Source organism: Vibrio sp., assembly GCF_047973365.1.
Classification (GTDB): Bacteria; Pseudomonadota; Gammaproteobacteria; order Enterobacterales; family Vibrionaceae; genus Vibrio.
This window is the reverse complement of record NZ_JBKEBW010000013.1, coordinates 1-44,001: the sequence shown is the minus strand read 5'-3', so window position 1 is coordinate 44,001 and position 44,001 is coordinate 1. Positions and strand designations below refer to the sequence as shown.

Here is a 44,001-nt window from a genome sequence, read left to right as displayed (position 1 = left end):
GTCTGCAGGGCCTCATGCCGTTCCATCATTGGCAGAAAAACCAAGTCGATATCCACCGAAAGTCGAGGAAAGTCACGAACGAACAAATTGATAGCGGTTCCACCTTTGAGAGCGAAACAGTCGTGCTGGGCAACAAAAGGAATGATCCTAAGTAGTAACTGTACTTGCCGGTAGTAATGGCTTTGCCTGTTCATGTTTTTACATATCCTTAGGAACGGTTATTTGCCAGGTTGGTTCTAGTTTGCCGCCTTTAGCGATCAGTCGCTTGCCAGTGCCTAGTTCATACTGATCAGGTGTTAGGTGCTTGAGCCAAGCGTGTTGATGTCTTTCGGCTAACCAGAGAAATAGTCGCTTTGCTTTGATACTGCTACAGGCTTTCAACAAGACATTAAGCTTGCGAGGTGATAGGTTGTATAATCCTTGCATAAGCTGGTCGGCATGTTCAAAACTGATGGTATTAGGCACTGTCGCTAACAGTTCCAAAATGGCTTTCTCTGGGCAGGCATACTGCAGTGGAGGAAGTGATGCTTGCCAGCTATCTTGCTTCAGATATTGGTTGTCTTTCATTAGCGTCTCAGACCAAAGGCGACGAGTGCTATGCCACTCAAATTGTGCTTGAACATCGATTCTAAATAGCCATCGAGGGAGTTTGCCAGTTGAATAGAGGTGAACCCTTGGTGTACTTCCTTTGTAGAGATAATGACCAAGTCCTTCTAGCTCTAACGCTGTCAAACCGCCAACATGGACAGGGACATCGGTCATACGTTGCAATGAGGTAACGATGCCTTTCCAGGAAAGTCGCACTTCTTGTCTGGAATAAACACCCGCAACGATAGGGATCAGCGTTTGGCTGCGTACCGCATTGTCCAAAAAATGCAGGTTGAGTCCTTGCGTTTCCAACCATGATTTGGTGGCGATCATGTCCAACGGCAGTAGTTTCTGTAGCTGTTGTCTGGCTTCAGTATTCAGCATAACTAGCCCTATTTTGGTTTAGAAAAAATAAAATACACGTTAATTATTGCCGTGATTATTGTATTTTTCAAACTGATTCGCTTTTTTGGTTTGCCAGTTTTTAATACCACGGCAATGACTGCCGTGAAAGATGTGATTTAAAAGTGTAGGGGGCAGATCTTGTTTTTTGCTCGTTCCCTTAAGAATATCAAAAGGCAATAGCTAACCTCCAACGCTCTTGTTTTATTTTTCTATCAGGTCTACATTAAGTTACGTATTTGGTAACTTAATGTAGACCCATGACGAAATCGAATGAGCTATTAAGCGTATTAGCGAAAGCTGTGAAAGCCGGTGGTGGAATTCATAGCGCCGCAGAATTGGCTTTTATGCTTGATGTGCCTTGCGAGCCTGCTTTTCGAAAATTCCTCACCGACAGCGTTAAAAAAGGGCTAATTAGAAGAGTGGTTAAAGGCTTGTACGAAAGTGTCATCACGCCACCTGAACCTGAAACCGCCATTTATAAAATCATCAAAAAGCTGCGAAGCAGCGTTCTGAACTATATCAGCCTTGAAAGCCAACTCAGCCATACCGGCACTATTTCACAAGTCATTATGGGTAGAGTCACGGTAGTAACTAAAGGCCGAAGTGGGTGTTTTGATACACCTTACGGCGTGATCGAATTTACCCATACTAAAAAGCCAATCGAAAAAATTGCGCCCAATTTGTACTATGATCCCGAGATAAAAATGTATCGAGCCAACAAAGATCAAGCACTAGCCGATCTAAAGCACTGTCAACGCAACCTACATATGTTGGAGAGCTGATTTTGGGAGAGAAATGCAGGGGGCTGGGATTATAAATGACAATATCGTCGAAATATCATAAGGTTGTCTTACTTGCTTGCCTGAATTAGAGACGACTATGAATTTAAAAGAAAAAATAACGCAGTTTTTAAATGGATGGGTTCAGGCCACCAAAGAGCAGTTTACCGGCCACCCACTGGCAACTCTTTTTCGGCAAGAATTAAAAGATGAAATACAAGACATTGTTAAACAGCCTTATCCTTCATTTGAGGTTAAAGCGAGTGTTGGTGCCGGAAATTGGGCGAACGTTGCTTGGATTTCGATTCTAAATCCAAAGATCACTTCGACCACTCAAGATGGTCTTTACCCATGTTATCTGTTTAATGCTGATGGTTCAGGTTTCTATTTGGCATTAATCCAAGGTACGACTAATCCAGCTAAAGAATTAGGACGAAAGGCGGCAGAACAACGCGCCGAAAAAATCAAACAACTGTTAATTGATAAAATTGTTGGATTATCGGATTGGGGTGTTGGTGAGATTGATTTAAGAGCAGAGACAGCACTCGGACGCTCTTATGAAAAAGCCATTATTGTGGCAAAACACTATGAAGCTTCAGGTGTACCAGAAAGTGAAAAACTAGTTTTAGATCTTAACGAATTATTAGATTTGTATAAGCAAATAGCTGAGCTAGATATAGAGGTGTTGTTGAAGATGGAAGAGGCAAGTTCTCAAACTGTTACCAGTAAATCTCAGATTATCACCCTCCCCCTCTCCAAACCCTTCCTCCTCTTAGCCGGCATTTCAGGCACAGGTAAAACCCGCTTTGTGCGTGAACAGGCAAGGGATAGCCTTAATGAAACTTACTGCTTAATTTCCGTGCGCCCAGATTGGCATGAGCCGAGTGATTTGTTGGGCTATGTGTCTCGCTTGGGTAAACAGCCGCAGTATATTGCCACCGATGCGCTGCGTTTTATGGTGCGGGCTTGGAAAGCGATTATTCAATCGATTGATTTTGACTCCAATGGTCAACCTATTGATTGGACTGGTCGTAGCTTACAAGATATCCGACCTTATTGGCTCTGCTTAGATGAGATGAATTTAGCACCCGTGGAGCAGTATTTCGCCGACTACTTATCCATTTTAGAGACGCGCTGTTGGAATGATCCTGAAAAATTGGCTGAGTCAGGGCGTGATTATATCTATCAATGCGATCCACTAATTAAAGGTGAAGTCTTTAGCGAATTAAATTCTGGTATTGCGGACGGTCAAGTCAAACCGACCGACCTTCTGGCAGCGGAACTGGGTTTGGATTTGTCGCAACCGCTAGATAAAGATATTTGGGCCTATTTCTTAGTTCATGGTATCAGTATTCCATTTAACCTTATTGTCGCTGGCACCGTGAATATGGATGAAACCACCCACGGCTTTTCCCGCAAGGTGATTGATCGCGCATTGAGTTTTGATTTTGGTGAGTTTTTCCCTAATGACTATCAGGCCTTTTTCTCCCCAACCAGTTGTAATAAACGTTTAAGCTATCCCACTTGGTCACAAGTCAGTCAAGCCGACCTATCCAATAGCGTTGATAGCGATGGTTCACAAACCGTGGCATTTTTAACGGCGGTTAATGCCGTGTTGAAAAACACACCTTTTGAGCTCGCTTACCGTGCTCTAAATGAGCTGCTGTTTGCTGTGGTGAGTAGCCAACCGACAGATGCGCTCACTCTGCAAGCTGTGTGGGACGATTTTATGATGTGCAAAGTGCTACCGCGCATTGAAGGTGATGTGGATAAATTAACCACCACAAACCAAAAGCCGTTACTCGACGAGCTAGAAAGTGTATTAGCCGTGCAACTTGAGCTTATTTGGCAACAAGAGAGCCGCCCTGATCTGTACCGTGAACGCATCGTTGCCGATGGTGCGACAACTGATGAAAAAATTATCCGTATCGCTTGCCGCTCTAAAGCCAAGCTTGATTGGATGAAACAGCGCTTAGCGAGTGCAACGTTCACCAGTTTCTGGCCGTAAAGCGAATCGTTATGCCAGAGCTACTGCGATTAAAAACGGCGGATTTTGAGCTTTCGATATGGGCGAACAACATCAGCGCTCGGGCGAGTGTCTACCAACATACTCTTGCTCAACGATCAACAACGTCTATCTCTGAGGCGCAAATTCACTTCTCTCCACCGCTTGCTCTCGATAATGCGGAAGTGGTAGGAGAGGCTGTTGCGTGTTTGGATAGCTGCGCGGCTCTGCCTCTCAACTCGCCATTGTTTTTTGAAAATACCTTGTATCAATTCGAGTGGGTGTTTCTAAAGCCAGTATCCAGCGCGGCCATCACTCATCGTAGCCAAAGTGTGAATGACGCATTTCGTTTCGCTGAAGCTCGTGGCTCAATTCCGGCACGTTTAACCGGTTCAATTAATACTGGCAACGACGTTGGGTGGATACGTTTGCCAGTGACCTTTGTGATCGATGGTCAAACCGTCACGCAATCCCTTTCCTTTGAAGTTTTGCCGACCAAAATGGCGTTGCATCAAGAATTGCAACAGATGTACCGCGTGATTGATGCTGATTACCCGTTGTGGCGCTTTAGCTTAGTTGAAAAAACCGAGCAAGATATGGCGAAAAATAAGCAACGTGGTGATTTCCCGTTGATGTGGCTTGCCAACTTTACCGCATTAAGATCCCAGTTTGAGCAAGGGCTTAAAGTGATTTGTGCCTCGCCGCACAGTCGTTTGCAATCGACAACGACTGACAGCAAAGCAGCACGACTGAAAGGCCGCGTGTCGCATAAATTAGGCGAGCAGGTTAAGCAAGATTTCGCTAATGGCCAACACGATAAACGCTATCAGGTCGAAAAGAAGCAACTGAGCATTGATACGCCAGAAAACCGTTTTATTAAAATGGTGGTCAACAAAAGTAAAAGGCAACTGGCGGAATTTGAAACTCGGCTACGGGCTAATAATCAGGCGCCAGAGCGTCAGCGGATCTCTGACTCCTTTTTGAATGAATTACACTGTTGGCAACAGCCGTTGCAAAAGGTATTGCAACAAAGTTTTTTACGAGAAGTGGGCGATTATGCCGGGCTTAACCGAGAATCTTTGGTACTGCAACAAAAGACCGGTTATAGCACTGTGTATCGAATTTGGCAGGAGCTGAAATTCTATTTAGACGTATTTGGTAACCAGTCGAGTATCTCGGTAAAGTCGGTTGCTGAAATATATGAAATATGGTGTTTTCTCTGCATCAAACAGATCTTAGAGCAAGATTTGGGCTTTACGCTGCAAGATAACAGCAAAGCTGGCAACCTATTGATCAATGATGTGTTTGAATACCGCTTTAAAGATGGTTTTGCGGGGGCATTTAAGTTTGAGCGCTCAGATGGTGTTCTGGCGGAACTGGCTCATGAACCGGTTTTTTCTAAAAAAACAAAACAGATCAATACGTTCTCAGTTAGCCAAAAGCCCGATATTTTACTGCAAGTGACGGTGCCATCAAGACAAGAAGGGCAAGAGTCTCAGCAGTTCATTTGGCTATTTGATGCTAAATATCGGATTAAAACCGAAAAAAGCCGTTTTGATGATGATAACGATGGCGATATTAACGCAACGGACTATGTTCCTGAGGACGCAATTAACCAGATGCACCGTTATCGAGATGCGCTGATCCGCCTGTCGGCAAATACCGGTGAGAAAAGCCGCCCAGTTTTTGGTGCTTTTGCCCTTTATCCCGGATTTTTTGATCAAGAAAATCAAAGCAATCCTTATGCTACAGCAATTCAAGAGGTTGGCATTGGCGCATTTGCTCTTTTGCCGAGCGAAGCAAAAGCAACGACAGAAGAGGCCGCGGATGTTCAAGGCCCTGTCAATGAACCGTGTGGTCATCAATGGCTACTTGAATTTTTGTGCAAGCAAATCGGTGCAGCGCCACAGGCAACGGCGAGCGTCTCTGATAAACCTTATAGCATTGCTGATACTACGGAACCTCTTTTTATACAAGAAGCGGCGCGAATTCCTTACCACGGTATGCGCCAGATGTTGTACCCAGATTTAACACTAACTGCCGCGTTAGGCGGCAAAACCAAGCGCAATGAAAGTTATATGCTTGGTTTTGAGCAGGGCTCCGCGCAGTGGTATCACATCAAACAAAGTGCAATCGATGCGCTTAAGCAGCGTGCAGGACAACATATCGCACAAGAAATCCGCTATTTGGCGCTCGCTTGTACCTCAAAAAGCGATCACCACACCAAGCAGATCGACAGACTGTGGCCGGTAAGCCGAGTAGAACTTCTGCCGCGTAGTCAACTGAGCCAAGAGCAAACCGGTAAAAATCCACAGTCAGTGCCTAACCCAGATGAACGGTATTACCTATTTAAACTGGGTAAGCCGTTAACACTGCACGCCTCTATCACTAATGTGCCGCATCAGCCGATCATCAACTCAATGAGATTGACTACCTTAAGTGAGCTAGAAAAAGTTCAGAAGTTTTGTCAGCTTGTGGATGTGTATCACCAATAGCCTTTTAGTTTCAAAAACACATATGCTTGACATATGACTTGAGCGGCTTATGCTAATCATATGTTAAGCATATGCCTATTGCCGTTTTGGAAAAATTTCTGATCAGTGAATGGGTGTCGATAAGCAAACCCTCCGAGCCATGGATGGCTCGGCGGAGCCCCATGGAAGGGTTTATGCGTGTTTGCGTTCGACGCTCATTCGCGGTGCCACTGGTGCTCAATCTGATCATATTTTAGCTAGAATAATGGTATGAAGAGAGGGGGTTATGAGAACAGTATCTATTTTTAAAAATGGCAAAAATCAAGCGGTACGTTTGCCAAAAGACTTTGAGTTTGATGGAGTCAATGAACTCGAAATTCGCAAAGAAGGTGATGTGATCACGTTACGCCCTGCGCGTCCAGACTGGTTGTCATTTGGGAAGCTAGAAAAAGCTGATGCAGATTTTATGGTTGAGCGTCAAACGGTTGTATCAGATGAAGGGCGTTTCGATTTTGAGTAAGAAAATTAACTATATGCTCGATACCTGTATCTGTTCTTTCATAATGAGAGAGAACCCTGTTACGGTATTGGAAAAGCTGCAAGCTGTTGTTAGTAAACAGCATCGTATTGTTATTTCTGCGATCACGTATCAAGAAATGCAATATGGTTTACTTGGCAAGAAAGCATCCCTAAAACATGCGGTTTTAGTTGGTGAATTTCTTAAACGAATAGATGAAATTTTACCTTGGGATAAGTTAGCCGTTGACGCTACAACCAAGGTAAAGCGTGATTTGATGGCAAAAGGAACGGCTATTGGTGATAACGACACAGCAATTGCAGGTCACGCCATTGCAACAGGCTGCGTGCTTGTTACGAACAATACGAGAGAGTTTCAGCGCGTCGAAGGGCTAAAGCTCGAAGATTGGGTTCATTAGAGAGTAAATGGTGCTGATTAATCAACGTATTCTTAGCGCAACCCCAATCTCCCAATAACGATTAATCAATAAAACGGCTAACAAATAAAGGTCACCGTGAGCGAACATCAATACTATCGATTTGAGCGTCTGGATGGACATCTAGACAATAAAGCGCAGCAAGCGCTCAGAGCTATTTCAAGCCGGGCTGACATTACGGACAAATCCTTTCAGGTTTATTACAGCTACAGTGACTTAAAAGCTGACCCGAATAAGGTGATGCTAAATTACTTCGATATCGGTTTTTATTATGCTAATTGGGGATCAATTGATGCCTATATCAAATTGCCAATCGGCACCATTCCAGAGGCGATGCTTGGGATCTCAATCGACGAGGTTCATGTTCATCAAAGCGAGGAGTGGCAACTGCTGATCTTCTCTGTTGAAGAGTATGTCGATTACTTTGATGATGAAGATGCCGACGATTTTTTCCAACATCTGGCAGACTTACGCAGTGAATTAATGCAAGGTGATTGGCGTCTTTTCTACTTTATGTGGCTCAAAGCGTCTGAGTTTAATGACGAACTTGACGCAATACCGTTCATTCACTTCGATTTTGCGCATCTCAATCAGGGGCTGTTGGCTTTCGCCGCGCTTTACGACATTCCCTTAATATTGGTTAAAGCGCTTTCCATGGCGCTAGAGGATAAACCCAGCCATCAAGCCAAACATAGCGAGTTCCAGTTTGAGGCGTGGCTGAATAACCTGACCGAGGCAGATAAAAATGCGTTATTAAGTGCCATTTTTGCACAAGGTCAATTAACTGCTCACCAAGCGCTGGCGATGACGCGAAAGGAATCAGCAGCTTCAGATGAAGCCTACCAGTATTGGTTAACTACCGAAGTGATTGCCCCCTATGTAGAACAAGCGGGTATCCAATTCCAGCAACAACAAGCTGAAGCGTTAGCCAAGAAATTGGCAATCGAAAAAGCGCAAAAAGAAAAGGCGCTGACGGAGATATATGGCCAACGCGAGAAATGCTGGTCGCAAGCACAAGAGCAAGCGAATCGCACCTGTGCCCATGGTTATGATCAGGCTTCACGTTATCTGCACCAACTGAGTGAAGCCTACCAGTTTAAAGATGATATCGCAGTGTTTAACCAGCGTTTTAAACGATTTGTTGCTGCTAATCATAGTCGGAAAGCGCTGTTAAACCGATTGAGTGATTTGTTAAAAAGCTAGAAAATTAGCGGCTTGCCAATTGTAACACTCGTTGTGTGTGACATATTTTTACCATCTTTGTGACAAGTATTGTGTGAAATACAAAGGCATCACGATATTGGTTTGCTCTAACGCAGATGAACCTTGCGTGCCAGTTAACTTAAAGGTTTTACTTGGTGCGCATTTTTCAATGTAGGATGCCAGCGATTTGGCTCTGGTACGTTTGCCACTTTTGACTTCAACAGGGATGATCTCTCCTTCATCGGTTGGCAAAATAAATTCGATTTCGGCGCGGGCGTCATTCCATGAATAACTTGGGGCAATGCCGATGGCTGTGAGCTCCTGCTGCACAAAGTTTTCTGCCACATAACCCTTGTATTCATAGTTTTGTTGCTTAATTTCTTTATAACTACTGCCTAGCATATGATTGAGCAGACCCACATCAAACATAAATAGTTTAACCATATTTTCTTTTTTATAGGCCGCCAGAGGTGATTTAGGCAATCCTTCAATAGGGTAGTTTGGCAAGGCTAAGCAGCAACAGTTAAGCCAATGGATAGCGGTTTCAAAATCGCTATAGCGAGATTTACGCTCATGTACATGTCTAAATTTAAAGCGTTTGACAGACTCATCGCTCACAAGTGATAGCTGCGCTGGAATGCTATTAAACACAGATTCAATCAGTGTGGCATCGACCTTGCCCGCGTACTTACCAAAATCGCGGCGATAACCTTCAACTAAATCGGCATGAATTTTAGTGACTTTTTCAACCCGTTCTAAAATGCTTGAGTCTTTAAACCGATACCAAGTAGAAACGGCTTCTGGCATACCACCAGTAAAAAAGTAGTCTGTCAGTTTATCCATCAATTTAGTGTGCACTGCCGGTGTGCTTGCTTGATGGTCAAACGCTTTGATCAGTGTCTGCTCGTTTGATGCATAAATAAATTCTTGGAAGGTCAGTGGTCGTAAATTGTATTGTTCTACCTTGCCAACTGGGAAGGTATTGAGCAAACCAATGTTCGAACCGCTGGCCGCGACAAAATAAGACGGTGCTTTTTCAGCAAAATACTTAAGCGAAGTAACGGCACGTTCACATTCGCCAATCTCATCTAATATCAGCAGATCGGTTTCGGGGTTGAACGCTTGATTGGTCAATAGCTCAATGTTCATTAATAGTTCATCGGGTGACAATGAGCCATCGAAGGCTTCTTTATAAGCGGGATTTTCAAGAAAGTCGAGACGAAGGATGTTGGCAAAGGTGTGCCCAAACAACTCCTGCAGCAGATAGGTTTTACCCGTTTGCCTTGCACCATCAATCAATAATGGCTTGCGCACAGGTTGGTTTTTCCATGCCATTAGAGCATTGAGCAAGGTTCGTTGCATTGTCATTTCCCGCCAATGAAGATTATTCACTGTTTGTACTATAACCATTTTTACACTTTTACGCGCAGAAAAGTGTGATATTTTACATTTTTATGCGCATAAAAGTGTTGTGAAGTGCTCGTCGAGTATAAAACGCTCCATTCTGAAAGGTGTGCCACTGTCATTCTGAAAAATGCGCAGTATTTATTCAGGATCTCGCTTCTGTGCCGCAGTGGTTAGATTCCTGTTTTTACAGGAATAATTACTAGGTTGGACGACCATGGCGGCAGGAATAACGATGTAACGGTTTTACTACCCAATCTATACTCTTCCTACTTGAAGCTGCAGCGGTGTTGACTGCGCTTGCTCACCCCAATCACATAGTTTATCTATGCTCATGGGGATTCGCTCACTTGTCGCCTACCTGCAACTTCAAGTAGTTTGAGTATACTACCCGTTTGGTCTGGAGTAAGGGGGAAATGTCAGCAATTTACTTTTTTATGTTCCTTTCCATCACTACCAATTTTACTTTATAAAATACCAGAATGATTAAAGCGTTATAAAACAATCTTTCTAGATGATGGAAATAACAAAGCCCTTTTAAATAAGGGCTTTGTGGAAGGGTTTGGAATAGGGGTGAATCTATTCTATATTCTGAATCTGCTCTCTCATTTGCTCAATCAGTACTTTCAGTTCAACGCCCGATGCGGTGATATCGGTGCTGATCGATTTAGACGCCAACGTGTTGGACTCACGGTTGAACTCTTGCATCATAAAGTCCAGTTTACGACCACAAGCACCGCCTTTTTTCATCACATTGCGCGCTTCTTTGACGTGAGAATCTAAGCGATCCAGCTCTTCAGCAACATCGGATTTTTGCGCTAGCAGAATAAGCTCTTGCTCTACGCGCGTTGGGTCTAACTCAACTTTTGCCTCTTCAAACTTACTGAACAGACGTTCACGTTGCCATTGCAGAATTTCTGGCATTCGTGCGCGAACTTTGACCACTTCCTCACTGATCGCAACCAAACGCTGCTCAATCAGTTGTTTCATGTTTTCACCTTCACGAGCGCGAGCATCGATGAATTCTTTTACGGCTTCGTCGAACGCTTCAAGCAGAGTCTGGTTAATCACATCCATATCCTGCTCTGGTGTTTCCATCACACCCGGCCATTGCATCACCTGAAATGGGTTGATGCGTGTTAGCTCGCCGGTCATGTGCATCACTTGACCTGCTGCTTTAATCACTTGATGTGCCAATGCCTCGTTGATTCTTAGCTCACTTTGCGCTGCAGGGTTTGCTTCGAAGCGCAGGTTACATTCGACTTTACCGCGCGCTAAACTCTGACGAAAACGCTCACGCAATACAGGCTCCAGGCTACGAAACTGTTCAGGCAGGCGGAAGTAGGTTTCCAGGTAACGTTGGTTTACCGAACGAATTTCCCATACGGCGCTTCCCCAGTCGCCTTTGACTTCTTTGCGTGCATACGCAGTCATACTGTAAATCATCAGTGTTTCCTTGGTATTAAGCTGATTAATTAGCGCTAATAGTAGCATACAAATCATGCCGATAGGTGAGCGCAAATCGCGTTGTTGAACATCCAATCTAGGAACTGAAGCTGAATTCCGCTATACTTTGCCGCCAATAAATTCCGCTTCGCCAACCTTGTGTGGCCAACAGTAAAATAGGTAGATAACTTATGCGTCCAGACAATCGCGCAGCCGATCAAGTTCGTCCAATCAAAATCACTCGTCAGTACACGGCATATGCAGAAGGCTCAGTGTTAGTTGAATTTGGCAATACCAAAGTGCTTTGCAACGCGAGCGTTGAAGAGGGTGTGCCACGCTGGTTGAAAGGTCAGGGCAAAGGCTGGGTAACAGCGGAATACGGCATGTTGCCACGTGCGACGCATTCGCGTACTCGCCGTGAAGCCACTAGCGGTAAACAGGGTGGTCGTACGATGGAAATACAACGTCTGATTGCACGTAGCTTACGTGCGGTGGTGGATTTAGAAGCGATGCCAGAAGTGATGATCACCGTTGACTGTGATGTGATCCAAGCGGATGGTGGTACTCGTACCGCTTCAATTACTGGCGCTAGCGTTGCATTAGCCGATGCGTTTGCAAAGTTAGTTGCTGACGGTCGTCTGAAAAAGAACCCAATGAAAGGCCATGTTGCTGCCGTGTCGGTCGGCATTTTGGGTGATGACGTTCTTTGTGACCTTGAATATGTCGAAGATTCCGCCGCCGATACCGATATGAACGTGGTGATGACCGAAGAAGGCAAGATGATCGAAATTCAGGGCACTGCGGAAGGCGAACCGTTCAGCCACGAGCAACTGCTTGATCTGTTGGCTGTTGCCAAGAAAGGCATTGCCGATATCGTTCAGGTTCAGAAAGCAGCGTTAGAGAATTGATTTGCTAGCTCCCAATTGGGGCGATGCCAATCAGTTAAGAAAATCTCTCGTTCCCATGCTCCGCGTGGGAATGCTTATTTGTCTCACAGAAAGTCAGAGTCACTGCCTCTGTTGGCGTTGGTCTGCATTCCCACGGGGGGACCGTGGGAACGAGAATTAAAATGCGTCAACTCCCGTCATCCTGAAAAATGCGTAGCATTTATTCGGGATCTGGCTTCTGCAAGTGTGGTGATCAGATTCCTGCCTTCGCAGGAATGACGTGACGAGAGGCAGGAATGACGATAGAGATAGGATACCTCCCTTAATAAGGGAGGTGTTAAAGCTTGTTATTAATGGATAGAAAGAAATGAAAGCATACCAGCGTGAATTTATAGAGTTTGCCCTAGAGAAACAGGTGCTGAAATTTGGTGAGTTTACTTTGAAATCAGGTCGTAAGAGCCCCTATTTTTTTAATGCTGGTCTGTTTAATACCGGGCGTGATTTGGCGCGTCTTGGTCGCTTCTATGCGGCTGCGCTAGTGGACTCGGGTATTGATTACGATGTGCTGTTTGGTCCAGCTTACAAAGGCATTCCCATTGCGACCACCACGGCTGTTGCTTTGGCAGATCACCATGATGTGGATATCCCTTACTGCTTTAACCGTAAAGAAGCGAAAGACCACGGTGAAGGCGGTAACTTAGTCGGCAGCCCATTGGAAGGCCGTATTATGTTGGTGGACGATGTGATCACTGCCGGTACTGCGATTCGTGAGTCAATGGAAATCATCAAAGCGAACGGTGCTGACTTAGCGGGCGTATTAGTCGCGATTGACCGTCAGGAAAAAGGCAAAGGCGAGTTGTCTGCCATTCAGGAAGTGGAACGTGATTTCGGCTGTGCCGTGGTTTCCATCGTCAGCTTAACTGACCTTGTGACTTACCTTGAAGAAAAGGGTACTAACAACGAACATTTAGAAGCAGTAAAAGCGTACCGCGCTCAATATGGTATCGGTGCTTAATTGAGTTGAATTCGTTCCCATAAGTCTTTACTTATGGGGGCGTGTAATCAACGCCAGATTGAGTCTTAGGCCTAAGAATAGTGGAATCTTAATGCCACAATCGTCACTGTATCCAGATTAAATTTATAAACCATGCGGTGTTCGCTGGTGATACGTCGTGACCAATATCCTGATAGATTTTCTTTTAATGGTTCGGGCTTGCCTAAACCTGAAGATGGTGTTCGCTTAACATCTTTAATCAATAAATGGATACGCTTTAAAATTTTTTTATCCTGAACTTGCCAGTACTGGTAATCTTTCCAGGCGTGGTCAGTAAAACACAACAACATTACTCATCCTCATCAATAAGCTGCCTTTCGCTGGTTTCGCCTCTTTCTGCTTGCGCTATTGATGCCATTAACCAAGCGGCATTGTGAGGATTGGACATTAAATGAATCGTTTCTCGCCATGAGTTAAATTCAGATTCACTCATAATCACCACATTTTCAGAGTTACGGCGTTGAATCGTCACTGTATCGCAATCATTAACGACAGAATCACATACATTTTTCAAATTTGCGCGTAGCTCGGAATAATTAACCACAGTCATTGTATTCACCTATTGAACTTTAATAACGACAAGCTTACTTCGGTACGTAGTTAGGTACAAGTCTGATGTGGTTGTAATTTAATACAATTGTGAGGCATTCTTCCTCTTACTGCATCTTTCCTCTTACTGATACCTAATCCCTTTCGCAACATCAGGGTCTTGCATGGTTTTAAAGCGTTTGTGTAACCACATCCATTGGGTTGGGGCGCGTAGGATCAGCATTTCAACGTACTGATTCATATAAGCCGCGGCCGCGGTTTCATCTTTCTGTGGGAAATGCTCTTCTACCGAGACATTTGCCATTAGCTCGTATTTGCCATCTTGGTTACGAAAACCGGAACCCATCACAATGGCACATTTACTGGTGTAAGCCAGAATACTGGTGCCCGTGGTGGTACAAGCATCTTCGACAGCAAAGAAAGGCACAAACACAGATTTGTTACGCCCGTAGTCGTGATCGGGCAGATAGAACAGCAGCTCGCCCTGACGCATCACGCGGATCATCTTTTTCACATCTTTGCGATCTATAAGCTTGTTACCGTCATGAGTTCTTCCCCAATATTGGATGAAGTTGTAAGCCGGATTGTTGTGCGGACGAAAAACGCCATAGCCTTGAATCCCCGTGCCTAATGCAGCAAACGCACGTGCGGTAATTTCTAAGTTAAGCGCATGTACACAACACAATAAAACGCCCTGGTTCTTAGCTTTGTATTGATAAAGCAAGTCGATATCTTTGGCGATAATCAGACGTTTAAAACGCCACGTTGGCCAGAACCAGGTAATACCTGTTTCAATCAGTGCGAGACCGGTATTTTTGAAGTTATCGATAACCATCGCTTCGATCTCTTCTGGGCTTTTATCCGGGAACGACAATTGCAAATTTCGCCGTGCTACGTGCATACGTTTTTTGCCAAATCGCATGCTGAGTGCGCCCAACTTTCTACCGAGCTTAAACAAAAGCGAGTAAGGAAGGAGATTGACAATCAATGCGAGCGAGCCAAAACCGAGCCAAACTCCCCAATGTTTTGGATGGAGTAGCGACAGAGTAAATGATGGTTGGCTGTATTTGTCTTGCTTCATAGTGATGACTTTAATCGTGATTACTGAATTTGTGCGCTGAGCAGTGCCCAGTATTGTTCAAAATTTTCAGTGGGTTGGTATTTGAAATCTGAACGGACAAAACGGTTCAAACTTCCTTCAACCTGACCGAGAAGTTGGGCGGCTAATGTTTTTTCGTCGACAGGAAATGATTTACCTTCACGAATTTTACGCTCGCGCAGGATTTGGCGCAAAGAGGTTTCAATTCGTTCAAACAGTTGGTTAATTCTGTCACGCAGACGCTCATTTTCAAACATTAGAGCATGGCCAGATAAAATTCTTGTCAGCCCCGGGTTACGTTCTGAAAAAGCCAGAATCAGTTGCATGACTAAACGAATACGATTCAGCGTGTCTTTTTCTTCGTCAATAATACGGTTGATACGCGACATTAAAGACTCTTCAATAAACTCAATCAGCCCTTCAAACATCCGCGCCTTACTTGGAAAATGGCGATATAACGCGGCTTCTGAAACGCCCACTTGCGCGGCGAGTTTTGCGGTGGTGATGCGTGATGCACCTTCGTTTGACTCAAGCATTTGCGCAAGAGCCTGGAGAATTTCTTCGCGGCGATTGGTTTTTTTATTGCCGGCCATAACCCGTATCTTCCTTCTGGTTATCACTGTTAGTAACGAGGTAATGGTTGCATGGAATAGACGCCATTACTTGTTAGTGATATTTCAATTTAGAAAAATAGTTGGCAAAAGCTATCTCTATCTGATGACAAATCTCAATATTCGTCATTCCAGAATTTCGGAACGAAATGTCTGGAATCTAATAACAACACGCGCTGTAAGTAGATTCCAGCCTTCGCTGGAATGACGGAAAGGGATTTTGTCAACAAATTCAGACGGCACCTGCCTTCTACAATTGTTCATTTATCAGTAGCATTAAGCTGCGTGCAAGCTCTGATTTGCTGTTTAATGGAAGTGATTGCTCACCTTGTTGCCCCTGCTTATTTTTCTGCCAATAGACAGTTAATGCGTTGTCATCACTATTAAAACCTTGCCCTGCAACCGACACATCGTTGGCACAAATCATATCGAGGTTTTTATTGACTAACTTGGCGCGTGCATAATGCGCAACATTTTGTGTTTCTGCGGCGAAACCGACGGTAAACGGCCGCTTCTCTGTTAGCGCTGCAACCGCCGCGACGATATCAGGGTTCTTAACCATAGTGATGATCAGCGTGTCGTTATCGCCGGTTTTCTTGATTTTCTGCTCTGCCACTTGCTCAGGTCGGTAATCGGCCACGGCGGCACAAGCAATAAAGACATCGTGTTCTGTCGCCGCTTGCATTACCGCAGCATGCATTTCCAGCGCACTTTGCACATTGATCCGTTTTACTTGCTCAGGCGTCGATAAACTCACAGGGCCTGCCACTAACGTCACTTGCGCGCCCATTTTTGCCGCAGCGTCTGCAATGGCAAAGCCCATTTTGCCAGAACTGTGATTGCTCACGTAACGAACCGGATCTAAGGCTTCACGAGTGGGCCCTGCGGTGATGAGCACGCGTTTATCTGCTAATGGTTTTTCACTGGCTAACGGTTTTTCACTAGGCAGCGGCTTTTCAGCAAAAAAAGCTTCACAGTGATGAACGAGATCCATCGGCTCTAACATGCGACCTTTGCCCACATCGCCACACGCTTGCTGACCAGAAGCTGGCCCCCAAATCATGGCACCGCGACGCGCAAGGGTGGTGAGGTTTTCTTGAGTGGCAGGATTAGCGTACATCTGCTGATTCATTGCCGGAGATACCGCAATCGGCGCGTCGGTTGCCAACACCAACGTGGTCAACAAATCATTGCCGATACCCGCAGCCATGCGCGCAATCAAATCGGCCGTTGCTGGCGCCAAAAGCACTAAATCCGCCCATTTCGCCAGTTCAATGTGGCTCATTGATGCTTCGGCACTCGGGTCAAGCAAGCTGTAAGAGACCGGATTGCCGGATACCGCCTGCATAGTAAGCGGGGTAATGAACTCGCGAGCTGCGTCTGTCATGACCACTTGCACTTGTGCGCCACGCTCAATCAGACGTCGCGTTAATTCTGCACATTTGTAGGCGGCAATACCGCCACTGATGCCAAGCAGAATTTTCTTTGCTGCCAAAGTTTGCATTCTGGATTCCTCAAAAAATCTGCGGGTTATGTTATCACAACTCCGACAATATGCATGAGCCGAGTCAAATAGAGCTTTAACACTAAACAAATATATGAGAGTGCGTCTACAAATTGGCGAAATTTACTTTTAGTTCGTATCACCAGCAGCCGATAATATTAGAATTATTATTAGAGCCAATAGAATGTATTAGGGTGGTTTATGTTTCGTTCGATGAGAAGTCGTACCAAGTTATTATTACTTACGGTTGTTCCGTTAGTTTTAATTACCAGTGTCAGTTCAATGGTCTATTACTGGATAGGCATGAACAGTTTGCAACAAGAGCTGACTCAATATCGTGAGCAGTTAGTCAACAGTCGCAAACAAGAGTTAAAAGCCTACTTAATGATGGGGGTGACGGCGGTTAAGTCCCTTTATGAACAGGAAAACACTCCTGAGAACAAAGCATTAGCTAAAGAAATTTTAAAATCGATGCGTTTTGAAAGCGATGGCTACTTCTTTGCCTATGATTCACAAGGGGTGAACACGCTTCACGCCATGAACCCTGCCCTGGAAGGCAAAAACCTTTACGGATTAAAAGATGACAACGGTGTACCAGTGATTGCCGGTCTAATTGAGGCTTCTAAAACCGGTGATGGCTTTTTGTATTTCTCATGGATGAAACCGTCAATTAAAGCGCAAGCACCGAAATTGGGCTATGCAGAATATCTACCGAAATGGGATTGGGTACTCGGTACGGGCATTTACATCGATGATATCGACACTCAGCTTGCCGAATATCAAAAGCAGCGTTTGGCTGTTTTGCATGGTCAAACCTATTCGGCGGTAGGTTTCTCTTTCTTAGGCTTATTGATTACCAGTTTGATTGTTAGCTGGTTAGTCGCGCGTGGCGTGGCACCATTACAGCACATCGTTGGTTCTTTGAAAAATGTGGCCGCCGGTGGCGGTGATCTAACCGCGCGTTTGAAAGTCGAGAGCCATGACGAAATTGGTGAAGTAGCGAAAGCATTCAATGATTTCATGGATAAGCTTCACCCGATGATCGCTGATATTCGCCATTCGGCAGAAGACGTCAGCTCGGCGGCGATGGAACTTGATAAGCAAACCACTACGTCGAGCAAGCAGATGAACGATCACTGTCTGGAAACCGACAAAGTGGTGACCGCCGTAACGGAAATGAGTGCCACTTCACGTGAGGTGGCCAATAACACGAACTCGACGGCACAGGCGATTGAGTCGGCCAACCAGCAAATTATCGAAGCGCAGCGAGAAGTGAATTTAGCCATCGAAGGCATTGGTGCCTTGGTGAATGAAGTCGGCCTGACCTCCGATGCGATTCAGGAGCTCAGTCAACAAGCGAATAAGATCACCCAAGTGCTGAAAGTGATTGGTGACATTGCCGACCAAACCAACCTGCTTGCCCTGAATGCCGCGATAGAAGCGGCGCGCGCTGGCGAACAAGGCCGAGGCTTTGCGGTTGTGGCGGACGAAGTTCGCTCGTTAGCAAGTCGCACGCAAAACAGCACCAAAGAGATCAGTACTATGCTTGATGCGCTCAATCAAGGCGTCGACAAAGCGGTGTCGAGCATGACGATCAGCCAGGAACGCGGTGAGAAAACCGCGTTAGAGTCAGTGCAGATCAAAGAAATGCTTTCGGGCATTTCAAGCGCTGTTTCTGTGATACAGGATATGAGTACGCAAACCGCCTCCGCCGCTGAGCAGCAAAGTGCGGTATCGGAAGAGATTAACCAGAACTTGGTGACCATTCAGCACATCGTTAACGATCTGAGTGACAACCTGAAATACTCCGCGTCGATCAGCCATCGACTCACTCAGTCGGGTGATAAAGTGGGCAGTTTGGTTGGTCACTTTAAGGTTTAATTAACACGCTTAATCAATAAAATATTGAATTGACTCTAAAAATCCCCAAAGTCGGTTTGCGATGTTGGGGATTTTTCAGTTTTGTATGTCAAAAATCCTTAACTAGGAAGAATACATACAGGAACTGATATGAAACGAAAATTCCTTCCCAATGATGCTATGCCGCGCGAAAAACTGCTTGCACGCGGCCCAAAGGCACTTTCTGATGTCGAACTGCTGGCAATATTGCTGCGCACGGGGACGCAAGGGATGAACGTGCTGGAACTGGCGGATCTGTTATTAAACGAGTTTGGTTCCTTGCGATCACTATTCTCCTCATCCAAAGATCATTTTTGCCAGCACAAAGGGTTAGGGGAAGCCAAATATGTACAAATGCAAGCTTGTCTGGAAATTACCCAACGCTTTTTGGCAGAAACATTAAAACGAGGATCGGCGTTAACCAGCCCTCAGCAAACGCAGTTATATTTATCAAGCGTACTGCGCGACAAACAAAGAGAAGCGTTCTATATACTTTTTCTCGATAATCAACATCGGGTGATACAAGATGAAATCTTATTCGAAGGCACCATTGATGCCGCAAGTGTCTACCCAAGAGAGGTAGTGAAACGCGCCCTGCAACATAATGCAGCTGCCTTGATACTGGCGCACAATCACCCCTCTGGCGTGGCAGAACCAAGCCAATCAGACAGAAGGATCACCAACCGCATCTGCGACGCGCTAGCGTTAGTGGATATCCGTGTTTTGGACCATTTTGTGGTCGGTGACGGAGAAATCGTTTCTTTTGCCGAACGAGGGTGGATGTGAGAGGGCTCCTCTCTCGTTATCCCGAAAAATGCGCCAGCTCCGCGACTGTCAAACTGGGAAATGTGCCGCTACGGTCATCATCCCGGAAAATACAACCTGCTGTCATCCCAGAAAATACGCCAGCTCACTCGCGTCATCCCGGAAAATACGCAGTATTTATCCGGGATCTCGCTCTTTGTGCGTGTGCTCGGGTTTAGATTCCTGTCTTCACAGGAATGACAAAATTTTTTACGCAGCAATGACAAAATAATATAAAAACAAGGCTTAAAGGCCATTTGCTGATGATTTCGCCTGAATGTGTAAAAAATGCTTAGCTTTCTCTGGTTTTCTGGTATGATTCGCACACATTTTTTAACACTAATTCAGCTCGCCAGAGAAAAAAGATCAGCGAATCCTGCAAAAAGGATCTGTTCGGGTCTTGAGCAATGCATATCAAGTTAGTATAATGCGCGACCTTTGATAGCCTTGCGTGGATTTTCCATAGCGGTTTTAACTTCCGTTCATTTTGAGCATTAATCCGTTCATTTTGAGCATTAAGAGGTTCAGCCAGCAAGGTTGATATCGAGCTGAAACGATTTGGAGAAGACATTCATGTCCCGAGTATGCCAAGTAACTGGTAAGCGTCCAGTAACGGGTAACAACCGTTCACACGCAAAAAATGCTACTAAGCGTCGTTTTCTGCCGAACCTACAAACTCATCGTTTCTGGGTAGAGAGCGAAAAACGTTTTGTTAAACTACGTCTAACTGCTAAAGGCATGCGTATCATCGACAAGAAAGGCATCGACGCTGTTCTTGTTGACATTCGTGCACGTGGCGAAAACGTTTAAGAGGAATTAGGCAATGGCTAAAGGCATTCGTGAGAAAATTCGTCTAGTATCATCTGCTGGTACTGGTCACTTCTACACTACTGACAAAAACAAGCGCAACATGCCAGGCAAATTCGAGATCAAAAAGTTTGATCCAGTAGTTCGCCAACACGTTGTGTACAAAGAAGCAAAAATCAAGTAATTGATCGCTTTCTTTAAAGTAGTAAGAAAACCCAGCCTATATGGTTGGGTTTTTTCTTTTAAGGAGTTTTACGAATATGAATAATGTGAAGCAAACTGCCGTGGTACAGAGTTCTCCGGATAATAAGGCTGATAAATTGACTCAAGCAGGGTTAGAAGATGTCAACGCTGGGAACGTTATTGAGCATTTGTTAGTGCAAGCATGGGCTGATAGTTTAGGTACGGATCAACAACTGCCTGTTCCTCGTTTTAGCCGATAAACTCGCAACGCCACATTCAAGAAAATCGTTAACCACTAGTGTTGGGTTTTATGCACCTCATTTGACTATGTCTCAAATGAGATACATAATGAAAAGAGATAGATACCAGTAGGAAATACAACGATGACCGCTCAAACATCTATGTTACACATTCGTGTAGACGATAAGCTCAAGGCCGAAGCGACAGAAACGCTTGCTAATCTCGGTTTATCTATCTCAGATGCAGTACGTATCTTTCTCACACGAGTATCTAAAGAAGGTGGCTTACCTGCCGGTTTGACTATTGACTCACAAACCCACGATGAATGGTTCCGGACCAAGGTACTCGAAGCCTTGTCTGACTCCTACCCGGGCGTTCCGCATCAGAACGTTATGGACGAGGTACAATCAATGATCGATAGTAAACGCAGTGCTTGAACTTGAATGGTCGCAACAAGCTCGCGTCGATTTGTTGTCGATTATTGATTATATCTCGGATGATAACCCTGATGCTGCCCAACGACTGAAAGAGGACATAGATAGAAAATCTATGAAGTTGTTGGAACACCCACATCTTTATCGATCTGGCCGAGTTGAAGGTACGCGAGAAATGGTTGTCAGAGCAAATTTTATTGTTGTATATACAGTTGTATGCACAAAAGAGGCTTCCGTCGTGCGTATCTTGCGCATTCTGCATGCCGCACAGTTGTGGCCTCCAATGGCTCAATAATAGAAGCAAGTTTAGTTCGCTTGTCTCAATTTCTGGCTCTGTTATTCTAACTTAATCATTTGGTTACTAAGGACAGCACCAATGCGTGTTTCTCCTAACCGCCGTCGTCGGTGGAACAACATTCTTATTCTGGCTGTGGTGCTATTTATCGGGGTATTAAATCTTCCCGCCGTGATAAAAACCTACTTTATGGAACCGCCAGCACCAGCTTATCCCTCCTTGCTTAATCACGAATGGCAGCTTCAGGCTATGCATTTCCCTCAGCTATCGTTAGAAAAAAATCAAGGGCGCTGGCGAGCAACACCGCCAAGCAGCATTGCACCTGAAACATTAGTCGAGCGTTGGCAAGCGCTGGTTGGTACGGAAGTGGACGATGAAACCTATCAGTCGTTCCAGCCTATTCTGCGTAATCCACAAACGGTAGAGGTGTGGTATAGCGACCAGGAAGAACCACAAAGGATCACTTTTTATCAGACCCCACGTTTTTGGCTGTTTAAAAACTGGCAGGATAAGTGGGTAGCGATTTCGGTTGAGCAAGGGTATTTGTTGCCGGAGTAAGTTTTAGTTTGCGCTTATGGTCCCAATCCTCATAACTTAAACCATCTTTCATTAGTTCAAGATGCTAATAGGATTTATGGTTAGGTAGAATGAGAAAAGCCCAAACATAAATGCTTGGGCTTCCTACTTCGTGCGTCTACAAGTGGAGGCTTACGCCCGCGGATCTCGTAGCTAGTGGCATAAGGATAAGAAAAATTGTCTTACTCGTCAAATAATTTCATTTTAACTAATGTAGCTAAAGCGTTGTCAGAGACGCGACTTAAGACTTTTCAGGATTACTACGGACATCCGTATTGTATTGTGAGTGCGTTGAATCTGTATAGCTGGAATGGTCAAGTGTCGTCGGCTTTCATGTTACCAATACATATTTGTGAAGTGGTGGTAAGAAACGCTGTTAATGATGTTTTGACTAAAATTTATGGCGAGCGCTGGCCTTGGGAACGTACCTTCGAACTTACATTGCCCAGTAAAGGACGATACAACCCAAGAGCTGATTTAGTTAACGCAAGACGCAATAAGGCAACTACAGGTAAAGTTATTCCTGAGTTAAAATTCGTGTTTTGGCAGAAAATGTTCACTAGCCGACATTCAACCCGTATTTGGGATGTAGAATTATTGAACATGTTTCCCAATGGCACCGGGCATTTAACTACAGCTTCATTACTTTCAGACATTTATAATTCGTTGGAGTCGATACGTCTTGTTAGAAACAGAATTGCGCACCATGAACATTTGATTAATCGAAATCTCATTCATGACTATATGAATATAATCAAATTGATCTCTTATCGCTGTTCTGACTCTATCAACTGGCTACATTCCATAGAACAATTATCCCCTTTATTATCAAGTAAACCAAAGCGGCAGCAGATAATGCGACCTTTGGTGTATGGAAATCATTATCAGCCTGTGCTGAGGGGGATTGTGTTTAAAATATAAAGACACTAATAAACAAGGAAATCTAATGCCAGAACTCCCAGAAGTCGAAGTGAGTCGTTTGGGTATTTCTCCTCATCTTGTGGGGCAGAAAATTCAGTCGCTGGTCTTTCGCACCCCAAAATTGCGTTGGGACATTCCGGCACAGTTGAAACTGATGGAAGGGCAGGTTATTCGCTCTATCTCCAGAAGAGCAAAGTACCTGCTGATTGAAACCGATATTGGCTGCGCGATTGTGTATCTTGGTATGTCGGGTTCTCTGCGTGTGCTCGACGGGTTTATCACTGCCGGCAAACACGATCATGTGGATCTCACACTAAGCAATGGCAAAGTATTGCGCTATAACGATCCGCGTCGCTTTGGTGCCTGGTTGTGGAGCCCAATAGGGGAATCGCATCCGGTGTTAGCCAATATCGGTCCTGAGCCGCTAACTGAACAATTCGACGCACATTATATTGCTGACAAAGCCAAGAATAAGCGGGTGGCGGTTAAGCAGTTTATTATGGACAACAAAGTTGTTGTCGGCGTGGGGAACATCTACGCCAGCGAATCGCTGTTTCGCTCGCGAATTCACCCACAGCGCCCTGCGTGTTCTTTATCTTTGGACGAATGGCAAACGCTGGTGGCAGAAATCAAAGCGGTACTGACAGGCGCAATTGCTCAAGGCGGGACAACACTGAAAGATTTTGCGCAAGCCGATGGTAAACCGGGGTATTTCGCACAAGAGCTGCTAGTGTATGGCAGAGCCAAGCAAGCTTGCCCGAATTGTGGCGAACCGATTAGCGATGTAAAAATAGGGCAGAGGAATACGTTTTTTTGCCCTGTGTGTCAGCATTGATTCATCGTGACGATTATGGTTTGTGATATAATTTTGTGAATTTTTATTCTAAGAGAATAGCGATGAAATATTTAGTGACGGGCGCTGCGGGCTTTATTGGCTCGGCAGTGGTTGAACGCCTTTGTGCTGAAGGGCATCAAGTGGTTGGCATCGATAACCTCAACGATTATTACGATGTGGCGTTAAAAGATGCGCGTTTAGAACGTGCAGCGCATGACAACTTTTCTTTTCTTGAAATGGATATCGCTGATCGCGAAGCGGTTGCTGATCTGTTCGCCACAGAGCAGTTTGATAAAGTCATCCATTTAGCGGCTCAGGCTGGTGTACGTTACTCTATCGATAACCCAATGGCGTATGCCGACAGCAACCTTGTTGGTCACTTAACCATTCTTGAAGGTTGTCGTCATAATAAAATCAAGCACTTAGTTTACGCCTCTTCAAGCTCGGTTTACGGGCTGAACCGCAAAACACCATTCCATACTTCAGATAGCGTGGATCACCCAGTCTCTTTGTATGCGGCAACCAAAAAATCCAATGAGTTAATGGCACACACCTATTCTCATCTTTACGGTGTGCCAACCACTGGGCTGCGTTTCTTCACCGTTTACGGCCCTTGGGGGCGCCCGGATATGGCGTTGTTCAAGTTTACCAAAGCGATCATCAACGGTGACGCCATTGATGTATACAACAACGGCGATATGCAGCGCGACTTCACTTATATCGACGATATTGTTGAAGGTATTCTGCGTATCAAAGATGTGGTTCCACAAGTTAACCCGGAGTGGAGTGTGGAAGCGGGCACTCCGGCCACCAGTTCTGCGCCTTACCGAGTGTACAACATCGGTCACGGCAGCCCTGTGAAGCTGATGGACTTCATTCAGGCGTTAGAAACCGCACTAGGCATTGAAGCGAAGAAAAACCTGCTGCCAATGCAAGCGGGTGACGTCTATATCACTTATGCCGACACCGATGACTTATTTGCAGCTACGCAATACAAACCCCAAGTGGGCGTTGAGCAAGGTGTGGCGAACTTTGTGCAATGGTATCGAGAATTTTATAAAGTGTGATCGTTGCCGAAAAGGAGGAGTTTTCCTCCTTTGTTTCCTCTTTTTTCCCTACAGCATAACGATACCCATCCTGTATTATTTCCTCCCTGTTTTGTTTAACTGATAAAAAAATTAATTACGTAGAAGTGACGCCTCCTGAGGTCGGTGACTCTCGTTGTTGTTTAATGCTATGAACTCAAATTACCAATCTCACCTGCGCCAGCTATGTTTGCTGATGCTGCAATACTGTGTCTTTTCATTCATGGTATTGCTGATTTCACGCGGAATTTTCTTTTTTAGCATTCAGCATATGCTGCCCCAAGATGGTATTGGTGATGACATCTGGCGTGCGTTTTTGGTTGGCGGTCGTTTTGATGCCAAAGTCACTGCTATTGCTTATGCCCCTCTGTTACTTAGCGGGCTGATTTGTGCGGCATTCTACAGGGGATATCAATCATGGTTGAAATTTTCCCTAACTTATCATGCTGTTATCGTATTTCTTTATACCGCCGGGTCTATTGGCAACTTCTATTATTATCAAACCTACGGCAGTTATGTTGATCTGTTTGTTTTTGGATTTTGGCAAGATGACACCAAGGCCATCATAGACAACATGTGGCAAGACTACCCCATTTTACGCAGCATATTCACTTCACTCGTAGTAGCTGGGTTAGCTTATGTATGCGGTAAGCGCTTTTTATCGGCCCCTGTTGGGCGATTGAATACCGATCGGAATTGGCATTGGAGCCTAAGTTCATTGCTGATCTTAGTTGTGGTCCTCACTACTTTTATTATTGCTCGAGGCACGTTAGGCAGCCATCCTCTCAAGCGTTATCACGCCAGTGTGTCAGCCTATAAACCGCTGAATATGATCACACCGAACGTATTTATGGCGTTCGACTGGGCAATCTCAGACTATAAAGAACAGCATCATTTCGCACCGGTTTCTAATACTGAGTTAACCGCTTTAATGGAAAAAATGCTCGGTCAGGCAACGCCGGAATATCACACGCCTGATAATGACTATTTACAGCAAAACCCGCCGCATGTCGTGCTAACTATGATGGAAAGCATGGGCATGAACATTTTGGTTGAAGATGATGAAGAAAAGAACGATCTGCTCGGTAGTTTTCGTCCTTATGTTAAACAAGGTTTTTGGTTTGAACGCTTTATGGCAGGAACGTCGGCAACGATTGATAGTATCGTGATGACACTGTTCCACAGCCCAATAGCGACGATCAGCCATTCTTCCATTCAGAATAAGCCGTTGCCAAGCTCGGCGATTTTGCCATACAAAAAGGCCGGTTATAACGTGGTTTTTCTCTACGGTGGTAATGGTATGTGGCGGAATTTAGCGAACTATCTGCCTGTTCAGGGATTTGATCGTGTCTATGATGAAAACGACATTATTGAAGCTTTCCCTGAAGCGGAAAAATATTCGGGAGTCTGGGGGGTTGCCGATGGTTATATGTTCAAATTTGCCAACAAACTACTGGAACAAGCGGAAAAACCCACATTTATCTTTATTATGACGGTGACTAACCATTCACCTTATGTCGTGCCAGAATATTATCAGCCAAAACCGACGGCGATGAATGAGCGCTTGTCGTCGCTACTCGGTTATCAGGGAGAGCAAGCAAAAACACTGCTGAATACGTTCCAGTATGCCTCCGATGCGTTGGGGCAGTTTATTAACCGCATTAAGCACTCTGATAAACTGAAGAACAACACCGTGATTGCTGTCACTGGCGATCACCGCATGCGCTACGCCAGTGCCGACGAGCCCACCGAATTTGGTTTAACTTATGCGGTGCCATTTTACCTTAATATTCCACAATCGATCCTTGCGAATATGCCCTATCGTTATGATCCACAACGAATTGGTTCGCATCGGGACATTTTCCCAACGCTGTATAATGTGAGTTTATCTGATCAGGATTACATCTCATTAGGAGGGGAGAATATGCTTTCACCTGAAGGCGTAAGCAATTGGGGCTACAATGCGACACGCAGTATTAATTCCTACGGTGCATTCAGTAGTAATGGCTCTGGGGTATTCCATCCATGGGACAAACAACATGGGTTGTTTAGCCAGGCTCAGCCAGAAACCGATCCTAAATTTGATACGGATTGGGGGAAAGATTATCACCAATTACAGGACTATTACCTGCGTTCGCAAGTGTTGCCCATGACACCTTAGCCGTTTTTACACTTCCCCCTCATTTGAGGGGGAGAACCACGTACCTATTACTCAATAATCTTCTTACTATGCAACGCATTCGCGACCACTTCAGGTACGAATTCATCCACATTGCCACCATGAATCGCCACTTCACGTACTATGGTTGATGAGATAAAAGCGTATTCTTCTGCCGGAGTTAAAAACACACTTTCTAATTCCGGCATCAAACGGCGGTACATATTGGTCAAACCAAATTCGTATTCGAAATCGACTGTGGTACGCAGCCCTCGCACTAACACCGTCGCTTTTTCTGCTTTGGCAAAATCCACCATCAAGCCGGAAAAACCTTTGGCGCTCACATTGGGTAAATGAGCAGTGACTTGCTTAGCAAACGCTACGCGCTCATCCAAGGTAAATAGGGTGTTCTTACTCGGACTCGCTGCCACGGCGATAATCACTTCATCAAACATATTGGCAGCGCGCACAATCAAATCCAGATGTCCGTTGGTGATCGGATCAAAGGTACCTGGGTAGATGACGCGGGAGAGGTTTTTTGCTTTCACAGTCGTAAGCCCTAATTAGTTTGAATGAACAAATAACGATTCAAAAAAAGCCAAATGCTTTTTGGCACTTTCTTGACAGGAAAAGTCGTTAATCATTCTCTGTTGCGCTTTTTTACCCATAACTAGGCGATCGGGTTCTGATTGATATAACCACTGAATTTTATCTGCAATCGCTTTGGCATCTTTTACTGGAACAATAAATCCAGTTTCATCATCGATCAGCAGCTCTTTACCGCCACCGGTTGTCGTCACAACCGAAGGAATTCCCATTGCCATCGCTTCGATAATGGTTTTCGGTAAACCCTCACCACTGATCGACGGTTGTACCTGAACCTTACTTGCTGCAAGCAATTCAGGGACATCTTTGCGATAGCCAAGGAAGTGAATTCTTTCTTTCATCCCACTTTGTTGTGCGAGCGCAAGATTTTGTTCTGTATCCATATCTCGACCCACTAACAACAGATGAAGATGGGTTAATTCGGCAAGCTGCTTCGCACTTTCAAGAAGAACGTGAACCCCTTTGCTGGGGCGAGCATTGGCGATACAAATCACGGCGAATGCATTCTCTGGCAAGCCTAAAGTGTTTAAATCCGCAGCTTGTGCCTGATACCATGCAATATCATGGCCTTTGTAGATCGTGACAATATTTTGTGGATTTTTCCAACAGTGCTTGCGTACATCATCCGTCACCGCTTGTGCTACGCAACTGACACCATCAACACGAGGGTGCAGGTGAGTGAGATACGCGCTTGGATCATGACGATACAAGCCGCCGACAGTGCCTCGATAAGTCACCATTTTGGTGTGCTTAAAGCCAATACAGGCAAATGCCGCATTAGGAATCGTCTTAGAATTCATGGCATACACCACATCATAGTGGTGCTCGCTCAGCTCTTTGCGCAGCGTTTTAATACTGTTGAGGCAAATTTTCTTGGTTGGATAGCAATCAATCACTTTAATGCCGTTATCGCGAAAGCGAGAAACATACTCTGCTGAACCCTGAGTGACGATAGTGACTTCATGTCCTAACTTTGCCATTTCAATAAACATTTCACCCTCAGGACGAACACTGTTCCAGGCGTCATTGTATGAGCTAAAAATCATGATTTTCATTATATTGTTATTGCCTCAGTTATGATTTTAAATGGCGTTCATGTTTATCAATCTGTTTATCTATTGATTGGAGCTATCGGCTGCTACACGAGAGTAGAGCTCTTGATAGCGTAGCGCAGTATATTCAATCAGGAAGGTGGTCAATTTTTGTTGACGACCCGTAGACAATTTTTCGCGTAACTGCTCATCGGTACGAATTTTCGTTATCGCATTCGCTAAGCTGTGAGCGTCTCCGGGCTCAATCAGCAACCCAGAATGGTTATTTTCAATAATATCAGGGATACCGCCGGCATTGGTGCCAATAACCGGTAGCCCACTGCCCATGGCTTCCAGGATCACTGAGCCTAACCCCTCGCTGTACGAAGGATGGATCAATAAATCGGCAGCTGCGAACCAATCTCCCATGTTGCTTTGCTTACCCATAAACGTCACATTCGATAGGCTCTTAGCTTGCAGTTCCAACGCAGTTCTTTCTTTTCCGTCGCCAAGAAGCGCAAAATGGACAGGAGAGCCACTTTCTTGCAATTGTTTCGCGGCAGCGAGAGTTACATCAAAACCCTTATGTTTTAGCATGTTAGCCGCATGAATGATTAGAAATCGCCCCGTAAACTGCTGTTTAATGAGCTTCACATTTTCTTCATTTACTGGATAAGTCACCGGAGAGCTTGGGATAATTTCGAGCATTTTATTCGGATAAGCAGCCTGAATTCTGGATGCGATCATATTACTCAGCCCAACAAGCGCCGAGGCGTTGCTATAGGCTTGGTTAGCAAGCCATTTTTTTTTCAGTGGGTTATCAATACGGCGAGTGACAATATACGGAATATTGTGCAGCTTGTTTTGCAACCATGCCCAGTAAATTGCTCTACCTTCATGAACATGGATAAGAGAACAGCCTTGTGTGACAGATTTTGCGTGCTGTAACAGATAGTGCTTACAGGCCACAACACGGCAAGGTAGCTCTGATACCTTATGAAAAAAAGGACTGTTTGGATTAGCCACAACAGTGAGTTGATAGCCCATTTTTATTTGTTGTTTGATTAACTGCAGAGTTTGATTTTCTCCGCCGTGATAACCAGACGCTAAGTTAACGTGGCAGATATGATTCAGTGCTTCTTCTCTTGCTGCTTTTTAGCATAGTCACGTAACCATAAGTCAGCGTAACGGGTAAACGTCGTATTGGCACTTAATAGAGCAATCAATAGCCCATGACGACCATCAAGAAAGCCGCGTTTGATGATGTACATTTTAAAAAAACGGAAAAAACCATGCATAATTGCACCAGCGAGCGAGGATTTTTTACGCCCTTCACGTTGATCTGCCCAAGCTTTCATATAGCGCTGAGTTTTTTCTACATAATTAGGCAGATTATCAATGGTGTAATGGTATAAGTCACCTTGAAGCGACTTAAGTTGGACCCCGTCAGGAATGATGACCGATTCATGCACCAGCACATCGTTATATTGAGTGGTTTCTCTGCGATAGAGGCGTGTTACCCAATCAGGCGACCAGCCTGAATAGTGAATGAATTTGCCGAATGCTTCTGTTAAGCGATTAATTTGGTAGACAGACCGACCATCATCATTGGCGATAGCGTTTAAGATAGACAAACGCAGTTCCTCAGAGACTTCTTCATCAGAATCAAGAGGCAGGATCCAATCTGCTGTCATATAGCTTTGCGCTTTTTGTCGTTGAGGGCCGAAACCCAGCCACTCCTGATGGTAAATTTTATCGGTATAACGTTTCGCGATATCAAGTGTGCTGTCTGTACTACCGGAATCAAGAATGACGATTTCATCAACCCACTGATGGACGGAGCTAAGCGTCTTTTGCAAATGTTGCTCCGCATTCTTAACGATCATTAAAACGCCAAGCGTTGGTTTATGCTCAGTCATAATTTTGTCCTGTGAAGAATGGCGTTAGTCGTTGCTTAATCTCATCAACCTGAATATCTTGCATTAAATCATCACCTTTCAAACGCGTTCCCCATTTTAGCTCGCTTACTGGGCAATTGAACTGCTTTTCGGCAAGGCGTTGGTAGGCATTTACGCTTAATTCAATACTATTGTAAGGCCCGGTACGTAATGGATTACTGTGCGCGTATAAACCGATGACCGGTGTTCCCTGAGTGGTTGCTAAATGCGCTGGGCCTGAATCTGGCGCGAGTACCACTGTCGCTTGCTTTAAAACCGCCGTCAGTTGCTTTAATGAGGTTTGCCCAACTAAGTTGATCACGGGCTGCTGACATAAATTGGTAATCGCGTTACTCAGTTTCACTTCTCTTTCCGCAGGAGAACCGCACAACACTACCTGTAGCCCATTGTTGCTCGCATAATCAGCGATAGCCGCATAACGCTCAGTCAGCCAGTTGCGGCTGTCTTTACTTGCCGCAGAGCTAATCACCAGTGTTCGTTTACCTTGTAATGCTTCGGTAGCAAAAGCCATGTCTTGTTCGGACAGCGGAATATTCCAGTTTGGCTTATCAAACGGAACTCCCAAATAGCGAGCGAATTCAGCAAAGTTATCCAATACATGAAAAGCCTCAGTCGGCGGCAAATGACGATTAGTAAACCACCACTGACCTTCACGGGTACGATTTTTACTAAAACCAATTTTATAGCGAGCTTTAATCCCCCACGACAGAATACTGGCACGCAGCGCGGCTTGCATATGTAGCAGAGCGTCGAAACGGTCATGGCTTAGCGTTGTCCACAACGCCTTCATTCCGGCAAATCCCAATTTCTTATCAAACACCACCACACGAATGCCGGGCAGATCAGATATCAACTGAGCTTCAATTTTGCCGCAAACCCAGGTGATTTGAGTTTCAGGCCAATGTGCTTGAATGGCTTGCACAACAGAAATAGCATGGCAAACATCACCAATTGCTGATAGACGCAGTACACATAAAGATTTCGGAGCAGAGCTAAATAGAGCCATAAGTCTTCAATATAAAGAGAAATTACGCTAATTATGCGTATTGCAACAATGAATGTAAAACTGTGCGGAGAACTTTAATGAATGATACGCTATGCCATCAGTGAAAGCACAACGTACTAACCCTGAATGAGTGTAAAAATACAACCTTAAGAACTATTGATTATGCCTAATATTCGTCAATTAACCCTAAACAGTCTCGATGATATTCAAGCGTTACAAGAAAGCGTTGAAGTTGAATGCAAACTTGCGGGTGGTCGTGATGGTAAAGGTGCTGTACCTAATGACATGTGGGAAACTTATAGTGCCTTCGCTAATACTCGGGGAGGCGTGATCCTGCTTGGTATTAGGGAACAGCGTGGCCGTTTCATTCTTGAAGGTATCGCAAACCCTGCGCCGTTAATCAAAAATATCATTGATACTGTCAACAATACTAATAAGGTGAGCTGTAACTTACTTAGTGAACGAAATGTACGTGTTGAACTTATTGACGGTAAGTCTCTCATTTATATTGATGTTCCGAAAGCTTCACGTAAAGAGCGTCCCGTTTATATTAATGGTAATCCACTGACAGGTAGCTATGTACGTCGTTATGAAGCTGACCAAAAATGTTCTTCTGATATCGTAAAACAAATGATCGCCGAACAAGAAAATGAGCGTGATCAGCGAGTGTTAGAGCACTTTACTATCGATGATATTGAACCAGAGAGTTTACGCATCTATCGTCAGATGTTTAAAGATGCTAAACCTCAGCATCCTTTTTTGGAATTATCAGATCAGGAGTTTTTGCGTTCTATTCGAGCTTGGAAACGAGATCGCGCATCAGGTATTGCAGGGTTAACATTAGCTGGGTTAGTGATGTTTGGTCGCTGGAATGCATTACAAGATGCCTTTCCTGCCTATTCTCTCGATTATCAAGAGAAAGATGATAGTTCTCATCGTTGGATTGATCGTGTTTATACCGATGGGGCGTGGTCTGGCAATGTTTTTGATTTTTACCGTAAGGTTTATAGGAAGCTCACCGCTGAATTAAAAGTCGGTTTTCAACTTAATGATGGTCAGCGGCTAGATACCTCTCCTGCCCATGAAGCGATTCGAGAAGCTTTAGTCAATACTCTTGCGCATGCTGATTTTGAATCAGAAGATAACATACTCATCGAAAAACACCCTGATTTTATCGGCTTTCGTAATCCAGGGTTGATGCGCATTCCCGTACAAGAAGCTATTGCGGGTGGTAATAGTCAATGTCGTAATCCCGCCATTCACCAAATGTTCTTGAATATTGGTTTAAGTGAAAAGGCTGGCTCAGGCATTCCTAAAATATACAGCAACTGCCGCAGTCAAAATTGGCAACCACCGCATTTATACGAAAAATATGAACTAGGGCAAACACTGTTAGAACTTCGAATGGTAAACATTCTTTCACCGGAACTGCATCAGCAGTTAGTTGACTTGTTTGGCAGAGGATATAATCAGTTAAGTGAGCTTAAGCGAATCATCTTGGTCACAGCAATCACAGAGTCTTGGTTTAATCATGAACGTATTTGTTCTCTCACATCAGAGCATACCCGAGAAGTGACATTAGCACTAAGCCAGTTAGTTTTGGCTGGGTATTTAGAGTCGGCAGGCAATCATAAAAGTAAAATTTATCACTTGAAAGGAATTGAGATTCCAACTCCAGATAATGCTGCCGGTAAGAATGTCAGCTTTGTCGCATCTCCTAGTGCGAGGCAACTTTCCTTGCTTGAATCCGAGCCGTTACTATTAGTGCCGGAGTTAGTGCCGGAGTTAGTGCCGGAGCCGGTAAATAGTTTTACTGAAGAAGACTTGAAGCTTTGGAATGAGCTAAAACACATTGCGCTTCCTGTGGCGCAGCAGCAAGGTCGGAAACAAAAATCAGATGTAAAAAATATCATTCTAATGCTTTGCTCTCATGCTGCACCTAACTGTTTAAGGCTTTATGATCTTGCCGAATTACTTGGAATGAATACCGAAACGTTAAGACGACACTACTTAAGCCCTATGGTTAAAGATCAGCAGTTGTATCTCGCATTTCCGACAGTTCCAAATCACCCAGAGCAAGGCTATACGACTCAAAATAATACTAGCCCGTGTACCTAGCTTGAATAAGCGTAAAAATAGAACCTTAAGAACGTATTGATTATGTCTGACATTCGTAACCTAACATTAAAAAATCAACAGATTTGGTACAACAGCGAGTTACTTCGCCAACCGGTAGAGTCCTGCTTTGACCCGCTGTTTTGGCAACAAAACAACAAAATAACCGGCAGCGCACAAGGGCGGGGCACAACTTGGTTTGTACAGCTAGAACAAGGCGAGGGGGCTTTGCGCCATTATCGTCGTGGCGGTCTGTTTGGCAAATTGGTGAGCGATAGTTACTGGTTTAACGGATGGCACAACACTCGAAGTTATGCTGAGTTTAAACTGCTTGATTATCTTCGCCAGCAAGGGGTGAATGTACCTCAGCCCGTTGCGGCAAGAGCGGTGCGCCAAGGCTGTTTCTATCAAGCGGATATTTTAAGTGAGAAGATCGCCAATGCGCGCGATCTGGTGGCGGTTTTACAACAGCAGCCATTAACTAATGAGATCTACCAGCGCGTTGGTCAGCAGATCGCCAAATTGCATGCGGCGCAAGTTAACCATACCGATTTGAATATTCACAATATTCTGCTTGATGAGCAAAACAAAGTATGGATTATCGATTTCGATAAGTGCTATCAGCAAAATGGTGACGATTGGAAACAAGACAACCTAAACCGTTTGCTGCGTTCATTTAACAAAGAGCAGCAACGGTTCGGGATAAAGTGGCAGCAACAGGATTGGCTGACATTGTTGCAGGGGTATCAAGCTTAGTTCATCACCGGAAGAACCGCACTGACGGTTTTTTCGATTGCGCCGCGGTTTTGTTCTACGACTTGCAGTGCTAGTTTCCCTTGCTTGTTCATTAACTCACTATTGGTAAATTGCTGTTTTAGTGTCTTTGCCATTTCTTGGCTATTGTTGCAAATACTTACCGCATCACTCTCTTGCAACATCTGCACAATTTCACTGAAATTGAAATAACTGGGGCCGTTAAGTAACGGTTTGCCTAATGCGGCAGGTTCAAGCAGATTATGTCCACCGACTTTATCGCCAACAAGGCTACCGCCCATAAAACAGATATCTGCCGCTCCAAGCAATATCAGCATCTCACCCATGGTGTCTCCCAGATAGACCTGACAATTTTGCTCTACGGAGGTATTGTCAGTTCTTCTTTGAGTTGTAAAACCTTGCTTTGTACAAAGTTCGAACACTGGCGTAAAACGTTCCGGATGACGAGGAACCAAAATTAGCAACGCACTTGGAAACTGTTCAAGTAGTTGTCGATGAGCGTCTAATACAATGCTATCTTCACCTTCATGAGTGCTTGCGGCAATCCAGACCGGGCGGTCAGAAAATTGCTGCTTTAACTCAATACTTGTTTGTTGTACTGAAGGCGGAATTTCAATATCAAACTTAACGGAGCCTGTTACCTGAACCTGAGACGCCGCAAAACCCAAGCGAATAAAGCGCTCGGCATCGCTCTGATATTGACACAAAATACGGTCAATATAAGGCTTAATCAAATTGAAAAAAGCACGCCACTGCTGATAACGCACACAAGAGCGTTCAGAAAGACGAGCATTGATAATCGTAATCGGAATTCCGGATTGATGTACGGTTTTTAGCGTATTTGGCCATAGTTCGGTTTCGACGATCAGCAGTTGTGATGGTTGAACAGTGTGAATAAAGCGGCGAACACACCAGGAAAAATCCAGCGGCATAAATCGATGCTCTACCAAGTCGCCTAATTTGGCGATCTGCTCGGCTCCGGTCGCTGTGGTGGTGGTGACGATAATGTCTTGGGTTGGTTGCGCTTTCTTTAACGCTTTAATGACGGGAATAGCCGCAATAGATTCGCCAACGGAAACCGCATGAATCCAAATTGGCTTTTTCCCTTGGATAGTTGGCGTTATCCCCCAGAGCTCTTTCCAACGAACTCCAAATGAAGGCTTACCCTGTTTTTTCTTATACAGTGAGTAAAGAAAAATAGGGCTGACTAAAGCGAGAAGCAGAGTATAAAGCAGACGCATAGTAAGCCTTCTTAAGATTAAAACTGTTTTAGTGCATCAATCACTCGTGAAGGCGCGAGATCTTTTAAGCATTTTAAGTGGCCCAGCGGGCATTCACGTTTAAAACAAGGTCGACATTCGATATCGGTATGAACTATCGCCTTTTTTTCTGCCAATGGCGGTGTATAAGTGGGTGATGTTGAACCATAAATGCCAACTACCTGGCAGCCAACCGCCGCAGCCACATGCATTAACCCTGAATCGTTACTGATGACACTTTCACAGCAAGCAAGCATATCGACGGCTTCAATTAAACTGGTTTTTCCGGCTAAATCGAAAACATGATTTTGTTGTTCATCCGTTAAATAAGAACGAATAGACTGAGTTGTTTGGCTATCTTTGGCTGAGCCAAACAGCCAAATTTGGTAGCCTTGCTCAATCATTTCCCCTGCGACAGTAGCGTAATGTTCGGCAGGCCATTGTTTGGCTGGGCCAAATTCTGCACCCGGGCATAGACCAATCACTGGTCGTGTTGAATTTAAGGCAAACTTGTCACGCGTTTGTTGCTGTATCTGTGGATCGATATGCAAGCTTGGGCGTGGCAATGTTTCAAGCCCACCCAGAGAGGCAGAGCCTTGCATCTTTTCTTTCGGATAGGCAAGTGCAACATAACGTTCTGTCATGTATTGGAATGACTTTTTGTTGGGGCGAAGGTCGTTCAGCAACCCATAACGCATTTCGCCTTTCCAGCCAGTACGTACCTTAATCCCTGCAAACCAGGGAATTAATGCGGATTTCGCCGAGTTTGGCAGTACGTAAGCGTGATCGTATTTACCCTTAAAGGTTTTTCCTAAAGCTCGTCGGCCGAGGAAATTAAAATCACCATGACCTAAAGGCATCTCAATTGCTTGATTCACTTCTGGCATACGTTCCAGAATAGGTTTACACCAAGCCGGAGCCATAACATCAATAACAGCATCAGGATGCTGTTGTTTGAGGGTGGTGTACAAAGTCTGAGACATCACCATGTCTCCGACCCATGAAGGACCAATAATCAGGATTTTTTTCATATCACAGTAAATGGCTTGGCTTAGTAATAAAAGGGAACTCTTCATGCCCCTAAAATGTTAATCATCAAAAAGGTTATTGAGCGTTTCGCGATCTCTTTCGAGGTTGATTGCTATAGCTGAAGGATATGGATTTGTTGCTGAGTAGTCGTTAATTAGGTAACGCCGGGTATGTGGTAAGCCGAATAAACAACGATCAACGCGAACGCCAAATTTCGCGAGTTCAGCAACAGTATAATCAATTTCACTTTCTGGGCGTGAAGACGTAAGCACCAAGAATAACCCACCATCCTTTTGTAATTCACTAATTTTTTTCAAATTAGATTCCAAACCTGACGTTTTCCAACCATTTTTAGCAAACTTACTACCATTTTTAAGTAAGACTCCATCTACATCGCAAAAAACAGTAATGTACTTTTTACAGTAATGACGGTATTCACGTAATGTTCCCCAGTCAGTGTAAGTAGATGCCGATTTTTTAACGAACTCTTCATTCGACATTAGCATTTTATAGATGACATGAGATATGTAGACTTCTTTGTCAGAAGATATTGATTCGAATACTTCGCAAAACTCTGCAGAAGAAGCAAAACTATAGCCGCCACAGCAGAAAAAGTTACTGATAACTTCCTTTTCAACAATGTTGGAAATAATGCCTAATGAATCTACCTCAATGTAACTTTTATTTTTCGCATCAACAAGTTCTATGTCATTAAGATCGATTGCCATGACACTATTAATGGGCTCTGGTTGGCAAGAAAAAACATTGTCGCAATCTTTGATAAAAATAGAACCTTGGATATTACCTTGCTTAATGGCTTGGTAAATTGTGTCCGATTGTGATGATGTCGGTTCATCAAGGACAACCAGTTCAGGAACAATAGATGTACTACGTTCAAAACTCTCTAATACCATCTCAGCTGCCGTATATTTTTCAAGGTGCTCTTTGAGGCATACAATGACCACTTTATCGAACGTTGTTAAATCAATGCCTTCGACAGACTTTTCAATCATTAACTTGCCGTCAGGCATTGTTAACAGCCATTTAGGTCTCATGTTTGGAAAGCGAGAAGAACGGCCTGCAACGGGAAGGATTAATGTAAACATAGTTACCTTTCTATTTTATTAATGGATTTGGTCATTACGCGATTAAACCAATCAATAGTTACTTGGTCTTGCTCGTTAATGTAAGGAGCGATGCGTAATAGCGTTAATGTTTCTATTACTCGCATTTCATACCAGAACAAACGCTCTAGCGTTTTCATAAATGAAGGATAAGCATATTCGCAAAAGATTTCTCCTTTCATGCGTATACTCTCTTTTTCCTTCCTGAAGCTCCAGCCGTACTGGAAGTCTTGAATGATTTTAGCTGCGTCTTGTAGCGGACTATTGATTTCACAGCTCAGAAAATCAAACAAATATAGTTTGTTATCTTCTGTTACTTTTAGGTTGGCTAGGGTTAAATCTCCGTGGCATTCACCTATCGGTAAATGAAGATCTCTGTGACAGAATACTTTAAACTGCTGCATTTGCTCTTTTAACTGAGGAAATAAAGTATCCTTACCGTTTAGGTTTGTTTGTATGCTAGTGAGTTTGTCATGAATTGCCTGAATAGGATAAGTGCCGTCGTGACTATGCGCAACGCTATTGAGCAGATAAAAATCTAATGCTGTTTTTAAGTTTTTTGCTACGGTTTTAGAACCTCGATAGGCAACTCGCTCTCCACCTAAACCTTCAATATAGGGCATGGTGATAGTAAGTTGTTCTTGTGACAGGTGTGTGTTCAAAACAGGGATAGAAAGAACCTCAAAAGACGGTGTGTGCAGGCACTGAAATTTCTGCTGTTTTTGAATCCCCAAAAGGTTTTTTTCAATCGAAGTGGTAATGGACTTTTCAACTAAGTAGTTTTGATCGTTTTGAATAACCCGCAGTATTGCCCCAGAGTGAGAAGCCGCTTGAATTTTCTTGTTAATATCCATACTTCTTGAATCACCTTTATGGTCAGGACTAGACTTAAGTACTGAGAAAACAATTGGGAATTATAGCGTTAATCTTAAATGACTAAAAGAAGATTAGCTGAAATTAGTTTGATAGTTACCCATAGTGAAAGAAAACTGATAAACTATCCGCTATATGTATTATTATTTTCTATTGAAATATTAATTTTAACTTGAGATTAGCTATGAAGATCGCTTTTTTAGTCGGTGGTAACTATTCAACCAGCTTATATATTGTTACACGGGATGTTGTAAATTGTTTAAGAAGTAAAGGTTATATGGTTGATTACATTTTTGTAGAAGAACCTATAGAGTTAAAAGATAATGATATATTTATTGATATTAATGGCGTTAGTAAGAAAAGCTTTAATGAACTAAGAGGCTTGTTTTTTCGTATATGTAAAAACATACTTGACCGTCATGTTTATGCCTATCTATTTAGCAGTTATTTTTCTTCACAATTACAAAAAAAACTCAATGGATATGACAAAATATTTATTCATGGAACAGCTTCTATATCATTTGGTAAATTAAAAACGCCATATTATTGTGTATTACATAGCTGTAAATTTGATAATTTTATAGGAAAGCATAGGAAATTAGTTAGACCTTATTATAAAAAATTTTATCAAAAAGTTTATAGTGGAAAAAACCTACTTTCAGTATCAGATTCAGTTAAATTAGATATGATCAATAAAATGGAAGCCAAACCAATCAGTATAGATACCATATATAATGGATTTAATTTTGAACATATTGAGACTCAAGCTGCTTTAGATGTTGGTGTCATCCATTCTAGACCTTATATTATAGCAGCGGGTAGACCTGATAGAACAAAAAGATTTGATATATTATTAAAAGCTTATGCAATGAGTATGAGTAAGTGTTCTCATGATCTTATTATTTTTGGTGATGGCAAAAGATTAAATAAGTTAAAGGAATTAGCTAAAGAATTATCTATAGAAGAAAATGTAATATTTAAAGGATTTAATAAAAATATCTTACCTTATATTAAAAACGCTAGTGCATATGTATTGAGTTCAGATGTTGAAGGATTACCTACAGTTGTTGTAGAAAGTTTAGTTGTAGGTACGCCAGTAGTTGCTACAGACGTTGGTGGAATAAGGGAACTACTTAATGGAGAGTTAAGTGATTGGATTGTTCCTCGTGGTGATTATGTTCAGCTAGCTGAAAAATTGGATTTATTATTGGAAAATCCACCTAAAGTTAGTTCAGAAAATATATCTTTTCTAGATTTTCGTATTGTTTGTGATAAATATATTGGGAAGATATAATGAATTATATTGATATTACAGTCGTCGTTCAAGGCCCAGTACAGACATTTAGTGATCGTCCTCAAGAGCCCAATATAACTCACAAATGTTTAGCTTCTATCCGACAACATTTACCCGGTGCTCATATTATCTTATCAACATGGCCTGGACAAAATTTAACTGGGTTAGATTATGACACCTTAGTTATATCTGAAGATCCTGGCTCAAATAGCAGAAATTATAATATTCACGGTGAGCCACAAAACTATAACAACAATCGACAAATTGTATCTTCGTGCGAAGGATTAAAAAGAGTTAAAACTAAATATGCAGTTAAATTAAGAAGTGATAACTACCTCACAGGTAATGGGTTTGTTGAATTGCAGAAAAAATATAACAAACGAAATTCTCAGCATAAATATTTTAACGAGTATGTCGTTGTCTGTGATGTTTTTACAAGAAAATATGCCAAAGGTTATCCAGTTGCTTTTCATGTGAGTGATTTTTTCTATTTCGGTTTAACTGAAGATTTGCTGGCATTATGGGATCTTCCGTGGTTTGAAGACTTCAAGCCAAGTAAAGAAATACCACTTTATGAAGGCTTTCCTGATTTTGTTATTGATTGTACTCAAGCTTTATTTCTTGCGGCATTACGAAAATTCAATTCAACAATAAAGCTAAAGAGTTTGTTGGATAACAGTAAAGGAGTGCTGCATTTATCCGATAAAATTATTGCCAATAATCTTATTGTTGCTCCTATTGATATGATTGGCTTAGGGCTATGTCAAAAATTTTTAGGGCAAGCCAGAGTATCGAGAACTAGTGGAAAAATAGCACACTTACAGTTTTTTGAATGGAAAAAATTACACCAGGCTTATTGCGATCCTAATTTAAAAATTGAACATTACTGGTTTAAAAGATCCATACTATTCTTCCAGCGTTGTATGTACATTTATCCGACGAGATTGCAAACTAAGCTTAGAATAAAGAAAATGTCAAGAAAAGGGCTGGCGACCATTAAAGCACTAAATTTATAATGTTTAGTCATCACTCTATTGAACATGCTCTTAAGGGTCATAGTACGTGATAACTACGGTTTTAATTCTTTCATATTTGAAGTCATACCGATTAAAATCGCGAGCATAACAGCATAGAATGTTGTTCCTGAATTATGAGCGAACATGACCTGAGTTAAAGAGTAGTGCATCATGCCAAGAATTAATATGATCCCCAGATCACAAATAGTTTTATCTAATTCTGAAGATGTGTTTTTTCGTACGCTGATAAATATTTTTGCTGGAACGAAAAATAGGCATAGAAGAGCGATAAGGCCGATTAACCCATAGACAGATAAGTTATCTAGGTATTGATTATGAGAATGCGTAACTAGCTTACCTATTTTTTCTGAAATGTAACCCATCTCTGCCCATTGACGATGCAGTTCTTGTCGGCCTATTTCACTGGCTCCAAATAGTGGATGTTGAAGAAACGTAAGCCATGAACTTTTCCATAGTTCAAAGCGGATACCGACCGAAGTGAAAGTATCACTATTATTATAAAATTGGATAATTTCATCATAGGCTTGAAAAATTCTATTTTTTACCATTGGAATACACAGCAAAGTAGTAGTAGCCAATGTGGATATAGTAAATATAATATATCTATACTTTCTATTAATATATTTTCGGTTAACCAAGAGTAGATATACTATAATTGATGGCAATACTATCCATCCTCCACGACTACCAGATAATAAACTGGCTAGAATCCCGCTAATAGAGGCTGTTATTGCTAATAGTGCAATGAAAGTGTTCTTTTTTCTAAGAAAATAAATAGCAATAGGGATACACATTAGTCCTAGAGTTATTGCTATATTTCCTAGCTGAATTGGCATGGCTCCTTTGAAAAATATACTCGGAGAGTTGCCGCTAAATGCTCTTTCTAGATTTAAGTAGTAGACTTGATAACTGGCAGATAAACCTGCAACTAGACTAGAAAGTATAATTGATAATATCCAATACTTCTTGTTGATCCTATTATGACTAATCATCCATAAAATAGGAATTGCTAGAATGAATCGACTTATTTGGTCTAAGTCTGATATTTCATCATTGCGAAAAATAACGGAGAGGACATAAATTCCAAAATAGAAAAAGTATGTGATACTAACATGTTTAATAATTTTTATATTGTATTGACTGTAACTACTACTAATAAAATACAGTGAAGAAAATAATAATAATATAGCACCATAATTGTAGCCTTTAGCAAACATAATTAGAAGTATTGGGAATAAACAACATATAACTGAAGTATATAGCTCTTTATTAAATTTTATATTATTCATTTTTAGTCTATTTTGAATATGGATTTTTCGCATTAACATCAGGACGCGTTTTCAACAAACGTAGAATCCACATATATTGCTCAGGACGTTGAGATACATAGTTTTCAATGCACTCGTTCATCATTCTTGCGTCTTGCTGCTCATCGCCTGTTGGGAACGGCAGTTCAGGGTAGAAATCTAACTCATATCTGCCGTCTTCGACATTAAACATGGCAAACAATGGGACGATCTTCGCTTTACTTAAGCTAGAAAGGCGGCCTAGCCCGGCAATGGTGGCTTTTTGGGTTGCGAAAAAATCGACAAATACGCTGTGGTCACGGCCGAGATCTTCATCTGGCAGGTAGTAACCTAAATAGTCATCTTTACGTACCGATTTAATAAACGGTTTAATGCCAACGCTACGGTCATACACTCGACCGCCATATTGTGTGCGCTGTTTGTGCATTAACCAGTCTGAAACTGGGTTCTTTTGCGCTTTCGCCATTGCCGAAACGGGGTGCCCGCGAGAAGCCAATAAAATTGCTGGAATATCAATCGACCAGGTATGTGGAACCAGCAAAATCACTTTCTCGCCTCGTTGCAGCACTTGCTCAACATGTTCGAAACCGCGAAGCGTGGTATTACGCTCTAACCAATGTTTGCTGCGCAGTGAGGTCGCGGCGAAGCCCATCAGGAACATGGTTGAGGTGATGTACATTTGCTGCAGAATGGCTTCTCTTTGCTGAATGGATTTTTCAGGGAAGCACATTTGTAGGTTAACCCGAGCGCGAGTATTGGCTTTGCTTTTTATCTTAACCGCCAGTTTGGCCAAATAAACCGCAATAAAGCGTTTTATGGATGTTGGTAAAAAACTGATGCAGCAGCAGATGAAAACCGCGAACCACGTTCCCCAATAACGAGGATGCAGAAAGGATAACTGAAATTGAGGATTATAGGCGTATTCATCAAAGTCATTACGTGGTGACGACATAAGTGGCTCAAGTTATTTGAATAATAATACTGTGGGGGAGTATATCAGCTAATGTTAGGTGACAGTAGTTTCTTATTTTTTCACCGCGATGTTGAGTGTCCGTTTCGTCATTCTTGTACTTCTTTGTCTTGAATTTTTGTTATTATTAACTATTTGTTATTGATGGTTTTTTGTCATTCCTGCGAAGGCACAATGCTGATCGTTTAAAGAAAATATAACTACTTGAACGATCTTGCAGTTCAAGCAAACTAACTCTTCGTAACTGAGGAGTTAGTATGTTTGCCAATGAATTAGATGACCTTTCTACTTGCTATCCACTGAACACTGAATATCTTGAAGTCCTTAATGCACAATTGCCTATTGAATGGGTGAACGACGCGTTAAACCTAACAACACATGCAACGGTTCGTCGCCGTAAAATCTTACCTCAAGATGTGT

General features: G+C 43.2%; 44 protein-coding genes. 24 read left to right on the top strand and 20 right to left on the bottom strand.

Features of this window, described 5'->3' with window-relative positions:
* Positions 1 to 194 (bottom strand): nucleotidyl transferase AbiEii/AbiGii toxin family protein (locus ACK5MF_RS02015; RefSeq protein ID WP_416918860.1); only part of this gene is annotated, 194 nt, incomplete at its 3' end.
* Between the two features lie 4 nt (positions 195 to 198).
* Positions 199 to 972 carry a type IV toxin-antitoxin system AbiEi family antitoxin domain-containing protein gene (locus ACK5MF_RS02010; protein ID WP_416918858.1) on the bottom strand — a complete coding sequence of 258 codons (774 nt, stop codon included), beginning with the start codon at positions 970 to 972 and terminating at the stop codon, positions 199 to 201.
* A 278-nt stretch (positions 973 to 1,250) separates the two neighbouring features.
* On the opposite strand from ACK5MF_RS02010, the gene abiEi reads away from it, so the two are divergent.
* From abiEi to ACK5MF_RS01980, 6 genes are all read left to right on the top strand, one after another.
* The gene (gene abiEi, locus ACK5MF_RS02005) at positions 1,251 to 1,775 is read left to right on the top strand and encodes a type IV toxin-antitoxin system AbiEi family antitoxin (RefSeq protein ID WP_416918856.1); all 525 of its coding nucleotides are present in this window, start codon (positions 1,251 to 1,253) and stop codon (positions 1,773 to 1,775) included.
* Between the two features lie 97 nt (positions 1,776 to 1,872).
* A complete protein-coding gene (locus ACK5MF_RS02000; RefSeq protein ID WP_416918854.1) occupies positions 1,873 to 3,780 on the top strand; it encodes a DUF3578 domain-containing protein in 1,908 nt (635 codons plus the stop codon).
* A gap of 11 nt (positions 3,781 to 3,791) precedes the next feature.
* On the top strand, positions 3,792 to 6,272 hold the full coding sequence (locus ACK5MF_RS01995; protein WP_416918852.1) for a DUF2357 domain-containing protein: 2,481 nt from the start codon (positions 3,792 to 3,794) through the stop codon (positions 6,270 to 6,272).
* A 265-nt stretch (positions 6,273 to 6,537) separates the two neighbouring features.
* Entirely contained in the window at positions 6,538 to 6,771 is a 234-nt protein-coding gene (gene vapB, locus ACK5MF_RS01990; protein WP_416918850.1) for a type II toxin-antitoxin system VapB family antitoxin, read from the top strand.
* Positions 6,764 to 7,186 (top strand): type II toxin-antitoxin system VapC family toxin, encoded by a 423-nt coding sequence (locus tag ACK5MF_RS01985; protein ID WP_416918848.1) that lies wholly within the window; start codon positions 6,764 to 6,766, stop codon positions 7,184 to 7,186. Before vapB ends, ACK5MF_RS01985 begins: the two co-directional genes overlap by 8 nt.
* Before the next feature lie 96 nt (positions 7,187 to 7,282).
* Positions 7,283 to 8,407: a hypothetical protein gene (locus ACK5MF_RS01980; protein ID WP_416918846.1), complete on the top strand. Its 1,125-nt coding sequence runs from the start codon at positions 7,283 to 7,285 to the stop codon at positions 8,405 to 8,407.
* Positions 8,408 to 8,455: 48 nt separating this feature from the next.
* On the opposite strand, the gene ACK5MF_RS01975 is transcribed toward ACK5MF_RS01980, so the two are convergent.
* Entirely contained in the window at positions 8,456 to 9,769 is a 1,314-nt protein-coding gene (locus ACK5MF_RS01975) for an ATP-binding protein (protein WP_416918844.1), read from the bottom strand.
* Between the two features lie 621 nt (positions 9,770 to 10,390).
* Positions 10,391 to 11,257, bottom strand: coding sequence for a YicC/YloC family endoribonuclease (locus ACK5MF_RS01970; protein ID WP_416918842.1), 867 nt, complete (start codon positions 11,255 to 11,257; stop codon positions 10,391 to 10,393).
* A gap of 191 nt (positions 11,258 to 11,448) precedes the next feature.
* On the opposite strand from ACK5MF_RS01970, the gene rph reads away from it, so the two are divergent.
* Together rph and pyrE are read left to right on the top strand one after the other, a co-directional pair.
* A complete protein-coding gene (rph, locus tag ACK5MF_RS01965; RefSeq protein WP_416918840.1) occupies positions 11,449 to 12,165 on the top strand; it encodes a ribonuclease PH in 717 nt (238 codons plus the stop codon).
* Between the two features lie 346 nt (positions 12,166 to 12,511).
* Positions 12,512 to 13,159, top strand: a complete 648-nt coding sequence (pyrE, locus tag ACK5MF_RS01960) for an orotate phosphoribosyltransferase (protein ID WP_416918838.1) — start codon at positions 12,512 to 12,514, stop codon at positions 13,157 to 13,159.
* Between the two features lie 71 nt (positions 13,160 to 13,230).
* On the opposite strand, the gene ACK5MF_RS01955 is transcribed toward pyrE, so the two are convergent.
* From ACK5MF_RS01955 to coaBC, 5 genes are all read right to left on the bottom strand, one after another.
* Complete coding sequence (locus ACK5MF_RS01955; protein ID WP_416918836.1) at positions 13,231 to 13,488, bottom strand: Txe/YoeB family addiction module toxin; 258 nt, start codon at positions 13,486 to 13,488, stop codon at positions 13,231 to 13,233.
* Positions 13,488 to 13,748 carry a type II toxin-antitoxin system Phd/YefM family antitoxin gene (locus tag ACK5MF_RS01950; protein ID WP_416918834.1) on the bottom strand — a complete coding sequence of 87 codons (261 nt, stop codon included), beginning with the start codon at positions 13,746 to 13,748 and terminating at the stop codon, positions 13,488 to 13,490. The genes ACK5MF_RS01955 and ACK5MF_RS01950 overlap by 1 nt, the downstream gene beginning before the upstream one ends.
* 123 nt (positions 13,749 to 13,871) lie before the next feature.
* The gene (gene lpxL, locus ACK5MF_RS01945; RefSeq protein ID WP_416918832.1) at positions 13,872 to 14,828 is read right to left on the bottom strand and encodes an LpxL/LpxP family Kdo(2)-lipid IV(A) lauroyl/palmitoleoyl acyltransferase; all 957 of its coding nucleotides are present in this window, start codon (positions 14,826 to 14,828) and stop codon (positions 13,872 to 13,874) included.
* A gap of 20 nt (positions 14,829 to 14,848) precedes the next feature.
* On the bottom strand, positions 14,849 to 15,439 hold the full coding sequence (gene slmA / locus ACK5MF_RS01940; RefSeq protein WP_416918830.1) for a nucleoid occlusion factor SlmA: 591 nt from the start codon (positions 15,437 to 15,439) through the stop codon (positions 14,849 to 14,851).
* A gap of 268 nt (positions 15,440 to 15,707) precedes the next feature.
* On the bottom strand, positions 15,708 to 16,961 hold the full coding sequence (gene coaBC, locus ACK5MF_RS01935; RefSeq protein WP_416918828.1) for a bifunctional phosphopantothenoylcysteine decarboxylase/phosphopantothenate--cysteine ligase CoaBC: 1,254 nt from the start codon (positions 16,959 to 16,961) through the stop codon (positions 15,708 to 15,710).
* 201 nt (positions 16,962 to 17,162) lie between these two features.
* Between coaBC and ACK5MF_RS01930 the strand changes: the two genes are divergently transcribed.
* The 12 genes from ACK5MF_RS01930 to ACK5MF_RS01875 all read left to right on the top strand — a co-directional run bounded on the left by ACK5MF_RS01930 (position 17,163) and on the right by ACK5MF_RS01875 (position 27,201).
* Entirely contained in the window at positions 17,163 to 18,842 is a 1,680-nt protein-coding gene (locus ACK5MF_RS01930; RefSeq protein ID WP_416918826.1) for a methyl-accepting chemotaxis protein, read from the top strand.
* A gap of 129 nt (positions 18,843 to 18,971) precedes the next feature.
* On the top strand, positions 18,972 to 19,646 hold the full coding sequence (radC, locus tag ACK5MF_RS01925) for a RadC family protein (protein ID WP_416918824.1): 675 nt from the start codon (positions 18,972 to 18,974) through the stop codon (positions 19,644 to 19,646).
* Between the two features lie 591 nt (positions 19,647 to 20,237).
* The gene (gene rpmB, locus ACK5MF_RS01920; protein ID WP_165312557.1) at positions 20,238 to 20,474 is read left to right on the top strand and encodes a 50S ribosomal protein L28; all 237 of its coding nucleotides are present in this window, start codon (positions 20,238 to 20,240) and stop codon (positions 20,472 to 20,474) included.
* 13 nt (positions 20,475 to 20,487) lie between these two features.
* Positions 20,488 to 20,655, top strand: a complete 168-nt coding sequence (gene rpmG, locus ACK5MF_RS01915) for a 50S ribosomal protein L33 (protein WP_004728408.1) — start codon at positions 20,488 to 20,490, stop codon at positions 20,653 to 20,655.
* Positions 20,656 to 20,731: 76 nt separating this feature from the next.
* Positions 20,732 to 20,914: a CopG family transcriptional regulator gene (locus ACK5MF_RS01910; protein ID WP_416918820.1), complete on the top strand. Its 183-nt coding sequence runs from the start codon at positions 20,732 to 20,734 to the stop codon at positions 20,912 to 20,914.
* A 123-nt stretch (positions 20,915 to 21,037) separates the two neighbouring features.
* On the top strand, positions 21,038 to 21,331 hold the full coding sequence (locus ACK5MF_RS01905) for a type II toxin-antitoxin system RelB/DinJ family antitoxin (RefSeq protein WP_416918818.1): 294 nt from the start codon (positions 21,038 to 21,040) through the stop codon (positions 21,329 to 21,331).
* The gene (locus tag ACK5MF_RS01900) at positions 21,324 to 21,623 is read left to right on the top strand and encodes a type II toxin-antitoxin system RelE/ParE family toxin (protein WP_416918816.1); all 300 of its coding nucleotides are present in this window, start codon (positions 21,324 to 21,326) and stop codon (positions 21,621 to 21,623) included. The genes ACK5MF_RS01905 and ACK5MF_RS01900 overlap by 8 nt, the downstream gene beginning before the upstream one ends.
* Positions 21,624 to 21,704: 81 nt before the next feature.
* Positions 21,705 to 22,181, top strand: a complete 477-nt coding sequence (locus ACK5MF_RS01895; RefSeq protein ID WP_416918815.1) for a hypothetical protein — start codon at positions 21,705 to 21,707, stop codon at positions 22,179 to 22,181.
* Positions 22,182 to 22,517: 336 nt separating this feature from the next.
* Positions 22,518 to 23,120 carry a hypothetical protein gene (locus ACK5MF_RS01890; RefSeq protein WP_416918813.1) on the top strand — a complete coding sequence of 201 codons (603 nt, stop codon included), beginning with the start codon at positions 22,518 to 22,520 and terminating at the stop codon, positions 23,118 to 23,120.
* Between the two features lie 25 nt (positions 23,121 to 23,145).
* Entirely contained in the window at positions 23,146 to 23,955 is an 810-nt protein-coding gene (gene mutM, locus ACK5MF_RS01885) for a bifunctional DNA-formamidopyrimidine glycosylase/DNA-(apurinic or apyrimidinic site) lyase (protein WP_416918811.1), read from the top strand.
* A 62-nt stretch (positions 23,956 to 24,017) separates the two neighbouring features.
* Positions 24,018 to 25,022, top strand: a complete 1,005-nt coding sequence (locus tag ACK5MF_RS01880; RefSeq protein WP_416918809.1) for an NAD-dependent epimerase — start codon at positions 24,018 to 24,020, stop codon at positions 25,020 to 25,022.
* Between the two features lie 214 nt (positions 25,023 to 25,236).
* Positions 25,237 to 27,201, top strand: coding sequence for an LTA synthase family protein (locus tag ACK5MF_RS01875; protein WP_416918866.1), 1,965 nt, complete (start codon positions 25,237 to 25,239; stop codon positions 27,199 to 27,201).
* A gap of 47 nt (positions 27,202 to 27,248) precedes the next feature.
* Here the strand turns inward: ACK5MF_RS01875 and coaD are convergent, their stop codons facing one another.
* From coaD to ACK5MF_RS01850, 5 genes are read right to left on the bottom strand one after another with little or no spacing between them, the layout of a single operon-like run.
* Positions 27,249 to 27,746, bottom strand: a complete 498-nt coding sequence (gene coaD, locus ACK5MF_RS01870) for a pantetheine-phosphate adenylyltransferase (protein WP_416918807.1) — start codon at positions 27,744 to 27,746, stop codon at positions 27,249 to 27,251.
* A 15-nt stretch (positions 27,747 to 27,761) separates the two neighbouring features.
* Positions 27,762 to 28,859: a glycosyltransferase family 4 protein gene (locus ACK5MF_RS01865; RefSeq protein WP_416918805.1), complete on the bottom strand. Its 1,098-nt coding sequence runs from the start codon at positions 28,857 to 28,859 to the stop codon at positions 27,762 to 27,764.
* Between the two features lie 60 nt (positions 28,860 to 28,919).
* A complete protein-coding gene (locus tag ACK5MF_RS01860; protein WP_416918864.1) occupies positions 28,920 to 29,969 on the bottom strand; it encodes a glycosyltransferase family 4 protein in 1,050 nt (349 codons plus the stop codon).
* Positions 29,966 to 30,754 carry a glycosyltransferase family 2 protein gene (locus ACK5MF_RS01855; protein ID WP_416918803.1) on the bottom strand — a complete coding sequence of 263 codons (789 nt, stop codon included), beginning with the start codon at positions 30,752 to 30,754 and terminating at the stop codon, positions 29,966 to 29,968. Before ACK5MF_RS01855 ends, ACK5MF_RS01860 begins: the two co-directional genes overlap by 4 nt.
* Entirely contained in the window at positions 30,747 to 31,799 is a 1,053-nt protein-coding gene (locus ACK5MF_RS01850; RefSeq protein WP_416918801.1) for a glycosyltransferase family 9 protein, read from the bottom strand. The genes ACK5MF_RS01855 and ACK5MF_RS01850 overlap by 8 nt, the downstream gene beginning before the upstream one ends.
* A gap of 162 nt (positions 31,800 to 31,961) precedes the next feature.
* Between ACK5MF_RS01850 and ACK5MF_RS01845 the strand changes: the two genes are divergently transcribed.
* Together ACK5MF_RS01845 and ACK5MF_RS01840 are read left to right on the top strand one after the other, a co-directional pair.
* Entirely contained in the window at positions 31,962 to 33,917 is a 1,956-nt protein-coding gene (locus ACK5MF_RS01845) for an RNA-binding domain-containing protein (RefSeq protein ID WP_416918799.1), read from the top strand.
* A gap of 42 nt (positions 33,918 to 33,959) precedes the next feature.
* Positions 33,960 to 34,670 carry a 3-deoxy-D-manno-octulosonic acid kinase gene (locus tag ACK5MF_RS01840; RefSeq protein WP_416918797.1) on the top strand — a complete coding sequence of 237 codons (711 nt, stop codon included), beginning with the start codon at positions 33,960 to 33,962 and terminating at the stop codon, positions 34,668 to 34,670.
* On the opposite strand, the gene waaA is transcribed toward ACK5MF_RS01840, so the two are convergent.
* Genes waaA through ACK5MF_RS01820 form a run of 4 tightly spaced genes read right to left on the bottom strand, consistent with a single transcriptional unit; the run spans position 34,667 to position 38,954 of the window.
* A complete protein-coding gene (gene waaA / locus ACK5MF_RS01835) occupies positions 34,667 to 35,929 on the bottom strand; it encodes a lipid IV(A) 3-deoxy-D-manno-octulosonic acid transferase (RefSeq protein WP_416918795.1) in 1,263 nt (420 codons plus the stop codon). The genes ACK5MF_RS01840 and waaA overlap by 4 nt on opposite strands.
* A gap of 17 nt (positions 35,930 to 35,946) precedes the next feature.
* Positions 35,947 to 36,978, bottom strand: coding sequence for a lipopolysaccharide heptosyltransferase II (gene waaF / locus ACK5MF_RS01830; protein WP_416918862.1), 1,032 nt, complete (start codon positions 36,976 to 36,978; stop codon positions 35,947 to 35,949).
* 57 nt (positions 36,979 to 37,035) lie between these two features.
* Positions 37,036 to 38,082, bottom strand: a complete 1,047-nt coding sequence (locus ACK5MF_RS01825) for a hypothetical protein (RefSeq protein WP_416918793.1) — start codon at positions 38,080 to 38,082, stop codon at positions 37,036 to 37,038.
* A 2-nt stretch (positions 38,083 to 38,084) separates the two neighbouring features.
* The gene (locus ACK5MF_RS01820) at positions 38,085 to 38,954 is read right to left on the bottom strand and encodes a phosphotransferase family protein (RefSeq protein WP_416918791.1); all 870 of its coding nucleotides are present in this window, start codon (positions 38,952 to 38,954) and stop codon (positions 38,085 to 38,087) included.
* A gap of 203 nt (positions 38,955 to 39,157) precedes the next feature.
* Between ACK5MF_RS01820 and ACK5MF_RS01815 the strand changes: the two genes are divergently transcribed.
* Positions 39,158 to 40,267, top strand: a complete 1,110-nt coding sequence (locus ACK5MF_RS01815) for a glycosyltransferase (protein WP_416918789.1) — start codon at positions 39,158 to 39,160, stop codon at positions 40,265 to 40,267.
* Positions 40,267 to 41,283, top strand: a complete 1,017-nt coding sequence (locus ACK5MF_RS01810; protein ID WP_416918787.1) for a WavE lipopolysaccharide synthesis family protein — start codon at positions 40,267 to 40,269, stop codon at positions 41,281 to 41,283. Before ACK5MF_RS01815 ends, ACK5MF_RS01810 begins: the two co-directional genes overlap by 1 nt.
* A gap of 53 nt (positions 41,284 to 41,336) precedes the next feature.
* Here ACK5MF_RS01810 and ACK5MF_RS01805 read toward each other — a convergent pair whose 3' ends face one another.
* Entirely contained in the window at positions 41,337 to 42,593 is a 1,257-nt protein-coding gene (locus ACK5MF_RS01805) for an O-antigen ligase family protein (protein ID WP_416918785.1), read from the bottom strand.
* Positions 42,594 to 42,600: 7 nt separating this feature from the next.
* On the bottom strand, positions 42,601 to 43,563 hold the full coding sequence (gene lpxM, locus ACK5MF_RS01800; protein WP_416918783.1) for a lauroyl-Kdo(2)-lipid IV(A) myristoyltransferase: 963 nt from the start codon (positions 43,561 to 43,563) through the stop codon (positions 42,601 to 42,603).
* Between the last annotated feature and the right edge of the window lie 438 nt (positions 43,564 to 44,001).

Bases quoted from the DNA above. Each gene is read 5' to 3' on its own strand.
- coaBC (WP_416918828.1), bottom strand. From the start codon at position 16,961: ATGCAAACTTTGGCAGCAAAGAAAATTCTGCTTGGCATCAGTGGCGGT.
- ACK5MF_RS01820 (WP_416918791.1), bottom strand. From the start codon at position 38,954: ATGGATATTAACAAGAAAATTCAAGCGGCTTCTCACTCTGGGGCAATA.
- rph (WP_416918840.1), top strand. From the start codon at position 11,449: ATGCGTCCAGACAATCGCGCAGCCGATCAAGTTCGTCCAATCAAAATC.
- ACK5MF_RS01950 (WP_416918834.1), bottom strand. From the start codon at position 13,748: ATGACTGTGGTTAATTATTCCGAGCTACGCGCAAATTTGAAAAATGTA.
- ACK5MF_RS01905 (WP_416918818.1), top strand. From the start codon at position 21,038: ATGACCGCTCAAACATCTATGTTACACATTCGTGTAGACGATAAGCTC.
- slmA (WP_416918830.1), bottom strand. From the start codon at position 15,439: ATGGCCGGCAATAAAAAAACCAATCGCCGCGAAGAAATTCTCCAGGCT.
- lpxL (WP_416918832.1), bottom strand. From the start codon at position 14,828: ATGAAGCAAGACAAATACAGCCAACCATCATTTACTCTGTCGCTACTC.
- vapB (WP_416918850.1), top strand. From the start codon at position 6,538: ATGAGAACAGTATCTATTTTTAAAAATGGCAAAAATCAAGCGGTACGT.
- ACK5MF_RS01895 (WP_416918815.1), top strand. From the start codon at position 21,705: ATGCGTGTTTCTCCTAACCGCCGTCGTCGGTGGAACAACATTCTTATT.
- ACK5MF_RS01845 (WP_416918799.1), top strand. From the start codon at position 31,962: ATGCCTAATATTCGTCAATTAACCCTAAACAGTCTCGATGATATTCAA.
- ACK5MF_RS01810 (WP_416918787.1), top strand. From the start codon at position 40,267: ATGAATTATATTGATATTACAGTCGTCGTTCAAGGCCCAGTACAGACA.
- ACK5MF_RS01930 (WP_416918826.1), top strand. From the start codon at position 17,163: ATGTTTCGTTCGATGAGAAGTCGTACCAAGTTATTATTACTTACGGTT.
- ACK5MF_RS02000 (WP_416918854.1), top strand. From the start codon at position 1,873: ATGAATTTAAAAGAAAAAATAACGCAGTTTTTAAATGGATGGGTTCAG.
- ACK5MF_RS01865 (WP_416918805.1), bottom strand. From the start codon at position 28,859: ATGAAAATCATGATTTTTAGCTCATACAATGACGCCTGGAACAGTGTT.
- radC (WP_416918824.1), top strand. From the start codon at position 18,972: ATGAAACGAAAATTCCTTCCCAATGATGCTATGCCGCGCGAAAAACTG.
- ACK5MF_RS01970 (WP_416918842.1), bottom strand. From the start codon at position 11,257: ATGATTTACAGTATGACTGCGTATGCACGCAAAGAAGTCAAAGGCGAC.
- waaA (WP_416918795.1), bottom strand. From the start codon at position 35,929: ATGCGTCTGCTTTATACTCTGCTTCTCGCTTTAGTCAGCCCTATTTTT.
- ACK5MF_RS01875 (WP_416918866.1), top strand. From the start codon at position 25,237: ATGCTGCAATACTGTGTCTTTTCATTCATGGTATTGCTGATTTCACGC.
- waaF (WP_416918862.1), bottom strand. From the start codon at position 36,978: ATGAAAAAAATCCTGATTATTGGTCCTTCATGGGTCGGAGACATGGTG.
- ACK5MF_RS01855 (WP_416918803.1), bottom strand. From the start codon at position 30,754: ATGACTGAGCATAAACCAACGCTTGGCGTTTTAATGATCGTTAAGAAT.
- lpxM (WP_416918783.1), bottom strand. From the start codon at position 43,563: ATGTCGTCACCACGTAATGACTTTGATGAATACGCCTATAATCCTCAA.
- ACK5MF_RS01880 (WP_416918809.1), top strand. From the start codon at position 24,018: ATGAAATATTTAGTGACGGGCGCTGCGGGCTTTATTGGCTCGGCAGTG.
- ACK5MF_RS01955 (WP_416918836.1), bottom strand. From the start codon at position 13,488: ATGTTGTTGTGTTTTACTGACCACGCCTGGAAAGATTACCAGTACTGG.
- rpmG (WP_004728408.1), top strand. From the start codon at position 20,488: ATGGCTAAAGGCATTCGTGAGAAAATTCGTCTAGTATCATCTGCTGGT.
- ACK5MF_RS01840 (WP_416918797.1), top strand. From the start codon at position 33,960: ATGTCTGACATTCGTAACCTAACATTAAAAAATCAACAGATTTGGTAC.
- ACK5MF_RS02010 (WP_416918858.1), bottom strand. From the start codon at position 972: ATGCTGAATACTGAAGCCAGACAACAGCTACAGAAACTACTGCCGTTG.
- ACK5MF_RS01995 (WP_416918852.1), top strand. From the start codon at position 3,792: ATGCCAGAGCTACTGCGATTAAAAACGGCGGATTTTGAGCTTTCGATA.
- ACK5MF_RS01910 (WP_416918820.1), top strand. From the start codon at position 20,732: ATGAATAATGTGAAGCAAACTGCCGTGGTACAGAGTTCTCCGGATAAT.
- ACK5MF_RS01805 (WP_416918785.1), bottom strand. From the start codon at position 42,593: ATGAATAATATAAAATTTAATAAAGAGCTATATACTTCAGTTATATGT.
- ACK5MF_RS01975 (WP_416918844.1), bottom strand. From the start codon at position 9,769: ATGCAACGAACCTTGCTCAATGCTCTAATGGCATGGAAAAACCAACCT.
- abiEi (WP_416918856.1), top strand. From the start codon at position 1,251: ATGACGAAATCGAATGAGCTATTAAGCGTATTAGCGAAAGCTGTGAAA.
- ACK5MF_RS01850 (WP_416918801.1), bottom strand. From the start codon at position 31,799: ATGGCTCTATTTAGCTCTGCTCCGAAATCTTTATGTGTACTGCGTCTA.
- mutM (WP_416918811.1), top strand. From the start codon at position 23,146: ATGCCAGAACTCCCAGAAGTCGAAGTGAGTCGTTTGGGTATTTCTCCT.
- ACK5MF_RS01825 (WP_416918793.1), bottom strand. From the start codon at position 38,082: ATGTTTACATTAATCCTTCCCGTTGCAGGCCGTTCTTCTCGCTTTCCA.
- rpmB (WP_165312557.1), top strand. From the start codon at position 20,238: ATGTCCCGAGTATGCCAAGTAACTGGTAAGCGTCCAGTAACGGGTAAC.
- pyrE (WP_416918838.1), top strand. From the start codon at position 12,512: ATGAAAGCATACCAGCGTGAATTTATAGAGTTTGCCCTAGAGAAACAG.
- ACK5MF_RS01815 (WP_416918789.1), top strand. From the start codon at position 39,158: ATGAAGATCGCTTTTTTAGTCGGTGGTAACTATTCAACCAGCTTATAT.